The sequence below is a fragment of the Kitasatospora sp. NPDC002543 genome (genome assembly GCF_053594915.1).
Genome location: NZ_JBSFWR010000035.1, coordinates 1 through 55,579 on the forward strand (window position 1 = coordinate 1; position 55,579 = coordinate 55,579).

At 73.7% G+C, this 55,579-nt stretch carries 56 protein-coding genes; 16 read left to right on the forward strand and 40 right to left on the reverse strand.

Annotated features, from left to right (window positions below):
* On the forward strand, positions 1–307 hold a 307-nt coding region (locus tag ACWD4P_RS16930; protein WP_449780110.1), incomplete at its 5' end, for a hypothetical protein.
* 138 nt (positions 308–445) lie between these two features.
* On the opposite strand, the gene tyrS is transcribed toward ACWD4P_RS16930, so the two are convergent.
* Positions 446–1,714, reverse strand: a complete 1,269-nt coding sequence (tyrS, locus tag ACWD4P_RS16935) for a tyrosine--tRNA ligase (RefSeq protein ID WP_359821121.1) — start codon at positions 1,712–1,714, stop codon at positions 446–448.
* Between the two features lie 293 nt (positions 1,715–2,007).
* Here tyrS and ACWD4P_RS16940 point away from each other — a divergent pair, with 293 nt between their 5' ends.
* Positions 2,008–2,538, forward strand: a complete 531-nt coding sequence (locus tag ACWD4P_RS16940) for an HNH endonuclease (protein ID WP_449780111.1) — start codon at positions 2,008–2,010, stop codon at positions 2,536–2,538.
* Positions 2,539–2,642: 104 nt separating this feature from the next.
* Here ACWD4P_RS16940 and ACWD4P_RS16945 read toward each other — a convergent pair whose 3' ends face one another.
* The 7 genes from ACWD4P_RS16945 to ACWD4P_RS16975 form a co-directional block, all read right to left on the reverse strand.
* Positions 2,643–4,688: an outer membrane protein assembly factor BamB family protein gene (locus ACWD4P_RS16945; protein ID WP_449780112.1), complete on the reverse strand. Its 2,046-nt coding sequence runs from the start codon at positions 4,686–4,688 to the stop codon at positions 2,643–2,645.
* A gap of 129 nt (positions 4,689–4,817) precedes the next feature.
* A complete protein-coding gene (locus ACWD4P_RS16950) occupies positions 4,818–5,123 on the reverse strand; it encodes a 4a-hydroxytetrahydrobiopterin dehydratase (RefSeq protein WP_449780113.1) in 306 nt (101 codons plus the stop codon).
* A gap of 91 nt (positions 5,124–5,214) precedes the next feature.
* Entirely contained in the window at positions 5,215–5,394 is a 180-nt protein-coding gene (locus tag ACWD4P_RS16955) for a DUF1272 domain-containing protein (RefSeq protein ID WP_359821065.1), read from the reverse strand.
* A 63-nt stretch (positions 5,395–5,457) separates the two neighbouring features.
* Positions 5,458–6,216 carry a sulfite exporter TauE/SafE family protein gene (locus ACWD4P_RS16960; protein WP_359821067.1) on the reverse strand — a complete coding sequence of 253 codons (759 nt, stop codon included), beginning with the start codon at positions 6,214–6,216 and terminating at the stop codon, positions 5,458–5,460.
* Between the two features lie 206 nt (positions 6,217–6,422).
* Positions 6,423–7,472: an SPFH domain-containing protein gene (locus ACWD4P_RS16965; RefSeq protein WP_359821069.1), complete on the reverse strand. Its 1,050-nt coding sequence runs from the start codon at positions 7,470–7,472 to the stop codon at positions 6,423–6,425.
* Positions 7,473–7,482: 10 nt separating this feature from the next.
* Entirely contained in the window at positions 7,483–7,905 is a 423-nt protein-coding gene (locus ACWD4P_RS16970; RefSeq protein WP_359821071.1) for an NfeD family protein, read from the reverse strand.
* Between the two features lie 151 nt (positions 7,906–8,056).
* A complete protein-coding gene (locus ACWD4P_RS16975; RefSeq protein ID WP_049652103.1) occupies positions 8,057–8,848 on the reverse strand; it encodes an ABC transporter ATP-binding protein in 792 nt (263 codons plus the stop codon).
* 152 nt (positions 8,849–9,000) lie between these two features.
* Between ACWD4P_RS16975 and ACWD4P_RS16980 the strand changes: the two genes are divergently transcribed.
* Positions 9,001–9,804 (forward strand): hypothetical protein, encoded by an 804-nt coding sequence (locus ACWD4P_RS16980; RefSeq protein ID WP_449780114.1) that lies wholly within the window; start codon positions 9,001–9,003, stop codon positions 9,802–9,804.
* A gap of 33 nt (positions 9,805–9,837) precedes the next feature.
* Here ACWD4P_RS16980 and ACWD4P_RS16985 read toward each other — a convergent pair whose 3' ends face one another.
* The 3 genes from ACWD4P_RS16985 to ACWD4P_RS16995 all read right to left on the reverse strand — a co-directional run bounded on the left by ACWD4P_RS16985 (position 9,838) and on the right by ACWD4P_RS16995 (position 14,440).
* On the reverse strand, positions 9,838–10,494 hold the full coding sequence (locus tag ACWD4P_RS16985; RefSeq protein WP_359821076.1) for a response regulator transcription factor: 657 nt from the start codon (positions 10,492–10,494) through the stop codon (positions 9,838–9,840).
* Positions 10,487–11,584: a GAF domain-containing sensor histidine kinase gene (locus ACWD4P_RS16990; protein ID WP_359821124.1), complete on the reverse strand. Its 1,098-nt coding sequence runs from the start codon at positions 11,582–11,584 to the stop codon at positions 10,487–10,489. Before ACWD4P_RS16990 ends, ACWD4P_RS16985 begins: the two co-directional genes overlap by 8 nt.
* Positions 11,585–11,839: 255 nt before the next feature.
* A complete protein-coding gene (locus tag ACWD4P_RS16995; protein ID WP_359821078.1) occupies positions 11,840–14,440 on the reverse strand; it encodes an FHA domain-containing protein in 2,601 nt (866 codons plus the stop codon).
* 222 nt (positions 14,441–14,662) lie between these two features.
* On the opposite strand from ACWD4P_RS16995, the gene serB reads away from it, so the two are divergent.
* Entirely contained in the window at positions 14,663–15,919 is a 1,257-nt protein-coding gene (serB, locus tag ACWD4P_RS17000; protein WP_359821081.1) for a phosphoserine phosphatase SerB, read from the forward strand.
* Between the two features lie 134 nt (positions 15,920–16,053).
* On the opposite strand, the gene ACWD4P_RS17005 is transcribed toward serB, so the two are convergent.
* From ACWD4P_RS17005 to ACWD4P_RS17015, 3 genes are all read right to left on the reverse strand, one after another.
* The gene (locus ACWD4P_RS17005) at positions 16,054–16,581 is read right to left on the reverse strand and encodes a SixA phosphatase family protein (RefSeq protein ID WP_449780115.1); all 528 of its coding nucleotides are present in this window, start codon (positions 16,579–16,581) and stop codon (positions 16,054–16,056) included.
* A 111-nt stretch (positions 16,582–16,692) separates the two neighbouring features.
* Positions 16,693–16,815, reverse strand: coding sequence for an SGM_5486 family transporter-associated protein (locus ACWD4P_RS17010; RefSeq protein WP_359821086.1), 123 nt, complete (start codon positions 16,813–16,815; stop codon positions 16,693–16,695).
* A 105-nt stretch (positions 16,816–16,920) separates the two neighbouring features.
* Entirely contained in the window at positions 16,921–18,210 is a 1,290-nt protein-coding gene (locus ACWD4P_RS17015; protein ID WP_359821088.1) for a CynX/NimT family MFS transporter, read from the reverse strand.
* A 136-nt stretch (positions 18,211–18,346) separates the two neighbouring features.
* Between ACWD4P_RS17015 and ACWD4P_RS17020 the strand changes: the two genes are divergently transcribed.
* On the forward strand, positions 18,347–19,021 hold the full coding sequence (locus ACWD4P_RS17020; RefSeq protein ID WP_359821090.1) for a FadR/GntR family transcriptional regulator: 675 nt from the start codon (positions 18,347–18,349) through the stop codon (positions 19,019–19,021).
* 82 nt (positions 19,022–19,103) lie between these two features.
* On the opposite strand, the gene fabI is transcribed toward ACWD4P_RS17020, so the two are convergent.
* Positions 19,104–19,871 (reverse strand): enoyl-ACP reductase FabI, encoded by a 768-nt coding sequence (fabI, locus tag ACWD4P_RS17025; RefSeq protein ID WP_359821092.1) that lies wholly within the window; start codon positions 19,869–19,871, stop codon positions 19,104–19,106.
* Positions 19,872–19,873: 2 nt separating this feature from the next.
* Positions 19,874–20,593, reverse strand: coding sequence for a 3-oxoacyl-[acyl-carrier-protein] reductase (gene fabG, locus ACWD4P_RS17030; RefSeq protein WP_449780116.1), 720 nt, complete (start codon positions 20,591–20,593; stop codon positions 19,874–19,876).
* A gap of 312 nt (positions 20,594–20,905) precedes the next feature.
* Here fabG and ACWD4P_RS17035 point away from each other — a divergent pair, with 312 nt between their 5' ends.
* The 6 genes from ACWD4P_RS17035 (at position 20,906) to ACWD4P_RS17060 (ending at position 26,988) form a co-directional block, all read left to right on the forward strand.
* Complete coding sequence (locus ACWD4P_RS17035; protein WP_449780117.1) at positions 20,906–22,051, forward strand: MBL fold metallo-hydrolase; 1,146 nt, start codon at positions 20,906–20,908, stop codon at positions 22,049–22,051.
* A 181-nt stretch (positions 22,052–22,232) separates the two neighbouring features.
* Complete coding sequence (locus tag ACWD4P_RS17040; protein WP_449780142.1) at positions 22,233–23,786, forward strand: TldD/PmbA family protein; 1,554 nt, start codon at positions 22,233–22,235, stop codon at positions 23,784–23,786.
* The gene (locus tag ACWD4P_RS17045) at positions 23,786–25,264 is read left to right on the forward strand and encodes a metallopeptidase TldD-related protein (protein WP_359821098.1); all 1,479 of its coding nucleotides are present in this window, start codon (positions 23,786–23,788) and stop codon (positions 25,262–25,264) included. Before ACWD4P_RS17040 ends, ACWD4P_RS17045 begins: the two co-directional genes overlap by 1 nt.
* 31 nt (positions 25,265–25,295) lie before the next feature.
* On the forward strand, positions 25,296–25,844 hold the full coding sequence (locus tag ACWD4P_RS17050) for an RNA 2'-phosphotransferase (RefSeq protein WP_449780143.1): 549 nt from the start codon (positions 25,296–25,298) through the stop codon (positions 25,842–25,844).
* Between the two features lie 223 nt (positions 25,845–26,067).
* Positions 26,068–26,460 (forward strand): DUF3099 domain-containing protein, encoded by a 393-nt coding sequence (locus tag ACWD4P_RS17055; RefSeq protein WP_449780118.1) that lies wholly within the window; start codon positions 26,068–26,070, stop codon positions 26,458–26,460.
* A 267-nt stretch (positions 26,461–26,727) separates the two neighbouring features.
* Positions 26,728–26,988 (forward strand): hypothetical protein, encoded by a 261-nt coding sequence (locus ACWD4P_RS17060; protein ID WP_449780119.1) that lies wholly within the window; start codon positions 26,728–26,730, stop codon positions 26,986–26,988.
* Here the strand turns inward: ACWD4P_RS17060 and moaA are convergent.
* From moaA to ACWD4P_RS17080, 4 genes are all read right to left on the reverse strand, one after another.
* Entirely contained in the window at positions 26,985–27,974 is a 990-nt protein-coding gene (moaA, locus tag ACWD4P_RS17065; protein ID WP_359821106.1) for a GTP 3',8-cyclase MoaA, read from the reverse strand. The two genes, ACWD4P_RS17060 and moaA, sit on opposite strands and share 4 nt — an antisense overlap.
* A gap of 76 nt (positions 27,975–28,050) precedes the next feature.
* Positions 28,051–29,658: a solute symporter family protein gene (locus tag ACWD4P_RS17070; RefSeq protein WP_449780120.1), complete on the reverse strand. Its 1,608-nt coding sequence runs from the start codon at positions 29,656–29,658 to the stop codon at positions 28,051–28,053.
* Positions 29,655–30,011: a DUF485 domain-containing protein gene (locus ACWD4P_RS17075; protein ID WP_449780121.1), complete on the reverse strand. Its 357-nt coding sequence runs from the start codon at positions 30,009–30,011 to the stop codon at positions 29,655–29,657. The genes ACWD4P_RS17070 and ACWD4P_RS17075 overlap by 4 nt, the downstream gene beginning before the upstream one ends.
* Positions 30,012–30,290: 279 nt before the next feature.
* Positions 30,291–31,334, reverse strand: coding sequence for a zinc-dependent alcohol dehydrogenase family protein (locus tag ACWD4P_RS17080; protein WP_359821112.1), 1,044 nt, complete (start codon positions 31,332–31,334; stop codon positions 30,291–30,293).
* Between the two features lie 125 nt (positions 31,335–31,459).
* Between ACWD4P_RS17080 and ACWD4P_RS17085 the strand changes: the two genes are divergently transcribed.
* Positions 31,460–32,455, forward strand: coding sequence for a DEDDh family exonuclease (locus ACWD4P_RS17085; RefSeq protein WP_359821115.1), 996 nt, complete (start codon positions 31,460–31,462; stop codon positions 32,453–32,455).
* 31 nt (positions 32,456–32,486) lie between these two features.
* The gene (locus ACWD4P_RS17090; protein ID WP_449780122.1) at positions 32,487–33,284 is read left to right on the forward strand and encodes an SURF1 family cytochrome oxidase biogenesis protein; all 798 of its coding nucleotides are present in this window, start codon (positions 32,487–32,489) and stop codon (positions 33,282–33,284) included.
* Here the strand turns inward: ACWD4P_RS17090 and trxA are convergent.
* Together trxA and ACWD4P_RS17100 are read right to left on the reverse strand one after the other, a co-directional pair.
* Complete coding sequence (trxA, locus tag ACWD4P_RS17095) at positions 33,281–33,613, reverse strand: thioredoxin (protein WP_449780123.1); 333 nt, start codon at positions 33,611–33,613, stop codon at positions 33,281–33,283. The genes ACWD4P_RS17090 and trxA overlap by 4 nt on opposite strands.
* 3 nt (positions 33,614–33,616) lie before the next feature.
* A complete protein-coding gene (locus ACWD4P_RS17100) occupies positions 33,617–34,024 on the reverse strand; it encodes a MerR family transcriptional regulator (RefSeq protein ID WP_449780124.1) in 408 nt (135 codons plus the stop codon).
* Positions 34,025–34,133: 109 nt separating this feature from the next.
* Here ACWD4P_RS17100 and ACWD4P_RS17105 point away from each other — a divergent pair, with 109 nt between their 5' ends.
* Positions 34,134–34,895: an SDR family oxidoreductase gene (locus ACWD4P_RS17105; protein ID WP_359829398.1), complete on the forward strand. Its 762-nt coding sequence runs from the start codon at positions 34,134–34,136 to the stop codon at positions 34,893–34,895.
* A 4-nt stretch (positions 34,896–34,899) separates the two neighbouring features.
* Here the strand turns inward: ACWD4P_RS17105 and ACWD4P_RS17110 are convergent, their stop codons facing one another.
* The 9 genes from ACWD4P_RS17110 to ACWD4P_RS17150 all read right to left on the reverse strand — a co-directional run bounded on the left by ACWD4P_RS17110 (position 34,900) and on the right by ACWD4P_RS17150 (position 41,944).
* A complete protein-coding gene (locus ACWD4P_RS17110; protein WP_449780125.1) occupies positions 34,900–35,541 on the reverse strand; it encodes an alkaline shock response membrane anchor protein AmaP in 642 nt (213 codons plus the stop codon).
* A complete protein-coding gene (locus tag ACWD4P_RS17115) occupies positions 35,538–36,167 on the reverse strand; it encodes a DUF6286 domain-containing protein (RefSeq protein WP_449780126.1) in 630 nt (209 codons plus the stop codon). Before ACWD4P_RS17115 ends, ACWD4P_RS17110 begins: the two co-directional genes overlap by 4 nt.
* The gene (locus tag ACWD4P_RS17120; RefSeq protein WP_359829401.1) at positions 36,164–36,499 is read right to left on the reverse strand and encodes a hypothetical protein; all 336 of its coding nucleotides are present in this window, start codon (positions 36,497–36,499) and stop codon (positions 36,164–36,166) included. Before ACWD4P_RS17120 ends, ACWD4P_RS17115 begins: the two co-directional genes overlap by 4 nt.
* On the reverse strand, positions 36,499–36,690 hold the full coding sequence (locus ACWD4P_RS17125) for a hypothetical protein (protein WP_189916289.1): 192 nt from the start codon (positions 36,688–36,690) through the stop codon (positions 36,499–36,501). Before ACWD4P_RS17125 ends, ACWD4P_RS17120 begins: the two co-directional genes overlap by 1 nt.
* A 57-nt stretch (positions 36,691–36,747) precedes the next feature.
* Entirely contained in the window at positions 36,748–37,236 is a 489-nt protein-coding gene (locus ACWD4P_RS17130) for an Asp23/Gls24 family envelope stress response protein (RefSeq protein WP_359829406.1), read from the reverse strand.
* 195 nt (positions 37,237–37,431) lie between these two features.
* Entirely contained in the window at positions 37,432–38,238 is an 807-nt protein-coding gene (locus ACWD4P_RS17135; RefSeq protein ID WP_359829402.1) for an enoyl-CoA hydratase/isomerase family protein, read from the reverse strand.
* A gap of 282 nt (positions 38,239–38,520) precedes the next feature.
* Entirely contained in the window at positions 38,521–38,754 is a 234-nt protein-coding gene (locus ACWD4P_RS17140; protein WP_049658450.1) for a helix-turn-helix domain-containing protein, read from the reverse strand.
* A 327-nt stretch (positions 38,755–39,081) separates the two neighbouring features.
* On the reverse strand, positions 39,082–40,680 hold the full coding sequence (gene abc-f, locus ACWD4P_RS17145) for a ribosomal protection-like ABC-F family protein (protein ID WP_359829403.1): 1,599 nt from the start codon (positions 40,678–40,680) through the stop codon (positions 39,082–39,084).
* A 241-nt stretch (positions 40,681–40,921) separates the two neighbouring features.
* Complete coding sequence (locus ACWD4P_RS17150) at positions 40,922–41,944, reverse strand: PQQ-binding-like beta-propeller repeat protein (RefSeq protein WP_359829404.1); 1,023 nt, start codon at positions 41,942–41,944, stop codon at positions 40,922–40,924.
* Between the two features lie 371 nt (positions 41,945–42,315).
* On the opposite strand from ACWD4P_RS17150, the gene ACWD4P_RS17155 reads away from it, so the two are divergent.
* Positions 42,316–43,575 (forward strand): glycoside hydrolase family 26 protein, encoded by a 1,260-nt coding sequence (locus tag ACWD4P_RS17155; RefSeq protein ID WP_449780127.1) that lies wholly within the window; start codon positions 42,316–42,318, stop codon positions 43,573–43,575.
* A gap of 4 nt (positions 43,576–43,579) precedes the next feature.
* Here the strand turns inward: ACWD4P_RS17155 and ACWD4P_RS17160 are convergent, their stop codons facing one another.
* The 9 genes from ACWD4P_RS17160 to ACWD4P_RS17200 all read right to left on the reverse strand — a co-directional run bounded on the left by ACWD4P_RS17160 (position 43,580) and on the right by ACWD4P_RS17200 (position 54,583).
* Positions 43,580–44,740: a GNAT family N-acetyltransferase gene (locus ACWD4P_RS17160; protein WP_449780128.1), complete on the reverse strand. Its 1,161-nt coding sequence runs from the start codon at positions 44,738–44,740 to the stop codon at positions 43,580–43,582.
* Positions 44,737–45,741 (reverse strand): Wzz/FepE/Etk N-terminal domain-containing protein, encoded by a 1,005-nt coding sequence (locus ACWD4P_RS17165; RefSeq protein ID WP_449780129.1) that lies wholly within the window; start codon positions 45,739–45,741, stop codon positions 44,737–44,739. The genes ACWD4P_RS17160 and ACWD4P_RS17165 overlap by 4 nt, the downstream gene beginning before the upstream one ends.
* A gap of 49 nt (positions 45,742–45,790) precedes the next feature.
* Positions 45,791–46,906, reverse strand: a complete 1,116-nt coding sequence (locus tag ACWD4P_RS17170) for a glycosyltransferase (RefSeq protein ID WP_449780130.1) — start codon at positions 46,904–46,906, stop codon at positions 45,791–45,793.
* Positions 46,903–47,739 carry a polysaccharide deacetylase family protein gene (locus tag ACWD4P_RS17175; RefSeq protein ID WP_449780131.1) on the reverse strand — a complete coding sequence of 279 codons (837 nt, stop codon included), beginning with the start codon at positions 47,737–47,739 and terminating at the stop codon, positions 46,903–46,905. Before ACWD4P_RS17175 ends, ACWD4P_RS17170 begins: the two co-directional genes overlap by 4 nt.
* Positions 47,729–49,474: a lipid II flippase MurJ gene (locus ACWD4P_RS17180; RefSeq protein ID WP_449780132.1), complete on the reverse strand. Its 1,746-nt coding sequence runs from the start codon at positions 49,472–49,474 to the stop codon at positions 47,729–47,731. The genes ACWD4P_RS17175 and ACWD4P_RS17180 overlap by 11 nt, the downstream gene beginning before the upstream one ends.
* Positions 49,471–50,817 carry an O-antigen ligase family protein gene (locus tag ACWD4P_RS17185; protein WP_449780133.1) on the reverse strand — a complete coding sequence of 449 codons (1,347 nt, stop codon included), beginning with the start codon at positions 50,815–50,817 and terminating at the stop codon, positions 49,471–49,473. The genes ACWD4P_RS17180 and ACWD4P_RS17185 overlap by 4 nt, the downstream gene beginning before the upstream one ends.
* Before the next feature lie 6 nt (positions 50,818–50,823).
* On the reverse strand, positions 50,824–52,347 hold the full coding sequence (locus tag ACWD4P_RS17190) for a sugar transferase (protein ID WP_449780134.1): 1,524 nt from the start codon (positions 52,345–52,347) through the stop codon (positions 50,824–50,826).
* 396 nt (positions 52,348–52,743) lie between these two features.
* Positions 52,744–53,898 carry a glycosyltransferase gene (locus ACWD4P_RS17195; RefSeq protein ID WP_449780135.1) on the reverse strand — a complete coding sequence of 385 codons (1,155 nt, stop codon included), beginning with the start codon at positions 53,896–53,898 and terminating at the stop codon, positions 52,744–52,746.
* Positions 53,899–54,142: 244 nt separating this feature from the next.
* Positions 54,143–54,583, reverse strand: a complete 441-nt coding sequence (locus tag ACWD4P_RS17200) for an SRPBCC family protein (protein WP_449780136.1) — start codon at positions 54,581–54,583, stop codon at positions 54,143–54,145.
* 91 nt (positions 54,584–54,674) lie between these two features.
* Here ACWD4P_RS17200 and ACWD4P_RS17205 point away from each other — a divergent pair, with 91 nt between their 5' ends.
* Positions 54,675–55,574: a HipA family kinase gene (locus tag ACWD4P_RS17205; RefSeq protein ID WP_359825471.1), complete on the forward strand. Its 900-nt coding sequence runs from the start codon at positions 54,675–54,677 to the stop codon at positions 55,572–55,574.
* The last annotated feature ends 5 nt before the right edge of the window (positions 55,575–55,579 follow it).

Here is a 55,579-nt window from a genome sequence, read left to right on the forward strand (position 1 = left end):
GTCAACATATCTGGCGTTGACTTTTGGCACGCTGTTGAGTTCTCAAGGAACGGACGCTTCCTTCGGACCGCCTTCCAGCGGACCCTCCGGGCTTCGTTCTTTCGTGTTTCCAGCTTATCAGATGTTTTCCGCTCCGTTTTCCGGAGTTTCATTCATCCGATTTCCCGAACTGGCCGGGTCCGCTTTTCGCGACGTCCACCACATTAGCGCATTCCGAGTGTCACTCGAAATTCACACTCACCCGGTCGACGGAAACGCCGATGAACCCATTTTCATGGGGATCATGAGTGAGAGTGGGTCTTGCTGAGTGGGGTGGCCGCTCCAGCGACTCGTTCAACACTAGGCCACCTGGAGGACATCGTCAAACACCGAGGGCCGGATCTGTCCAGATCCGGCCCTCGGTGCTCAAAGCCGCAGCTCAGAGCGTGTGTGTTTCAGCCGGCCCTCAGCCGGCGGCGACCAGCTCCGCCGCGGCCAGGTTCCGCTTGCCGCGCCGCAGCACGAGCCAGCGGCCGTGCAGCAGGTCGGCCTCGGCCGGCACCGCTTCCTCATCCGTCACCTTGACGTTGTTGAGGTAGGCACCACCCTCCTTGATCGTCCGGCGGGCGGCCGAACGGCTCGGCGACAGCCCGACGGCGACCAGCAGGTCGACCACCGTCTGGAGTTCGGTCACCTCGGCCTTCGGGACCTCGGCCAGGGCGGCGGCCAGGGTCGGGGCCTCCAGGTCGGCGAGGTCGCCCTGACCGAAGAGCGCCTTGGACGCGGCGACCGCGCGCTCGTACTGCTCCGCGCCGTGCACCAGCGTGGTGAGCTCCTCGGCGAGGGCGCGCTGGGCGAGGCGGGCCGCGGGGCGCTCGGTGGTCTCGCGCTCCAGCTCCTCGATCTCCTCCTTCGAGCGGAAGCTGAAGATCCGCAGGAAGTTGGGGACGTCCCGGTCGTCCGCGTTCAGCCAGAACTGGTAGAAGGCGTACGGCGTGGTCAGCTCGGGGTCGAGCCAGACCGTGCCGGACTCCGTCTTGCCGAACTTGGTGCCGTCGGCCTTGACGATCAGCGGCGTGGCCAGCGCGTGGACGGACTTGCCCTCGGCCTTGCGGATCAGGTCCGCGCCGGCGGTCAGGTTGCCCCACTGGTCGCTGCCACCGGTCTGCAGGGCGCAGCCGTAGCGGCGGTTCAGCTCCAGGTAGTCCATGCCCTGGAGGATCTGGTAGCTGAACTCGGTGTAGCTGATGCCCGCGTCGGAGTTCAGCCGTCGGGCGACGGCCTCCTTGGCGATCATGTTGTTGACCCGGAAGTACTTGCCCACATCGCGCAGCAGGCTGATCGCCGACATTCCGGACGTCCAGTCCAGGTTGTTGACCATGCGCGCCGCGTACGGGCCCTCGAAGTCAAGGAAGCGCGAGATCTGGCCGCGCAGGCGCTCGACCCAGCCGGCCACCGTCTCGGGGTCGTTGAGCACGCGCTCGGCGGTGGGCTTCGGGTCCCCGATCAGGCCGGTGGCGCCGCCGACCAGGCCGAGCGGGAGGTTCCCCGCCTGCTGGATGCGACGCATGGTGAGGATCTGCACCAGGTTGCCGAGGTGCAGGCTCGGCGCGGTCGGGTCGAAGCCGCAATAGAACGTGACCGGGCCGTCCGCGAACGCCTTGCGCAGTGCGTCCTCGTCAGTGGACAGGGCGATCAGCCCACGCCACCGCAGCTCGTCGACGATGTCCGTCACGGTCACGCTTCTCCTTCGATCAGGCGTCCGCCCAGTGCCGGCCCGGTTCGATCGGGCCCCGGGTCGGTACGACTCCAGCCTGATAGAGCCTACGCGGTTCCGGCCAGCGAGTTTTCCCCGAGGCACCCGACCGGACCGGACGACGTGCTGCTCCGGGCCCCTCCCCGATACCGGAAATTCCGTTGTTCGACGGCTATGGGCCCATTCAGAGTGGTTCCACCGCCGTGCGGCGGCAGTGACGTGTGTGGAGACGGTCGTGCCGCCGTGGCACGCCCGTGGAAAGGGTGTGCCGAGTGCGCAACACGCTGGTTCTGAACGCGAGCTACGAGCCCCTGACGACGGTGTCGCTCCAGCGCGCCGTCGTCCTGGTGCTCCAGGACAAGGCGGTGGTGGAGCAGGCGCATCCGCTGCGCTCGATCCGGGGAACGGGTGTGACCGTCCCGGTGCCACGGGTGATCAGACTGCAACGGTTCGTACGGGTGCCGTTCCGACAACAGGCACCGTGGTCGAGGCGGGGTGTCCTGGCCCGGGACCAGCACCTGTGCGCGTACTGCGACCGGCGGGCCACCACCGTGGACCACCTCCAACCCAGGTCGCGCGGTGGTGCCGACAGCTGGATGAACACCGTCGCGGCCTGCGCGGAGGACAACCAGCGCAAGGCCGACCGCACGCCGGAGCAGGCCGGGATGAAGCTGCTGCGCCGCCCGTTCGTACCGACTCCGCAGGCCAGTCTGATGCTGGCGCTCGGACTGCGCGGCTCGGAGGTCCGGGACCTCGCCGACTGGCTGCCGGCCATACCGGGCCGGCCGGTCTCGGCGGCGTGAACCGGCCCCGTTGACGAGTGGGGCGGGCGGAACGAACCGGACGAGCGCGGCACACGGGGCGAGCGGGGTGCACCGGACGAGCGGGGAGAACCGGGCGAGAGGCCTCAGTCCTTCGCCTGGTACCCCGCCGCCGTGCCGTAGTTCGTCGAATGCTCGGGCACCACGACCACCTGTCCGCCGCCGATCAGCACCCGTCCGGAGATCAGCAGCGAGCCGGTGCCGGCCGGGAAGTTGCCCCCGGTCGCCTCCCGGCCGCCGGCCAGCGGGAACCGGCTGAGGCGGGCGGGCTGGTCGCGGCGCTCGTCGGCGGCGAGCACCAGCGAGCCGCCGTCGATGCCGACCGCCCGGACGGCGCCCTTGGCGGTGGTCGGCGTCTTCCAGCGCTGCTTGCCGGTGTCCAGGTCGTAGCCGACCGCGGCCACCGACCCGCCGCCGTTCGGCGGGTCCACGGTGGTGACCATGGTGCGGCCCTCGAAGTACACGCCGGGAGTGGCCGAAAACGTACCGTGGGCGACGTCCAGTCGGCCGCCGTCGACGGCCACCGGGATCTCGGCGGCCGGGTCGCCGCCCGTACCCCAGGCGAACACCCGGTCGTCCTCCGGCTTCGCGCCGGTGGTGAGGACCACGGACGGCTCGGCCGACAGCACGGTCACCGTCTTCGGCTGGTTGTTCAGGCCCCGCCACCAGCCGACCTTGCCGTCCGCGACGTTCAGCGCGACGGCCTGGTCGGCGGGGGTCGAATCGGCACAGGAGGAGGCGACGAACACGGTCTTGCCGCCGACGCCCCCGGACAGGGTGCAGAACTTGCCCTGCCCGGTGTACTGCCAGATGTCCTTCCCGTCGGCCGACTCCCACGCCAGCACCCGGTCGTCGCCGACGGCGACCACCTTGTCCTCGGTGACGCCGACCCTCGCCGAGTAGGCGCCCTTGGTGTCCGAGAGCGTCTTCGTCCAGGCGGTCCTGCCGGTCTTGGTGTCCACGGCGGCCACCAGCGTGCAGGGGCTCTTCGGATCCGCCTGCGGACGGAACAGCGCCGCGCCCAGGCCCGCCTGGTTCACCCCGGAGGACAGTCCGCACGGGACGGCCCCGGCGGCCGGCGGCTCCACCGACCAGGCCTGCTTGCCGCCCGCCCGGTCGTACGCGTGCACCCCGGAGCCGTCGGCCCGGACCACCGCGTCGGCCAGCAGCCAGCTGCCGATCAGCGTGTCGTCCCCCGCGGAAACACCGGACCCGCCGGACGCGCCGGGCGCGGCTGACGCGCCGGACCCGCCGGCCACGGTGGGCTGCGCGGCCCAGGCCCGGGTGTGCGCCACCGCGAAGCCCGGCTCGCCGCCGCTGCTCGCCGCCGCACTGCCGCCGCCCTCGGCCCCGACCATCAGGCCGGCCGCCACCAGCACTCCCAGCGCGGCCACCCCGGCCCCGGTCCGCACCAACAGGGCCTTGCGGCTGGGCACGTGCTCGCCAGTCAGCACCGCGTCGGCGGCCTTCCGGGCCTTGGCGGAGAGCGAGGCGCCGGAACCGCCGGCGGCGCCGGCACCTCGACGGGCGGCCGCCCTCGACGTCCCGGCGGGTTCGGGCCGCGGCCCGGGGGTCTGCGCCGCGGCGGGCTCCACGGGCTTCTCGGAGACGGGCTCGGGCGCCGACTCCGCCGCCTCGACGTGCACGTAGCCGTCCGCCGAGTACTCCGCGCCCGCCGGGACGTACAGCGTCTCCTCGACGGCCTGCTGGGGGGCGGTGTACGGCGCGTAGGGCTGGTACGGCTGCTGCTGGTACTGCTCCTGGCCGCCGTACCCGTCCTGGACGTAGCCGCCCTCGACGTACCCGGTCCGGCCGGAGCCGCTCCGGTCGTAGCCGGACTGGTCGTAACCGGCCTGTTCGTAGCCGGACCGGTCGTAGCCGCCCTCGTGGTACCCGCCCCGGTCGTAGCCGGTGTGGCCCTGGACGCCGTGGGCGCCCTGGCCGAACTGCGCCTGCGGCTGCTGCCCGTACTCGGCCGGGCCGTAGCCCGCCTGCGGGTGCTGCTCCGGCTGCTGCCACTGCGACGGCTGCGGCTCGGCGTACCCACCGTACGCGCCGTTCTGCCAGTCCGAGTGGCCCTGGGGCGGCCACGGCTGCTGGGAGTGGGCGTCTCCGAAGGGCTCCTGCGCCATCCGTTCCGTCCCTCCCGAGCCCTGCCTGCCCGCCTGCCTGCCGATGCGGCAGTCAGCATCTCACGCCCGCCCGCGGGCACGGCCCGGGCCCTCACTCGAACGGCGTCAGGCCTCCACGCCCGTACGGCGTCAGGCCTCCGACGCGGCCCGCAGGGCGTCGTCGATCCGGGCGGCGAGGGTGAAGTCCAGTGCGGTGAGGCCGCCGGCGCTGTGGGTGGACAGGACGAAGCGCAGCGTGCGCCAGCGGATGTCGATGTCGGGGTGGTGGTCGAGCGCCTCGGCCTGCTCGGCGACGGCGACGACCACCCGGATCGCCGCCGGGAAGTCCGGGGCGTCGGCGGTGCGGGTGATGCTGTCGCCCTCCCGCGTCCACCGGGGCAGCACCGCCAGGGCCGCCGTGATCTCGTCCTCGTTCAGCCGTGCCCTGCTGCTCATCGGCGCGCTCCTGGTGGATCGTCGGTCCGGGGTGCCCGGGGATTCCGGGTGCCCCTGGGTTCCGGCCCCCGGGAGGTCCGGGGTGCCGTCGTCAGGCGGCCTTCCGGCGCGGACGGGCCAGCAGCTCGCCGCCGCAGTTGGGGCAGGTGGCGGCCATGGCCTCGGTGCAGTCCGGGCAGAAGGTGCACTCGAAGGAACATATCGAGGCGTGGGCGTCCGCGGTCAGCGACACCGCGCAGCGCTCGCAGCTCTCGCGCATCTCCAGGGCCATGGCGTACTCCTCCGTTCTGTCCATGATCTGACGTTCGCTCGGCTCGGCTCGGCTCAGCTCAGCTCAGCTCAGCAACAGTTTGGCGACGGCCACCAGGCCGACCACCACGATGACGCCCCGCAGCACGACCGGGGACAGCCGACGGCCCACCTTCGCGCCGAGCAGCCCGCCGACCAGCGAACCCGCCGCGACCAGGCCCGCGGCGGTCCAGTTCACCGTCGAGGTGAAGAGGAAGAAGAGCGCGGCGACCCCGTTGACGATCAGCGCGAGGGCGTTCTTCACCGCGTTGATCCGCTGGAGGTCCTCCTGGAGGAGCATGCCCATCAGCGCCATCAGCAGCACGCCCTGCGCGGCGCCGAAGTAGCCGCCGTAGATGCCGGTCAGGAACACCCCGACCAGCAGCACCGGGCTGCCGTCCGGATCCCCGCCGGGGCGGCGGCGGGCGGCGACGGCCCTGGCCACCCGGGGCTGGACCACCACCAGGACGAGCGCGAGCAGGATCAGCACCGGGACGATCGCGTCGAAGGCCGCGCTCGGCAGCTTGATCAGCAGCAGCGCGCCGACCAGCCCGCCGAGCAGCGAGGCGGTGCCCAGGCGCAGCACCCGCCGGCCCTGGTCGGCCAGTTCGCGGCGGTACCCGATCACACCGCTGAGCGAGCCGGGCACCAGGCCGAAGGAGTTGGAGACGTTGGCGGTGATCGGCGGGAGGCCGACGGCGAGCAGGACCGGGAAGGTGATCAGGGTGCCCGAACCGACGATCACGTTGATCATCCCGGCGCCGATGCCGGCCACCAGGACGGCGATCGACTCCCAGAGCGTCATGGGCCACCTCTCCTCTCGGTCCTGTCGAGGGGATCATGCCGGACGGTCCGTCGGGCCGACCAGACCCGCCCACGATTCGGGATGTACGACACAGTGAGGCACCTCACGGAGGCGCCCGCCGCGCGGGCGGGCCGGAAGCCCCGCGCACAGGCCGAGGGCCCGCCACCTCTCGGCGGCGGGCCCTCGGCGAGGCGCGGTTCGACCGGTCACTCCGTGTCGATCTTCGGGTACTCCCGGGCCGGGTCCACCCGGGGGCGGGCGGCGCCCTTCTCGGTGTCCACCGGCCGCGGCCCGGAGGCCGGGTCCAGCGGCACCTGGGTGGCCGCCGGGGCGGCCTGGGGGATGCTGGGCGCCGCGACGGCGCCGCCGTTCACCCCGCCGTTGCCGGTCAGACCGGTGAAGGCACCGCCGAGGCCCTTGAGCGCGTCGCCGACCTCGCTGGGGATGATCCAGAGCTTGTTGGAGTCGCCCTTCGCCAGCTCGGGCAGGGTCTGGAGGTACTGGTAGGCGAGCAGCTTCTGGTCGGCGTCGCCGTCGTGGATGGCCTCGAAGACCGTACGGATCGCGGCCGCCTCACCGTCCGCGCGCAGGACCGCGGCCTGCGCCTCACCCTCGGCCTTGAGCACCTCGGCCTGCTTCTCACCCTCGGCCTTGAGGATCTGGGCCTGGCGCTGCCCCTCGGCGGTGAGGATCGCGGCGCGCTTGTCGCGGTCGGCGCGCATCTGCTTCTCCATCGAGTCCTGGATGGAGGTCGGCGGCTCGATCGCCTTCAGCTCGACGCGGTTGACCCGGATGCCCCACTTGCCGGTGGCCTCGTCCAGGACGCCGCGCAGGCCGGCGTTGATGACCTCGCGGGAGGTCAGGGTGGATTCCAGGTCCATCGAGCCGATGATGTTGCGCAGCGTGGTGACGGTCAGCTGCTCGATCGCCTGGATGTAGCTGGCGACCTCGTACGTCGCGGCCCGGGGGTCGGTCACCTGGTAGTAGATGACGGTGTCGATGTTGACCACCAGGTTGTCCTGGGTGATCACCGGCTGGGGCGGGAACGGCACGACCTGCTCGCGCAGGTCGATCCGGTTGCGGACGCGGTCGATGAACGGGACGACGATGTTCAGTCCCGCGTTGAGCGTCCGGGTGTAGCGGCCGAAGCGCTCCACGATCGCGGCGCTGGCCTGCGGGATGACCTGGATCGTCTTGATCAGCGCGATGAAGGCCACCACGACCAGGACGACCAAAACGATAAGGACGGGTTCCACGGACTCTCCCCTAGATGACCAGGGCGGTCGCGCCCTGGATTTCGACGACGTCGACCTGCTGTCCCGGCTGGTAGACCTGGTCCGGGTGGAGCGCGCGGGCCGACCAGATCTCGCCGTTCAGCTTGATCCGCCCGCCCTCCCCGTCGACGGTTTCCGCGACGACCGCGGTGGCGCCCTGGAGCGCCTCGATGCCCATCTTGATCTGCGGGCCGCTCCGGAGCTGGCGGTAGGCGATCGGACGGACGAAGACCACCAGGGCTACCGAGACGACGACGAAGGTCACGGTCTCCAGGACCACGCCACCGCCGAGCGCGGCCACGACGGTGGCGGCCAGCGCCCCCACGGCGAACATGGCGAACTCCGGCATCGCGGTGACCACCAGCGGTATGCCGAGCCCTGCGGCGGCCAGGAGCCACCAGATCCAGTTGTCCACACGTCCATCCTAGGGAGCCGAGGCCTTCGAAGCGGACAGTTCCCGCAGGTGGAGGGGCGGAAACCGGTCGCGCGTGCGACCGGTCTCCGACGGCCTTCCGGATGAACGGACGAACGGGTGGACCGGGCGGTCCGGGGAGTGTCCCCGGGCCTCAGCCCAGCGGCAGGCCCTGGGCCGACCAGCGGTCCCCGTGCCGCTCCAGGGTGAGCGGCAGGCCGAAGCACTTGGAGAGGTTGCGGGCGGTCAGCTCGGTGTCGATCGGCCCGGCGGTGAGCACCTTGCCCTGCCGGATCATCAGCACGTGGGTGAAGCCCGGGGCGATCTCCTCGACGTGGTGGGTGACCATCGCCATCGCCGGGGCGAACTCGTCCTGGGCGAGCGCGCCGAGCCGGCGGACCAGGTCCTCGCGGCCGCCGAGGTCCAGTCCGGCGGCGGGCTCGTCGAGCAGCAGCAGCTCGGGGTCGGTCATCAGGGCGCGGGCGATCAGGGTGCGCTTGCGCTCGCCCTCGGAGAGGGTGCCGAACTTGCGGTCGGTGAGGTTGGCCATGCCGAGGCGGTCGAGCAGGGCGAGGGCGCGGGACTCGTCCGACTGCTCGTAGGTCTCCTGCCAGGTGACCGTCATGCCGTAGGCGGCCGTGAGCACCGTCTGGAGCACGGTCTGCTCGGCCGGCAGCTTGTCGAACATGGCGGCGCCGGCCAGGCCGATCCGGGAGCGCAGCTCGAAGACGTCGATCTCGCCGAGCTTCTCGCCCAGCACCGTGACCTTGCCCGAGGTCGGGAACAGGTACGAGGAGGCGATCTGCAACAGCGTGGTCTTGCCGGCGCCGTTGGGGCCCAGGATGACCCAGCGCTCGCCCTCGGAGATGGACCACGAGACCTGGTCGACCAGCGCGCGCCCCTCCCGGACCACGGATACGTCAACCAGCTCCAGCACGTCGCTCATGCCTATGCCTTCCCCAAAAACAAGATTCTCGGCCGTCGGTGCGGGCGGCGGCGAGCCTACTCCGGCAGCCGGTGGGCACGGGGTGGGTGCGCCGCACACGCATGGGCAAACCTACGCCACGCGGATGACCGCCGATTCCGTAGGCTGGCCGGATGCTCGCGACTCCTGCCGACAATCCGTACGAAGAGCCCCGTTCGGGGCGGCTCACCGCGTGGGGCAACGCCCTGCTGGCGGGCCTGGTGCCGCCGGACGACGCCGCCGAGGCCGTCCTGGGTGCGGACGAGACCCACCGGGTGACCGGGCTGCCCGGCGACGGGCCCGACGAGCGGCACGGGCTCACCTGGGCACTGGGGCGGCTGCGGGTGCTCGGGGTGAAGGGCCTGCGGCTCGCGCTGCCCTCGGCCGGGCATCCGCTCGGACTGACCGGCCCGAAGGACTTCAACGAGCGGGCCATGGGTGCGGGCGAGGCCGTCCTGGCGGTGGGCGCACCGCTCGGGCTGGTGCCGGAGGTGGAGGTGTTCGGCCCGGCCGGGGACCGCTCGGCCACCGTGCTGTGGCACTGTTCCGAGGTCAACGACACACCTCCGGCGGACGTGCCCTCGCTGCACGAGGCCGAGCGCGAGCTGGCGGACGGGCTGCGGGAGGCGACCGTCCTGCTCGCCCGCCTGGACGTGGCCGGTGCCGGGCCCGAGGCCCTGCGCGCCCTCGACGCCTACCGCCGGCGCGGACACAGCGAGCTGCTCGCCCCCGGCTACCCGCCCCGGGCCGTCCGCGTGCTGGAGTCCGCCCGCCAGGTGTCCGCCCTGCTCGCCATCGCCTCCGGCGGGCACGGCGCCGCCGTCAGCGCCTCCGAGATGGCGGCCCGTCAGTCCGTCCTGGCCCCGCTGCGGCGAACCGCCCGGCGCGCCCAGGTGGCCGCCTACAACGCCCTCGTCGACGAGCGGGACGCCCGCTGAGCCGACGCCCGCTGAGCCGGCGCCGGCCGGCGGCTACGCCTCGCGGGCCTCGCCGTGGCGGACGGCCCAGAGTGCCGCCTGGGTGCGGTCGGCCAGGTCCAGCTTCATGAGGATGTTGGAGACGTGGGTCTTCACCGTCTTCTCCGACAGGTGCAGGCTGCGGGCGATCTCCCGGTTGGAGCGGCCGTCGGCGATGTGGCCGAGGACCTCGCGCTCGCGCTCCGTGAGGGTGCCGCCGCGGCCCTGCGGGGCGCGCGGGCCCTCGTCGGAGAGCAGGGCCTCGGCCAGCTCGGGCTGGAGCAGGACGTGGCCGGCGTGCACCGACCGGATCGCCCCGGCCAGCGCCTCCGGGTCGACGTCCTTGTAGACGTACCCGGCCGCGCCGGCCCGCAGCGCGGGAACCATGGTGCGGTGCTCGGTGAAGCTGGTGACGATCAGGATCCGGGCCCGGCTGCCCTCCCCCTTGAGCGTGCGCAGCGCCTCGATGCCGTCGACGCCGGGCATCTTGAGGTCCATCAGGACGACGTCGGGGTCGAGGTCGCGGGCCCGTTCGACGCCCTCCGCGCCGTCGGCGGCCTCCCCGACCACCTCGATGTCGTCCTGGACCTCCAGGAAGGTGCGCAGCCCGCGTCGAACCACCTGGTGGTCGTCGACCAGCAGGACACGGATCGACGGTGTGCTCTCAGGCACCGGGGACCTCCATCTCGACGAGCGTCCCCCGACCGGGGGCCGACTCCAGGGTGAGCGTGCCGCCGACGGCGGCCGCGCGGTCGCGCATCGAGGCCAGGCCGAGGTGGCGGCCGGCCCGGCGGACGGACTCCGGGTCGAAGCCGCGTCCGTCGTCGTGGACGCGCAGCACGGCGCCGCGCGTGGTCGTCCCGGCCAGGGTGACGCTGACCCGGCGGGCACCGGAGTGCCGCAGGGCGTTGTGCAGCGCCTCCTGGGCGACTCTCAGCAGCGCGGCCTCCTGGGCGGGCGGCAGCGCCCGGACGCCGTCGGCCGCGAAGGCGACGTCGGCGGTGTGCGCCCGGTCGAGGACCTGCACCTGCGAGGCGAGGGTGGCGCTGAGCCCGTCCTCCTCCAGGGCGGCGGGGCGCAGTTCGACGACGACGGCGCGCAGTTCGTCGGCGGCCTCGGCGGCCAGTCTGGCGACCTCGGCGAGTTCGGCGCGGGCCCGGGCCGGGTCGCGGTCGACGAGCTTGGCGGCCGCCTTGGCGGTGAGCCGCAGCGAGAAGAGCTTCTGCGAGACGGCGTCGTGCAGGTCGTGGGCGATCCGGGCCCGTTCGCCGGCCAGGGTGAGTTCGCGGCTGCGCTCGTAGAGCCGGGCGTTGGACAGGGCGAGGGCGGCGTGTGCGGCGAGGATCCGCAGGAGTTCCTCGTCGTGGTCGGTGAAGAGGCCGCCGCCGCGCTTGTTGGCGAGGAAGATGACGCCCATCACCCGCGGTTCGTCCTCGGCCGCGTCGGTGTCCAGGATCGGCATGCCCAGGAAGGCGTCCATGTCGGGGTGGGCCGACGGCCACCCTTCGAAGGCGGGTGCCTTGCGGACGTCGGCGAGCCGGGTGGGGCCGGTCTCGTGGAGCATCGCGGCGAGCACCCCGTGCTGCCGGGGCAGCGGGCCGATCGCCCGCCACTGCTCGTCGGTGACGCCGTCGACGACGAACTGGGCGAATCCCCCGTGGTCGTCGGGCACGCCCAGGGCCGCGTACTCGGCGCCGAGCAGGCCGCGGGCGGAGGCGGTGATGCGGCGCAGCACCTCGCGGACCTCCAGGTGCCGGCTCATGGCGAGCAGTGCCTGGCTGACGGCCTCGATCCCGGACAGGCAGGGTTCGCAGGCGGGCAGCGGGCCGAGGTGGGCCCGGTGGTCTCCGGTGGTGCTGGGCATACCGCCAAACTACCGCCGCCGTGACGGGCGCCGCGTCCGCCTGCGGGCGCTCCGGGCCCGGGTCCGGGGACCTAGGACCCGGGCCCTCCCGGTACGCCGAGGGGCGGCCCTCCCGGTGGGAGGACCGCCCCTCGGCGTGGTGTCGGAGCGGGGTCAGCCCTTCTGCATGACCTCGGGCTCGTGCCGGCGCTGGAGCCGGGTCACGATGACGCCGATGACGATCGAGATGGCGACCAGCACGCCCGCGTCGATCGCCCACTGGGCGACGGTGTGCTCCCAGAGCGGGTCGTAGTCGGGGTTCTGGAAGTCCTTGTTCCAGGGGCCCATGAGCTTGGACAGGTCCAGCGTGGTGGAGACGATGCCGGTGCCCCAGCGGGCCGGCATCAGCCAGGCGACCTGTTCCAGGCCGGGCTTGCCGAAGATCTGGAAGAGGCAGCCGGTGAAGACGACCTGGACGATGGCGAACATGACCAGCAGCGGCATGGTCTTCTCCGCGGTCTTCACCAGCGCGGAGATCATCAGGCCGAACATCATCGCGGCGAAGCTGAGCAGGATCATGCCGACGGTCATCTCGACGATCGGCAGGTTCTTGACGAGCAGGCCGTGCTCGGGGAGCTTGCGCGGCAGGAAGCCGACGGCGGAGATGATCGCGCCCTGGATCACGCTGAAGAGGCCCAGCACGATGATCTTGGACATCATGTACGCCGAGCGGGAGAGCCCGGTGGCCCGTTCCCGTTCGTAGATCGCCCGTTCCTTGATCAGCTCACGGACCGAGTTGGCCGCGCCGGAGAAGCAGGCGCCGATCGCCAGGATCAGCAGGATCGTCGCGGCCCCGTTGTTGAGGTGGAGCTGGGTGTTCGGGTTGGGTGCGAGCCCCGGTGCGTTGGGGATCAGCACGCTGACCGCGCCGATGACCGCGGGCAGCAGCACCGACAGCGCCAGGAAGCCGCGGTCCGAGGCGAGCACGGACATGTAGCGCCGCATCAGCGTCCACAGCTGTGAGCCCCAGCTCTGCGGCTTCGGCGGCTTGACGGCCTCCTGGGCGACCTGGGCGTGCTGCACCTCGCCCGACTCCGCGGTGGGCGCGGAGTACTGCTGGTAGTGCACCGAGCCGCGGTAGCGGCCGGCCCAGTCGTGGTCCGGGTAGTTCTCAAAGGCCTGGAAGACGTCCGCCCAGGTCTCGTACCCGAAGAAGTGCAGCGCCTCGTCCGGCGGGCCGAAGTAGGCCACCGCGCCGCCCGGCGCCATCACCAGCAGCCTGTCGCAGAGCGCGAGTTCGGCCACCGAGTGGGTGACGACCAGGATGGTGCGGCCGTCGTCGGCGAGGCCGCGCAGCATCTGCATGACCTCGCGGTCCATGCCCGGGTCGAGGCCCGAGGTGGGCTCGTCCAGGAAGATCAGCGAGGGCTTGGTGAGCAGCTCCAGGGCGACCGAGACGCGCTTCTGCTGGCCGCCGGAGAGCGCGGTGATCTTGTTGTCGGCGCGCTTGTCGAGGCGCAGCTCGTACAGCACCTCGTCGATCCGGGCCTCGCGCTCGCGGGCCTCGGTGTCGCCGGGGAAGCGCAGCCGGGCCGCGTACTTGAGGCCCTTGCGGACGGTGAGCTCGCGGTGCAGGATCTCGGACTGCGGCACCAGGCCGATGCGCGAGCGGAGCTCGGCGAACTGCTTGTACAGGTTGCGCCCGTCGTACAGCACCTCGCCGCGGTCGGCGGGGCGGTAGCCGGTGAGGGCGCGCAGCAGGGTGGACTTGCCGGAGCCGGACGGGCCGATGACCGCGACCAGCGACTTCTCCGGGACGCCGAAGCTGACGTCGTCGAGCAGGATCTTCTTGGCGCCCTTGTGCTCGACCTCGACGGTCAGGTGGCGGGCGGAGAAGGAGACCGCGCCGGTGTCGACGAACTCCTGCAGCTGGTCGCCGACCAGGACGAAGCCGGAGTGGCCGACGGTCAGCCGGTCCTGCGGGCCCATCAGCTGACGCTGCACCCGCTGGCCGTTGAGGTAGATGCCGTTGTGGCTGCCGAGGTCGACGATCTCGTAGCGGCCGTCCGGGAGCTGGCGCAGCTCGGCGTGGTGGCGGGAGACCTGGAGGTCGGACACCACGATGTCGTTGTCGAGCGCACGGCCGATCCGGACGGTGCGCATCGCCGACGTCAGGTTGCGGATGATGGTCGGCTGCGGCCCGCCGTCCTGCGGCGGCGCCGGGAAGCCCTGCTGCTGCGGGAAGCCGCCGTGCTGGGGCTGCTGCTGCGGGGCCGGCCGGTCCTGCGGCGGCGCGTACTGCTGCTGCGGAAGGGGCTGCCGGTCCTGCGGCTGCCCCTGCCAGGCCTGCTGCTGCGGCGGCTGCTGGTAGGGGTCGTGCTGCGGCCAGCCCTGCTGCGGGGCGGGCTGCTGGGGCGTGGGCACGGGGCCGCGGCTGGTGGCGGCCTCGTGCATCGGGGTGGCCTGCGGGGCAGCGGCGTGGGCGGGCGCGGAGAAGCCGAGCCGGGGCCCGTTCTCCGGGTTGCCCAGGTTGACCACGGCGCCCGGGAACAGCTGGGCCTGCAGGGTGCGGGCCCCGGCCACGTACGTTCCGTTGGTGCTGCCGTGGTCGTCCAGCTGCCAACCGCTGCCGTTGAAGCTCATGGTCCCGTGCTGCCAGGAGACCCTGGCGTCGTCGAACGTGAAGTCCGACTGCGGGTTGCGCCCGATGGTGTAGGACCGCCCGGGCTCCAGAGTCCGCTGCTGTCCGTTGATCTCGATGACGAGTTGCGGCACTGCTCGCCTGCCCCGCTCTCTCGGTTCCCCCGAATTGTCGCCCCCGCCGGGGCTGCGATGTTCCTGCGACTGACGGGGGGAATCATTCCAGCCCGCCGACCGCCGGTGAAAGTCAGCCCTGGTGACTGTGACCAGGCTGCTACCGAGCCCGGACCAGCGGCGTCCCGCGAGGTGGGACGGGTGCTCCCGGGCCCCCGGACGCCCGGTAGCGTGGGAGGCACCATGAACGCATCGCCCCTGGCCGCTGAGCCCCTCCCCGCCGCCCAGCACCGGACCGCGGACGAGCGCACCCTGCTCGTCAAGGTGTTCGGCAAGGACCGTCCCGGCATCACCGCCGGCCTCTTCGCGACGCTGGCCGGCTTCGGCGTCGACGTGATCGACATCGAGCAGGTCGTCACCCGTGGGCGCATCACGCTGTGCGCCCTGGTCACCCCGCCCCCCGCGCCCGGCGACGAGGGCGGGCTGCGGGCCACCGTCCACCGCTGGGCCGACGAGCAGAAGCTCCAGGCCGAGATCCTCTCCGGCATCGGCGACAACCGGCCGCGCCGCGAGGGCCGTTCGCACGTCACGGTGCTCGGCAACCCGCTGACCGCCGCCGCCGTCTCCGCGCTCACCTCCCGGATCACCGCCTCGGGCGGCAACATCGACCGTGTCTTCCGGCTCGCGAAGTACCCGGTGACGGCGGTCGAGCTGGCCGTCTCCGGTGTGGCCACCGACGAGCTGCGGGCCGCGCTGGCCCAGGAGGCGGCCACCCAGCGGGTGGACGTCGCGGTGGTCGCCGCCGGGCTGGAGCGCCGGGCCAAGCGCCTGGTGGTCATGGACGTCGACTCCACGCTCATCCAGGACGAGGTGATCGAGCTGTTCGCCGCCCACGCGGGCTGCGAGGAGGAGGTCGCCGCGGTGACGGCGGCGGCGATGCGCGGCGAGCTGGACTTCGCCGAGTCGCTGCGGGCCCGGGTGGCGCTGCTGGCCGGGCTGGACGCCTCGGTGACGGAGAAGGTCCGCGCCGAGGTCCGCTTCACGCCGGGCGCGCGCACCCTGATCCGTACGCTCCAGCGCCTGGGCTACCAGGTCGCGGTGGTGTCCGGCGGCTTCACCCAGGTCACCGACCACCTGGTGGAGCAGCTGGGGCTGGACTTCGCGGCCGCGAACACCCTGGAGGTGGTGGACGGCAGGTTCACCGGCCGGGTGGTCGGCGAGATCGTGGACCGGGCGGGCAAGGCCCGCTGGCTGGCCCGCTTCGCCGAGCGGGCGAAGGTGCCGCTGGAGCAGACGGTGGCGATCGGCGACGGCGCCAACGACCTGGACATGCTGAACGCGGCCGGCCTCGGGGTGGCGTTCAACGCCAAGCCGGTGGTGCGGGAGGCCGCCGACACCGCGGTGAACGTGCCGTTCCTGGACACCGTGCTGTACCTGCTGGGCATCACCCGCGAGGAGGTCGAGGCGGCCGACGCGCTGCACGGCACCCCGACCGAGTAGGCACACCCCGACCGGGTGGGCACGTCCGCCCGGGTGGGCACGTCCGCCCGGCCGGGAGCACCCCGACCGGGCGGGAGACGCACCAGAGGGGCGCGCGGATCCAATCCGCGCGCCCCTCATGTACGTTCCGGAGGTCAGTCCTGCGGTGTGTGGTACGAGACCAGCTCGGCCACGCCCGGCTCGACGCCCTTCCAGGAGCCGCTGAAGCTGAGCACCGCGATCGCCGCCGTCGGGAAGCCCCCGAGCCGCAGCCGCTCCAGCGCGTCCCGGTCCCCCGCGTCCCCGGCCAGCACCTGGGTCAGGCCCAGCACACCCGGGTTGTGGCCGACCAGCACCACGTCCGAGTACTCCTCCGGGGTCTCCTGGAGGACGGCGATGATCTCTCCGGGGCTGGCCTCGTAGACCCGCTCCTCGTACACCGTCCGGTGCGGCCGCTGCGGGAGCTCGTGCACCGCCAGCTTCCAGGTCTCGCGGGTGCGCAGCGCGGTGGAGCAGACCACGTAGTCGGGGCTGATGCCGGAGTCCACCAGCCAGCGGCCGGCGTCCGGGGCCTGGTGACGGCCCCGGTCGGCCAGCGGCCGGTCGTGGTCGTCCACGCCGTTCGGCCAGTCGGCCTTGGCATGGCGGAGAACGATGATCCTGCGGGGCGTGTCGGCGCTCATACCCAGCAAGCTTGGCAGAAAAGCGGCCCGGCGGCGCGACACCCCCGGGTGCCGCCGCTCCCGGTGGCACGGCGTCCCCGCGCCGGGCGTCGCCCGGCGCGGGGACGCCGGTCAGCCGAGGTTGGCGGCGACGGTGGCGATGATCGACACCAGCACCGCGATGGCGGCGAAGGCGAGGGCGATGCGGCCGAGCTGCTTGCGGCCGTCGGTGGGGTTGGGATCGAGAACGGGCATGTCCGGGATTCTCCCACCCCGAACACGCCCGCCGTCGGCTGACCCCGCCCCCTTGGCCCGGCCTTGACCTTCCCGGCCGGGCGCGGACCTCGGCCCGCGGCCGGGTCAGGCCCCGGCCGGCACCGCCGGGTGCGTCGCCTCGTCCTCGATGTACCGGGCCCGCGCCGCGCGCAGGCCGAACAGCATCTGCGGCACCAGCAGCAGCGCCAGGAAGCCCAGCGGCCAGTACCACTCGCCGGTGACGTCGTAGATCCGGCCGATCAGGATCGGGCCGGGGACGGCGATCAGGTAGCCGACGCCCTGGGCGAAGACGGACAGCTGGGCCACCCCGCCGGCCGTCCGGGCGCGCAGCCCGATCATGGTCAGCACCAGCGGGAAGGCGCAGTTGGACAGGCCCACCAGGATCGCCCAGACCCACGGCGCCCCGGCGGGGGCGAACGCCAGGCCGGCGTACCCGGCGATGCCGCAGGCGGCCAGCACGACCACGTACAGCCGCTGGTCGCCGCGGCGGGCGGCCAGGTTGGGCAGCACGAAGGAGACCGGCACGCCGATCACCATGGTGACGGCGAGCAGCACCCCGGAGGTGCCCTTGTCGATGCCCGAGTCCTGGAAGATCTTCGGCAGCCAGCCCATCACCACGTACGCGCCGGTGGCCTGGAGGCCGAAGAACCCGGCCATCGCCCAGGCGGTGCGGCTGCGGGTGATCGGCAGTTTGGCGGGGGCGGCGGCGCCGCCGGCCCGCTCGCCGCGCTCGCGCTTGGCGATCAGCAGCGGCAGCCAGAGCACCAGGGCGATCGCGCCCAGGGCGGCCCAGCTGCCCAGGCCGTGGCGCCAGTTGCCGCCGAGCGAGCTGGTCAGCGGCACGCTGACGAGGGCGGCCAGCGCGGTGCCGGCCGACAGCGCCATGGAGTACAGGCCGATCATCGGACCGACCTTCTCCGGGAAGTACCGCTTGATCACCACCGGCAGCAGCACGTTGGAGACCGCCACGCCGGCCAGGGCGAGCGCGGTGAACAGCAGGAACACCACCGTGCCGCCGGCGAAGGAGCGGGCCAGCACGCCGGCCGTGATCGCGCCCATCCCCGCCGTGATCACCGCGATCGGGCCGATCCGGCGGGCCGCGGCCGGTGCGGCGAAGCCGAACAGCGCGAAGCACAGGGTCGGGACGGCGGTGAGCAGCCCGGCGAGCGTCGGGTTCATCCCGAGGCCCTCGCGGACCTGGTCGAGCAGCGGTCCGAGGCTGGTGACCACGGGGCGCAGGTTGAGGGCGGCGGCGGCGATCGCGATGGCGAACAGCCAGCCCAGGTACGTGGCCGGGCCGGCGGCGGCGGGCCGCTCGGCGGTCGGCGTCCGGCTCTCGGTCCGGTCGGAAGTGGTGGTGTCTGCTGCGGGCATGTGGAGCATCATAGAATGATGGGATGAATTGATGCACCTCGGAATTGGCATGATGTGCCGACCCGTGCCGACCGTTCATCCACCGGCCACCTCCCACCCAGGCCCCACCCGAGCCGTAGCCGTCAAGGAGTCCCCCGTGGCGCTGACCTCCCCGAGGCGCACCCCGCTGTCCGACCAGGTGATCGCACAGCTGCGCGCCCAGATCACCTCCGGGGAGTGGCCGGTCGGCTCGCGCATCCCGACCGAGGCCGCCCTGGTCGAGCAGCTCGGCGTCGCCCGCAACACCGTCCGCGAGGCCGTCCGCGCCCTCGCCCACAACGGACTGCTCGACATCAGACAGGGCTCCGGCACCTACGTCCTGGCCACCAGCGAGCTGGCCGGGGTGATGCACCGCCGCTTCGCCGACGCCGACCAGGGACAGGTCGCCGAGCTGCGGGCGGCCCTGGAGACCTCCGCGGCGGCCCTCGCCGCCCGCCGCCGCACCCCGCGCGACCTGGAGCTGCTGGACGGCGCCCTGGCCCGGCGCGAGGCCGCCTGGCACTCCGGCGGCGCCGAGGACTTCGTCCAGGCCGACGCCGCGTTCCACCAGGCCGTCGTGGCCGCCGCCCACAACGACGTCCTGCTCGCCGTCTACGCCGACCTCGGCGAGGCCACCCGGGAGCTCCTGCGGCACGACGTCGGCCCCGAGCTGGTCGCCGAACGCTACATCGGCCACCACGCCATCCTGGAGGCGATCCGGGCCGGCGAGCCCGAGCTCGCCGCCCTGGAGGCCGGCCGGGTGAACGTCTCCTGCGCCACCGCCGAGGCCTGAGCGGCCCCGCCGCCGGACGACGGAACGCCGCTGCCCGGCACCCCCTCGGGAGGGTGCCGGGCAGCGGCGTACGGGCGGAGCGTCAGGCGCCGATGGCGTGCAGGCCGCCGTCCACGTGGATGATCTCGCCGGTGGTCTTCGGGAACCAGTCCGACAGCAGCGCGACGATGCCGCGCCCGGCCGGCTCCGGGTCGCTCAGGTCCCACTTCAGCGGGGAGCGGTGGTTCCAGGTGTCGGCCAGGTCGCCGAAGCCCGGGATGGACTTGGCGGCCATCGAGCCGATCGGACCGGCCGAGATCAGGTTGCAGCGGATGTCGCGGTCGCCCAGGTAGCGCGCCAGGTAGCGGTTGGTCGACTCCAGGGCGGCCTTGGCCGGGCCCATCCAGTCGTACTGCGGCCAGGCGAACTGCGCGTCGAAGGTCAGGCCGACCACCGAGCCGCCGTCCTGCATCAGCGGCAGCAGCGCCGTGGTCAGCGACTTCAGCGAGTACGCCGAGACGTGCATCGCGGTGGCCACGGACTCCCACGGGGTGTCCAGGAAGCTGCCGCCCAGCGCGTCCTGAGGGGCGAAGCCGATCGAGTGGACGATGCCGTCCAGGGTCGGCAGGTGCTCGCGGACCTGGTCGGCGATGCCGGCCAGCTGCTCCGGGTTGGAGACGTCCAGCTCCAGCACCTTGACCGGGTGCGGCAGCTTCTTGGCGATCCGCTCGGTCAGGCTGGGGCGCGGGAAGGCGGTGAGGATGATCTCCGCGCCCTGCTCCTGCGCCAGCCTGGCGGTGTGGAAGGCGATGGAGGACTCCATCAGCACACCGGTGATCAGGATCCGCTTGCCTTCGAGGATTCCGCTCATGATCAGTGACCCATGCCCAATCCGCCGTCGACGGGAATGACGGCTCCAGTGATGTACGCGGCCTCGTCCGACCCGAGGAACCGCACGGTGGCCGCGACCTCGGCGGGCGCCGCGTAGCGGCCCAGCGGCACGCCCGAGACGATCTCCGCGCGGCGCTCGTCACTGAGCACGGCGGTCATGTCGGTGTCGACGAAGCCGGGGGCGACCACGTTGACGGTGATGTTGCGCGGGCCGAGCTCGCGCGCCAGCGACCGGGCGAAGCCGACCAGGCCGGCCTTGGAGGCGGCGTAGTTGGCCTGGCCCGGGGAGCCGGCCAGGCCCACCACGGACGAGATCAGCACGACGCGGCCCTTGCGGGCGCGCATCATCAGCTTGGACGCGCGCTTGACCACCCGGAAGGCGCCGGTCAGGTTGGTGTCCAGGACGGAGGTGAAGTCCTCCTCCGACATGCGCAGCAGCAGGGTGTCGTTGGTGATGCCCGCGTTGGCGACCAGCACCTCGACCGCGCCGTGCTTCTGCTCGATCTCGGTGAAGGCGGCGTCGACCTGCCCGGCGTCCGTGATGTCGCAGCGGACCGCGAGGACGTCGTACTTGGCCAGCGCCTCGGGCACCTCGCCCGAGCGGCTGGTGATGGCCACCTTGTCGCCCGCTTCGGCGAAGGCCTGGGCGATCGCGAGGCCGATGCCCCGGTTTCCTCCGGTGACGAGAACCGAGCGGCTCAACGATCCACCTCTCTCCGTGTGTGAGCACGTACGTCGGAATGCGTACGCAGTGTGACGCTATCGGGCGGTCGGCGGCGGCGGCGCATCGGGCTCCCACAGCGCCTCCCCGGCGGATCTGTCGCAATCCGACAATCCGTACCCGTCCCGGCCGCGGCGGCGGCGGACATCTCCCAGGCCCGGGCGCCGCCCGGATCGGGGCGACTGTACGGGAACAACACGGGCGGGCGCACCCGTTGCCCCCGTGGTGCGGGCCGGCCCGGGACCGGCCGTACCGATCCCCGACGATCCCGGCGAGCGACGAAGGCAGAGCGGATGACCAAGGCACGGCCCGGGAGCACCCACCGACGCGGACGACTGCTGGCCCTCACCGCCCTGGCGGCCGGCCTGGGCGCGGCCGCGTGGTCGCTGCGCGACCTGCCGGCGGCGTTCGGGCGGCGGCCGGACGGCGAGCGCGAGGAGCGGGTGCGCAACTCCCCGCAGTACCGCGACGGCGTCTTCCACAACGCGCCCTCCTCGCTCGCCCGCGCCACCGACGCCCCCGGCTTCGACGGCGCCACCGCCCGCCGGATGCTGTTCGAGCGGGCCGGCCGCGTCCCCGCCCATCCGGTGCCGACCGTCCGTCCCGCGGCCCCGCCCGGGCCGGCCGCCGAGGGCGTGGAGGTCACCTGGTACGGGCACGCCTCCACGCTGGTGGAGCTCGAGGGCTTCCGGGTGCTGCTCGACCCGGTCTGGAGCGACCGCTGCTCCCCCGCCGCGCACATCGGCCCCAAGCGGCTGCACCCGGTGCCGGTCGGGCTGGAGGAACTGCCGCAGGTCGACGCGGTGCTGATCTCGCACGACCACTACGACCACCTCGACATGGCGACGGTCAAGCGCCTGGTGCGCAGCCAGTCCGCGCCCTTCGCGGTGCCGCTCGGCATCGGCGCCCACCTGCGCCGCTGGGGCGTCCCCGAGCACCGGATCATCGAGCTGGACTGGGACGAGACCTGCAACCTGGGCGACCTGGTGCTCACCCTGACCGCCGCGCACCACTTCTCCGGCCGCGGCCTGACCCGCAACACCACCCTCTGGGGCTCCTGGGTGGTCGCCGGCCCGAACCGCAAGGTCTTCTACACCGGCGACTCCGGCTACTTCGAGGGCTACGCCCGGATCGGCGCGCAGCACGGCCCGTTCGACGCCGCGCTGGTCCAGATCGGCGCCTACGACGCGGCCTGGGCGGACATCCACATGACCCCCGAGGACGCCGTCCTCGCCCACCGGGACCTGACCGCCGGTCTGCTGGTGCCCGTCCACTGGTGCACCTTCAACCTGGGCCTGCACCCGTGGGCCGAACCCGTCGAGCGACTGGTGAAGGCCGCCAAGGAGCAGGCCGTCCCGCTGGCCGTGCCGCGCCCCGGCGAGCGGGTCGACGTCGACAACCCGCCGGAGCTGGACGGCTGGTGGGAGGCCGTCGGCTGACGGCCGCCGCCGGACCACCGGGGCGCGGGCGCCGGCGGGCCGGACCGCACTGGCCGAAACCACGGCGCACCGGTCGAAATGCGCTGGCCGGAAACCCGGTGGACGGGAAATGATGCGGTGCGGGCGCCCCTGTTGGCCCCGCACCGCCACCCTCCGCGACCTGGGAGCCCGATTGCCCCCGATCCCTCCGGCCGATCGTTCCGGCGCGCCGCACGGACGCGCCGTCGACCCGCTGTTCCTCGCCCTGCCGCTGCGGCCCCTCGCCGACGCCGCCCTCGCCCGGGCCCGCGCGCTCGGCGCGAGCCACGCCGACTTCCGCCTGGAGCGGATCCGCAGCGCCTCCTGGCGGCTGCGCGACGCGCGTCCGGCCGGCACCTCCGACAGCGTGCAGCTCGGCTTCGCCGTCCGGGTGCTGCTGGACGGCGCCTGGGGCTTCGCAGCCGGTGTCGACCTCACCCCCGAAGCGGCGGCCGGGGTCGCCGAGCAGGCCGTGGCGGTGGCCCGGCTCTCCGCCGGGATCAGCCGGGCGGCCGGCTCCACCGCGAGGGTCGAGCTGGCCGACGAGCCGGTGTACCGGGACGTCACCTGGGTCTCCGCGTACGAGGTCAACCCCTTCGAGGTGCCGGACGCCGAGAAGACCGCGCTGCTCGCCGAGCGCAGCTCCCGGCTGCTGGCCGCCGACGGCGTCTCGCACGTCCGGGCGGCCCTGCGGACCGTCCAGGAGAACAAGTTCTACGCGGACACCGCCGGCACGGTGACGACCCAGCAGCGGATCCGGGTCTACTCCGACCTGGAGGCCACCTCGGTCGACGAGCGCACCGGCGCCTTCGACTCGATGATGACGCTGGCCCCGCCGGTCGGCCGCGGCTACGAGTACGTGACCGGCACCGGCTGGGACTGGGACGCCGAACTCGCCGAACTGCCCGCCCTGCTGGCCGAGAAGATGCGGGCCCCGAGCGTCGAGGCGGGCCGCTACGACCTGGTCGTCGACCCGACCAACCTCTGGCTGACCATCCACGAGTCGATCGGCCACGCCACCGAGCTGGACCGCGCGCTCGGCTACGAGGCGGCCTACGCCGGCACCTCCTTCGCCACCTTCGACCGGCTCGGCTCCCTGAAGTACGGCTCCGAGCTGATGCACGTCACCGGTGACCGCACCGCCGAGCACGGCCTGTCCACCATCGGCTACGACGACGAGGGGGTGGCCACCCAGTCCTGGGACCTGATCCGGGACGGCGTCCTGGTCGGCTACCAACTCGACCGGGGCATCGCCGGGTTGACGGGTTTCGAGCGCTCCAACGGCTGCGCCTTCGCGGACTCCCCCGCGCACGTCCCGGTGCAGCGGATGGCCAACGTCTCGCTCCAGCCGGCCGCCGGCGGCCCGGACACCGAGGGCCTGTTCGCCCAGGTCGAGAACGGCCTCTACATCGTGGGCGACCGTTCGTGGTCCATCGATCAGCAGAGGTACAACTTCCAGTTCACCGGGCAGCGCGCCTACGCCATCAAGGACGGCGAACTCGCGGGCCAGGTCAAGGACTTCGCCTACCAGGCCACCACCACCGACTTCTGGGGCTCGATGGCGGCGGTCGGCGGCCCGCAGACCTACGTCCTCGGCGGCGCCTTCAACTGCGGCAAGGCGCAGCCCGGGCAGACCGCGGCGGTCAGCCACGGCTGCCCCTCGGCGCTGTTCCGCGACGTCAACGTGCTCAACACCCAGCAGGAGGCGGGTCGCTGATGACCGCGAAGCACCCCCACGAACTCGTCGAGCTGGCGCTCGGCCTCTCCCGCGCCGACGGCTGCGTGGTGATCGCCGACGAGGAGTCCACCGCCAACCTGCGCTGGGCCGCCCCCGGGAACAAGCCGGGAGGCACGCTGACCACCAACGGCGTCACCCGCAGCCGCCGCCTCACCGTGATCGCCACCGTGGCCGGCGCCGAGGGCACCGCCTCCGGCGTGGTCTCCCGCGAGGCCGTCACCGCCGAGGAGGTGGAGGGCCTCGTCCGGGCCGCCGAGGAGGCCGCCCGCGCCGCCGGACCGGCCGAGGACGCCCAGCCGCTGGTCGCCGGCCGGCCCTCCTCCCCCGACTTCACCGAGCCACCCGCGCTGACCTCCATCGAGGTGTTCGACGCCTTCGGCCCGGCCCTCGGCGAGGCCTTCGCCCGCGCCGCCGCCCGGGGCGAGCTGCTGTACGGCTTCGCCCGGCACGAGATGACCTCCAGCTACCTGGGCAGCTCCACCGGCCTGCGGCTGCGCCACGACCAGCCCACCGGCATGGTCGAGATCAACGCCAAGACCGCCGACCTGTCGAGCTCGGCCTGGGTGGGCGCGTCCACCCGGGACTTCACCGACATCGACGTCACCGCCCTGCACACCGAGCTGACCAGGCGGCTCGGCTGGGGCGCCCGCAAGATCGAGCTGCCCGCCGGGCGGTACGAGACGCTGCTGCCGCCCTCGGCCGTCGCCGACCTGCTGACCGTCCTCAACTGGTCCTCCAACGGCCGGGACGCCCAGGAGGGCCGGACGGTCTTCTCCAAGCCTCCGCAGGCGGCGGCGCAGAGCGCCTCGGACGAGAACGAGGGCGAGCGCGGCGACGGGCCCCGGGCGGACGGCACCCGGCTCGGCGACAAGCTCAGCGGCCTGCCGCTGACGCTGCGCTCCGACCCGCGCGAGCCCGGCCTGGAGGCCGCACCGTTCGTGCTCGCCCACTCCAGCGGCGGGGACTACTCGGTCTTCGACAACGGCCAGCCGATCGCCGCCACCGAGTGGATCCGCGAGGGCGTGCTGAACGACCTGATCACCACCCGCCACGCGGCCGCCCTCACCGGTCTGCCGCTGCGCCCGGCGATCGACAACCTCGTCCTGGAGACGGCCGACCAGGAGTCGGCGCCGACCCTGGAGGAGATGATCGCCCGCACCGAGCGCGGCCTGCTGCTCACCTGCCTCTGGTACATCCGCGAGGTCGACCCGGCGACGCTGCTGCTCACCGGGCTCACCCGGGACGGCGTCTACCTGGTGGAGAACGGCGAGGTCGTCGGCGAGGTCAACAACTTCCGGTTCAACGAGTCCCCGGTGGACATGCTGAACAGGATCACCGAGGTGGGCCGCACCGAACGCTGCCTGCCCCGCGAGTGGAGCGACAACGTCACCCGCACCGCGATGCCACCCGTGCGTGTCACGGACTTCAACATGAGTTCGGTCAGCCAGGCCTCTTAGCCGCTGACCAACGGGGGATACGAGAGACATGATGGACGAGAAGCGCCTGGTCAGGTCGAGCAAGATGCTGTCACGCATCCTTCGGCACGAGCCCGGGCTGGTGGGGGTCACGCTGGACGGGGCCGGCTGGGTCCGGGTGGACGAGCTGCTGTCGGCGCTCGCCGCCCGGGGCCGGCCGCTCACCCGGGCCGAGCTGGACCACGTCGTGGCGACGAACAACAAGCGCCGCTTCGGCTACTCGGCGGACGGCCTCTCGATCCGCGCCAACCAGGGCCACACGGTGGCGGTCGACCTCGGCCTGGCCTCCGCCACGCCGCCGCCCGTGCTGTACCACGGCACCGCCGACCGGCACCTGGCGGCGATCTTCCGCGAGGGCCTGCGCCCGATGGCCCGCCAGGACGTCCACCTCTCGGCGGACACCGAGACGGCGACCGGGGTCGGCGCCCGGCACGGCCGGCCGGTGGTGCTGACCGTGCACGCGGCGGCGATGACGGCGGCCGGCCACGAGTTCCGGCTCAGCGAGAACGGCGTCTGGCTCACCGCCGCCGTGCCCCCGCAGTACCTCTCCCGGCGTTCGTAGCGCCCCCGGCGGCACCGCACCGGCAACCGCCCCGGTGCCGCCACGTAGCACCCTCCGCAGTACCGGGACCACCGAAGGGCCTGTCCGCTCCGCCGGACAGGCCCTTCGCACACCCGGTCGGGTGGGTCCGCCGCACCCGGTCTCGTCGCCGCCCGCGCCCGGGCGTACCGTGAGGAGGCCGCGCGGCCAGGCGCGCGGGTGCGCGACGAGGGCGGTAGGACACATGGGCAAGAGCGCCGACGGCGGGCACGTCTTCCGGATCACGGGGGCGCGCAGCAGTCTCACCGAGGACGTCCGGGGGCGTCAGCGCCGCTACGTCGTCTCGATGCTGGTCCGGACGGCCTGCGTGCTGCTCGCCGTGGTGCTGTGGGACGTCCAGCGGGTGCTGGCGTTCGTCGCGCTGGCGGGCGCCGTCCTGCTGCCGTACTTCGCGGTGCTGATCGCCAACGCGGGACGGGAGCGGGCGCCCGGGCTGCCGAGCACCTTCGACATCCCGCTCGACACCCCGCTGATGCTCGGCCCCGGTGGGATGGGCGGGAGGGGTGGGGCGGATGCGAAGGCCGGTACAGGAGAGGCAAAGGCCGTTCCCACCGATCCTTCACAGGACGTGAACTGACCATCCGTTTCATGCCACTTCGGCCCGGTCCGGCTCAGCGAAAGCTCAAAAGAAGCTCAGATTAATCATGCAAGACCTCCCCAACCGAGGGTCTTGGCGTGACATACTGCGTACGCGCTCCGCATCCCCCGTCGGAGCGACGGACCGACGCCGGGCGGCTCCCCCCGTGGCTGCCCGGCGTCGCCATGTCCGGATCCGGCCGGGCCGCGCGGGCGTGACAGACTGGCGGTGCAGACGTCACCCGCCACATCGTTGAGGACGGCCCCGATGGACACCCCGCAGACCCCGATCTGCTCCGCCAAGGGCTGCCGGACGGACGCCGGCTGGGTACTGGTGTGGAACAACCCCAAGCTGCACACCCCGGACCGCCGCAAGACCTGGGTCGCCTGCGACGAGCACCGCGAGCACCTGTCCCAGTTCCTCGGGGTGCGCGGCTTCCTCAAGGAGGTCGTCGCCTTCGCCGACTGGACCCCCGAGGACTCCGAAGGCTCCGAGGCCTCCGGCAGGCCCGCCCAGGGCGCGTCCTAACCGCCGATCGCGGACATCGGCCGGTCGGGCTGGAGGAACTCCGGGTCGTCGATCCCGGCGCCCGCCTTCTTGCCCCACATCGCCGCCCGCCACAGCGCGGCCAGTTCGGCGTCGTCCGCGCCCGAGCGCAGCGCGGTGCGCAGGTCGGTCTCCCCGGTCGCGAACAGGCAGTTGCGCACCTGGCCGTCGGCGGTCAGCCGGGTGCGGTCGCAGGCCCGGCAGAACGGCCGGGTGACGGAGGCGATCACGCCCACCCGGCCCGGGCCGCCGTCCACCAGCCAGCGCTCGGCGGGTGCCGCGCCCCGGCGCCCGGACGGCTCCGGGGTGAGCGTGAAGCGGGCCCGCAGCAGTTCCAGGATCTCCGTCGCGGTGACCATCGACGCGCGGTCCCAGCCGTGCTGGGCGTCCAGCGGCATCTGCTCGATGAAGCGCAGCTCGTAGCCCCGCTCCAGGCACCAGGCCAGCAGGTCGGCCGCCTCGTGCTCGTTGACCCCGCGCATCAGCACCGCGTTCAGCTTCACCGGCGCCAGTCCGGCGGCCTCGGCGGCGGCCAGCCCGTCCAGGACGTCCTGGTGGCGGTGGCGGCGGGTGAGGGTGTGGAACACCTCGGGGTCGAGGGTGTCCAGCGAGACGTTGACCCGGTCCAGACCGGCCTCGCGCAGCGCCGTCGCGGTGCGGGCCAGGCCGATGCCGTTGGTGGTCAGCGAGAGCTCCGGGCGCGGTTCCAGTTCCGAGCAGGCGGCGACGACGGCGACCAGCCCGGGGCGCAGCAGCGGTTCACCGCCGGTGAAGCGCACCTCGCGCACGCCCAGGTCGCGCACGGCCACGGTGACCAGCCGGACGATCTCCTCGTCGGTCAGCAGGTCCGGCTTGGCCAGCCACTGCAGGCCCTCTTCCGGCATGCAGTAGGTGCAGCGCAGGTTGCAGCGGTCCGTGAGGGAGACCCGCAGGTCGACGGCCTGGCGTCCGAAGGTGTCGAGCAGCACGTGCGTCCTTCCCCGAGATGCGGCCGGCCCGGCCACCGTCACGGCGGGCCGGGCCAGCATAGTCATCGCGGGACGATCAATGGGCGCCCAGCCCGGTCAACGAGCGGACCTCGAGTTCAGCGTACTTCGCCGGGTCGGGCCGTTCCGTGGACAGCAGCGTGCCGAGCCAGCCGGCCAGGAAGCCGACCGGGATGGAGACCAGGCCGGGGTTCTCCAGCGGGAACCAGTGGAAGTCGGAGTGCGGGAAGAGCGAGGTCTTCGCGCCCGAGACCACCGGGGAGAAGACCACCAGTGTCACCGAGGAGATCAGTCCGGCGTAGACCGAGCTGACCGCGCCGACGGTGGTGAAGCGCTTCCAGAACAGCGAGTAGAGCAGGGTGGGCAGGTTCGCCGAGGCGGCGACGGCGAAGGCCAGGGCGACCAGCGCCGCGGTGTTGAGCTTGTCCGCGAAGAGGCTGAGCACGATCGCCACCGCCCCGATCGCGACCGCGGCCCACTTCGCCGACAGCACCTCCTCCTTCTCGCTCGCCTTGCCCCGCCGGATCACGTTGGCGTAGAGGTCGTGGGCGAAGGAGGCCGAGGAGGCCAGCGTGAGCCCGGCGACCACGGCCAGGATGGTGGCGAAGGCGACCGCCGAGATCACCGCGAGCAGGATCGCCCCGCCCGTGCTCCCGGCGCCCCCGCCGAGCGCCTCGGCCAGCTGCGGGGCCGCGGTGTTGCCCGCCGCGTTCGCCCCCTTGATCGCCTTGGAGCCGACCAGCGCGGCCGCGCCGAAGCCGAGCGCCAGGGTCATCAGGTAGAAGACGCCGATGATGCCGATCGCCCAGAGCACCGACTTCCGGGCCGCCTTGGCGGTGGGCACGGTGTAGAAGCGGACCAGGATGTGCGGCAGGCCGGCGGTGCCGAGCACCAGCGCGATGCCGAGGCTGATGAAGTCGAGCTTGGCGGTGCCGCTGCCGTACTTCTGCCCGGGTTGGAGGAAGGCCTCGCCCTTGCCGCTGGCGCTCGCCGCCGCGCCGAGCAGCTCGGAGGGGTTGAAGTGGTACTTGGCCAGCACCAGGACGGTCATCAGCGCGGCGCCGGCGATCAGCAGCACCGCCTTGACGATCTGCACCCAGGTGGTGCCCTTCATCCCTCCTATCACCACGTAGACGATCATCAGCGCGCCGACCCCGACGATGGTCCAGCGCTTGGCGGCGTTCCCCTCGGCCCCGAGCAGCAGGGCCACCAGGGTGCCGGCCCCGACCATCTGGGCGAGCAGGTAGAAGATCGACACCACGATGGTGGAGACGCCCGCCGCGGTGCGCACCGGGCGCTGGCGCATCCGGAACGCGAGCACGTCCGCCATCGTGAACCGGCCGGAGTTGCGCAGCGGTTCGGCGATCAGCAGCAGCGCGACCAGCCAGGCGACCAGGAAGCCGATCGAGTAGAGGAAGCCGTCGTAGCCGGCCAGCGCGATGGTTCCGGCGATGCCGAGGAAGGAGGCGGCGGACATGTAGTCCCCGGAGATGGCCAGGCCGTTCTGGAAGCCGGTGAAGCCGCGGCCGCCCGCGTAGAAGTCGGAGGCGCTGCGGGTCTGCCGGCCGGCCCAGACGGTGATGGCGAGGGTGGCCAGGACGAAGACGCCGAACAGGGTCATGGTCAGGCCGCGGTGCTCGGTGGCGGAGCTGGCGAGCAGGCTCATTCGGCGGACTCCCGGGGGGCGTGGACGACGGCGCCGTGCGCCTCGCGGATCGCCGCGGCGGCCGGGTCGATCCGCCGGTCCGCGTAGCGGGCGTACCAGGCGGCGATGGCGAAGGTGGTCGCGAACTGCAGCAGCCCGAGCACCAGGGCCACGTTGACGTGCCCGAAGACCTTGGTGCGCATCAGCCCCGGGGCGTAGCAGGAGAGCAGGACGTACAGCAGGTACCAGAGTACGAAGCCGATGGTGACCGGGAAGGCGAAGCTCCGGAACGAGCGCCGCAGGGTACGGAACTCCTCGCTGTCGTCGATGAGTTGGGCTTCCGTGGCGGCGGTGGTGAGCGGCGGCGAATCCACGCTGTCTCCTCACTCCTTCGGCGTATTTGTCACACGGGGGGAACGATCGAACGTGAGGGGCGTCACAGGTCTGGCGCCGCGCAATGCTAGGAGCGTCCTGCCCGCCCCGGAAGGGGTTGACCGCGATCAGTCGAGCGTTCACCCCCTCGCACCATCCGATTGGCCGAAAAGCAGCCCATCCCAGTGACGCCACGTCCCTCCAGCCCCTCCCGGAACACGGCACCGGCCCGTGCCGCACCCCTGGGGGGGCGACACGGGCCGGCGCCGGGAACCGGTGACTCAGAACGCGATGCGCACCTTCAGCGCCGAACGGTCGTCCATCGCGCGGTAGCCGTCGGGCACCCCGTCCAGGTCGACGGTCCGGTCGAAGACCAGGCCCGGCTCGATGGCGCCCGAGAGCACGTCCGGCAGCAGCTCCGGGATGTACGCGCGGGCCGGGGCGACACCGCCGTTCAGCGAAACGTTCCGGCCGAACATCTGGCCGATGTCGACGCCCGCACTGCCGCCGTGCGGCACCCCGACGTAGCCCACCGCGCCACCGTCCCGGGCGATCGAGAGGGCCGTCCGCATCGACTCCTCGGTGCCGACCGCCTCCAGCACCGCGTGCGCGCCCTGGCCGCCGGTCAGCTCCTTCACGGCCTCGACCGCGGCCTCGCCGCGCTCCGCCACCACGTCCGTCGCGCCGAAGCGGCGGGCCAGCTCCGTCCGGGCCGTGTGCCGGCCCAGCGCGATGATCCGGCCCGCGCCCAGGCGGTGCGCGGCCAGGACGCCGCACAGGCCCACCGCGCCGTCGCCGACCACGGCGACCGTCGCCCCGGGCCGCACCCGCGCCGAGACCGCCGCGTGGTGCCCGGTCGACATCACGTCGGACAGCGCCAGCAGCCCGGGCAGCAGCTTCTCGTCGCCCGCCGCCTCCTTCGGCAGCTTCACCAGCGTCCCGTCCGCGAACGGCACCCGCACCGCCTCGCCCTGGCCGCCGTCCGAACCGACCTGCCCCCAGAACCCGCCGTGCGGGCAGGAGGTCTGGAGGCCTTCGAGACAGAAGTCACACGACCCGTCCGACCAGACGAACGGCGCCACCACCAGATCGCCCTTGGCGAAGCCGCGCACCTCGGCACCGACCTCCTCGACCACGCCGAGGAACTCGTGCCCGATCCGCTGGCCGGCCACCCGCTGCGCCACCCCGCGGTAGGCCCACAGGTCGCTGCCGCAGATACAGGCGTTCACCACCCGGAGCACCACGTCCGTCGGATGCTGGATGACCGGGTCCGGGACTTCCTCGATCCGGATGTCGTTGGGGCCGTGGATCACGGTGGCACGCATGCGCTTTTCCTTAGCTGAAACGATCTCGACCAGGTGTACGACGCCCCCACCGGCCACTCTATTCCGGCCGCCGGTCGCCACATTCCGGCCGGAGCCCCCCGCCGGGCCCCTTATCCTGTTGGACCATGCAACCGATCCAGCCCGAGACCCACGGAGTGCCGCGGACCGCCCCGGTCCCCGCGCAGCGCTCCGCCGTGCCCGGAGGGGGCTTCGCCGTCGTCGACGTCGAGACCACCGGTCTCGGCCGCTCGGACCGCGTCATCTCGGCGGGCGTCTACCAGCTGGACGCCGACGGCGACGTCGTCGACCACTGGTACACCCTGGTCAACCCCGAACGGGACCCGGGCCCGGTCTGGATCCACGGCCTCACCGCCGAACTGCTCGCCACCGCCCCGACGTTCCCGCAGATCGCCGACGAGTTCGCCGCGCGCCTGCGGGACCGCGTGCTGGTCGCGCACAACGCGCTCTTCGACTGGAACATGATCTCCCGCGAGTTCTCCCGGGCCGGCCTGCGGGCCCCGGTCGAGCAGCGGCTGTGCACCATGGTCCTCTCCCGCGACCTGCGCCTGCCGCTGCCCAACGGCAAGCTGTCCTCGCTCGCCGCCCACTTCGGCGTCCGGCAGCGCCACGCCCACAACGCCCTGGACGACGCCCGGGTGCTCGCCGAGGCCTTCCGCCCCAGCCTGCACCTCGCCCGCGACGGCGGCGTGCCGCTGCCGCTGCAGAACTGCGTCGCGGTCACCGACCTCGGCGAGGAGGAGCCCGCCTCCCCCGGCCGCAGCACCTGGACCGGCTCCACCTACCGCCAGGCCAAGAAGCGCCCGCCCTGCCCGTACCCCAACCCGGGGCGCTGGGAGGACGGCAAGCCGCTCGTCCAGGGCATGCGGGTGGCCATCACCGGCGACACCGCCACCGACCGCGAGGTCCTGGAGGACCGCGCGGTCGAGGCCGGACTGCACATCGCCACCTCGGTGAGCCGCCTCACCAGCCTGCTGGTCACCAACGAACCGGACAGCTGGAGCGGCAAGGCCCGCAAGGCCCGCGACGTCGGCACGCCCGTCGTCGGCGAGGACGCCTTCCTCCAACTGCTGCGCGAGGTCGCCCCGCACCCCGGTGCGTGAGCCGGTTGTGAGGTCGGCGTACCGTTCCCATGTGTACCGTTTTCTGCTGACCCGACAGTGGCTGATCACCATGCTGGTCGCGCTGCTGCTGATCCCCGCGACGATCAAGCTGGGCTTCTGGCAGCTGCACCGCCACGAGGCCCGGGTGGCCCGGAACGAGCTGATCGGCCAGGCCCTCACGGCCGCGCCGGTCCCCTTCGACACCCTGTCGCCGACCCCCGGCTTCGCGGTCCCCAAGGACCTCACCTGGCGCGCGGCGACCGCCACCGGACAGTACGACCCGGCACACGAGTTCGTGGTCCGCAAGCGGACCGACTCCAGCGGAACCATCGGCTACTTCGTCGTGACCCCGTTCCGGCTCGCCGACGGCAAGGGCACCGTCCTGGTCAACCGCGGCTGGGTCGCCTCCGGCACCGGGGCCACCGAGTACCCGCCCGTCCCGGCCGCCCCCGACGGCGAGGTCTCCCTCACCGGCCGCCTGCGCGCCGAGGAGACGTACGGCGCCAGCGGCATCAAGGACCGCGCCGGCCTGCCGGACCGCCAGTTCAACCTGATCAACACCGACGAGCAGGCCCAGCGGACCGGCGCCCCCCTCCTCGGCGGCTACCTCGAACTCACCGGCACCACCCCGGCCCCGGCCGACCAGCCCCAGCTGATCCCCGAGCCCAACCACTCCGACATCGGCCCGCACATGGCCTACGCCATCCAGTGGTGGCTGTTCACCGCGATGATCCCGGTCGGCGTCTGGGTCCTCGCCCGCCGCGAGGCCAAGGACCGCGCCAAGCAGGCCGCCGAGGCCGAGGTCCCCCTCGACGCCGTCCCCGCCTAGAGCACGTCCTCCAGCTCCCGCAGCAGCCGCGCCTTCGCCCGCGCCCCCACCACCGACCGCACCGGCTGCCCGCCCCGGAACACCACCAGCGTCGGCATCGACAGCACCCCGTACGCCGCCTGCGTCCGCGGATTGCGGTCCACGTCCACGCTCACCACCCGCAGCCGGTGCGCCTCCTCCCGCGCGATGTCCGCCAGCACCGGCGCCATCATCCGGCACGGCGGGCACCAGTCCGCCGTGAAATCCACCAGCACCGGCCCGTCGACCGCCAGCACCTCCGCGGCGAACGTGTCGTCCGTCACCGCCGGCACACCCGTGATCTCCACCACCGTCTACTCCTTCACCAGTTCGCACAGGGGCGGGTCCAGTGCGACGGCCAACTCGTCCCGCGCCCGCACGGCCCGGTCGAACTGCCCCGCCACACTCGCCCGCACTTCCTGGAGCCGGGCGATGCACTCGTCCAGCTCCCCCAACTTCCGCCGGTACACCTCCAGGGAGGCCGGGCACGAGTCCCCCTCCGGGTGCCCCGCCCGCAGACACTCCACGAACGGCCTGGTCTCCTCCAGCCCGAACCCGAAGTCCTGCAGCATCCGGATCTCCCGCAGCAACCGCAGATCCCCCTCGTCGTACGCCCGGTACCCGTTGCCCGCCCGCCGGGCCGGCAACAAACCCAACTGCTCGTAGTACCGCAACGCCCGCGTGGTCGTCCCCGCCCGCTCCGCCAGCTCCCCGATCCGCATGCCGCCCCACTCCTCCCGCACTTCCGGCCACGACCGTAAACCTTCCCCCCGACGTCAACGCCAGCCCCCGCCCCGCACGGCCCCCCGCGGGGCGAGGCACTATGTCCCCATGGATCTCGGACTGAAAGACAAGGCCTACATCGTCACCGGCGCCACCCGGGGCCTCGGCCTCGCCACCGCCCGCGAACTCGTCGCCGACGGCGCCCGCGTCCTCGTCAGCGGCCGCACCCCGCAGGCCGTCGACGCCGCCGTCGCAGAGCTCGCAACCCTCGGCACCGCCCGCGGCCTGGTCGCCGACAACGCCGCCCCCGACACGGCCGAGCGCCTCGTCGCCGAGGCCCGCCACCACTTCGGCCGTCTGGACGGCATCCTGATCAGCGTCGGCGGCCCCCAGGCCGGTCCGGTCGCGACCACCCCGGAGGAGGCCTGGCGGGACGCCTTCGAGTCCGTCTTCCTCGGCGCCCTGCGGCTCGCCCGCGCCACCGCCGCCGCGCTTCCCGACGGCGGCGCGATCGCCTTCGTGCTCTCCAGCTCCGTCCGCCAGCCGATCCCCGGCCTGGGCATCTCCAACGGTCTGCGTCCGGGCCTCGCCATGGCCGCCAAGTCCCTCGCGGACGAGCTGGGTCCCCGCGGCATCCGTGTGCTCGGCCTGCTCCCGGGCCGGATCGACACCGACCGGGTCCGCGAGCTCGACGCCCTCGCCCCGGACCCCGACGCGGCCCGGGCCCAGGCCGGCGCCGCCATCCCGCTGCGCCGTTACGGCACTCCCGAGGAGTTCGGCAAGGTCGCCGCCTTCCTGCTCTCCCCCGCCGCCTCCTACCTGACCGGTGTCATGGTCCCCGTCGACGGCGGCGCCCTCCGCCCCCTCTGAGCCGCTACTCCACCCTCGGCTGCCGCCGCCCCCGCCGCCCGCGCCGCGCCTCGGCGGGGGCCGCCTGCAGGACCCGGATCCGCAGGTCGGCCGGCAGGTCAGCCAGCCGCAGGCTCCCGCGGGCATCGGCCCGGGGCCCGTCCTCGAAGTGCTCCACCAGCGCGGCCGGGTCGCCGCCCGGCCGCAACCGCACGGCCCCGCGCAGCCGCGGGTGCCGCGGCGCCCGCACCAGCCGCACCCCGGCCCGTTCGACCTCCGGCAGCACCGCCGTCCCGTTCTCCAGCGCCTCCTCCAGGGCCCGCGCGCCGACCCGCAGCCGGAGCCCGCTCACTCCCGGCGTCGGCACCTCGATGCTCGACAGCCCGGTGCGCCGCAGCTGCGCCACCAGCCACCACGCCATCCCCGCCACCAGGACGGCCAGCCCGCCGATCACCGTGGGCCACCACCACGCCGACCCCACCCACCGGCCGCGCGAGCGCGCGCTCACCACCGGCTGGTCCGGCGAGGTCAGCGGCCACCACTGCGGCGGGTGCACGCCCAGTCGGCGGTACAGGTCGAGCCCGCCCGCCAGCACCAGCGCCCCGGCTCCCGCGAGCACCACCCCGACCGCCGCCAGCATCACCCGGTTGACGACCGTCCTCCTCACCGCGCCACTCCCTCACCGCCGTCCGCGCCGCCCCCGCCCGGGTGCTCCTCCACCACGCCCGCGGCTCCCCGTGCCGTCCGCACGTCCAGTCGCAGCGGCCGCCCCAGCCCCACCCGGTCCAGTTCGTCCCGCAGCTGCCGCTGCACCAGGGCCGGTGGCGCGACGCCCGTCAGCGAGACCCGGACCCGCCGCCGCCCGACCCTGATCCGCAGGTGGTCGATCCCGTCCAGGCCGGCCGCCCGGTCCGCCAGCAGGTGTCCGATCCCGGCCCGGTCGATGGCCGCGCTCGTCCCCCCGTACGGCCGCAGGGCGAGCCACCGCCGCAGCCCGGGTGCGACGGCGAGCCAGAGCAGCCACCCGCCGAGCACGGTGGCCGTGCCGGCTCCCACCAGCACCGCCAGGTCGTCGAGGTGGCGGGTCGCCAGCTCGTCCGCGATCTGTGCCCGCCACCGCCGTGCCGGCTGCCCCACCCGGACGGCGACCACGTCGTACAGCAGGGCTCCCGCGATCACCAGCACCCCCGTCGCCACCAGCGCCGCCGCGGCCGTCCGGGGTGCGCGCAGCCGTCTCGCCCGCCCCGGACCGGCGCCCCGCGCGTCCTGGGCCGCGGGTTCCTCCCCGGTCACGAGGTGCCTCCCGTCACCAGCTTCTCGACCACGACGACCACGTCCGACACCCTCGTCCCGGTCAGTCCCGCCACCCGCTCCGCGATCCGCTGCCGCACCGCTCCGGCCAGCGCCGCGACGTCCGAGGGGAACGGCAGTTCCAGGGCCACCCGGACGGTCACCGTGCTCCCCGGTACGGTCACCGAGACGTGCGGCGGCGCTCCTTTCGCCCGTCCGGCGGGCCAGGCTCCGGCCAGCACCTCCCGGGCGGCCCTGGCCGCGATCCGGGCGTACACCCGGTCGCCGACCCGGAGCCGGCCCCGGCGCCCCGGCGCGGTGCCCGGCCCCGCCATCAACGGCGCCGGTCGCGGCCGCGGAGCAGGTCTCCGAGCTCGCCCAACTCGATGTCGCCCTCCAGCAGGCGTCCGACCACGAAGCCGACCAGCCCCAGCGCGGCCACCAGCAGGAAGGCCGCGAACCCGCCGAAGTACCCGGCGAAGCCGAGGGCCATGCCCACCACCAGGCCGACGATGGCCAGGTTCATCGCTACTCCCTCGTCTCCCGCCGTCCCGCCGGGCCCTCTGTCGTGCCGCCGGACGCGCTACTTGAGCTTCGGCCGCTGCCCGGACACCGCCACCGGTTCCTCTTCCTCCTCGAACTCCGGTTCGTCCGGGAGGTGGACGTCATTGACCGCGATGTTGACCTCGACGACTTCGAGGCCGGTCATCCGCTCGACCGCGCCGATGATGTTCTCCCGTACCTGGCGGGCGAGTTCGGGAATGACCACGCCGTACTCGACCACCAGGGCGATGTCGATCGCGGTCTGCTTCTCGCCGACCTCGGCCTTGATGCCCCGCCCGACGCTGGGCTTGCCTCCGGGCACCCGGTCCCGCATCGCGCCGAAGGTGCGGGCGAGTCCGGAGCCGAGCGCGTGGATCCCGGTCACCTCGCGGGCCGCCATTCCGGCGATCTTCTCCACCACGCCGACGGCCAGCGCGGTGCGGCCGCGTTCCTCCGCCGGCCTGGCACCGCCGCCGGACCCCTGCGGGCCGGGGTTCGGGGTGCTGCTGCCGCCGGTGTGCTTGTGCATGGTCGCGGGCGTCGGAGTGTCAGGCATGGGTGCTTCTCCCGTCGTACGGCTCCAGCTATATCGCAAACCTCACCAACTCTGGCATTTCGCCACGATCCCCGCCCGCCGAGCACCGGCGGGCGGCGCCCGGGCAAGCGAAAGGGCCCGGCCCCGGGGAGATCCCCCCGGGGCCGGGCCCGCGTCGCCGCCGTGCGGTCAGTCGCCGATCCCGGCGAGCTCCCGCAGCCGGCGGGCCTGCGCCGCCCGTTCGGCCGAACGCTGCTCGTCGAAGGAGCGCCCGGCGGCCCCCTGCAACAGGGCCTTGGTCTCGATCACCGCGCCGCGGGGGGCGGCCAGCAGGGCGGCCGCGAGGTCGCGGGCGGCGCCGTCCAGTTCCTCGCCCGGCACCGCCAGGTTGGCCAGCCCGATCGCGGCGGCCTCCTCGGCCCCCACCCAGCGGCCGGTCGCGCAGATCTCCAGCGCCCGCGCGTAGCCGACGAGTTCGGTGAGCGGCTTGGTGCCGGCCAGGTCCGGGACGAGGCCCAGCGAGGTCTCCTTCATCGCGAACCGGACGTCCTCGGCGACGACCCGCAGGTCGCAGCCGAGGGCCAGCTGGAAGCCCGCGCCGACGGCGTGGCCCTGGACCACCGCGATGGAGATCAGGTCCGGGCGGCGCCACCAGGTGAAGGCCTCCTGGTACGAGGCGATGGCCTCGTCCAGCTCCTGGTCGGTGGCGGCGGCGAGCTGGAGGAAGGTGGGCTCGCCGGGGATGCCCTCGGGGGTGAACATGGCCCGGTCGAGCCCGGCGGAGAAGGAGAGCCCCTCGGCGCGCAGCAGCACCACCCGGACGCTGCCGGGCAGCTCGCGCCCGGCGGCGGCGAGCGCGCGCCAGAGCGCGGGCGACTGGGCGTTGCGCCGCTTGGGCTCGCACAGGGTGACGACGGCGAGTTCGCCGTCGATCTCCAGTCGGACGCCGTCCCGCTCCCAGCTCGGGGCCTGCGGGTCGGTGGCGGGAGCGGTCATGGAGGACCTCCGGTGGCGAGGGACTTGGCTACCGGAGAGTAACAAAACTCGACGCACGAGGGCAGGGGCCTGGCGGGAAAGATCGGCGGACCCCCAGGCGCCCGCCGGAATCGACACGGAGAGCGGAAGGAACGGAGGACGGGGGACGGAGGACACCCCGGACATGACGATCGGCGGCCGGTCCGCTCGACCCGAGGGCGGACGCCCAGTCGGTTGTGCCGACTGCCGTCTCCTCGGTCGGCGCCCTGCCGCCGCGCCATCCGGCCATTGGCCGACGAACCGTCAGGAACTGGCCCCGGCAGTCGCCTTGTTCTTGCCCCGCGTGGCACCGCCGCGGCCCCGGAGGATCACTCCGGACTCGCTCAGCATCCGGTGCACGAAGCCGTACGAACGACCGGTCTCCTCCGCGAGAGCGCGAATGCTCGCCCCGGAGTCGTACTTCTTCTTGAGATCGGCCGCGAGCTTCTCACGCGCGGCACCGGTCACCCGGCTGCCCTTTTTCAGAGTCTCGGCCACCCGTGCCTCCTCGTAGCGTTGCTCGGTCAGATTCCCATGATCACCCATCCACCGCTTCCTGGCCACCCATTCGACAAGGTCGATGTCGGAAATGCGTGGTCCGCCGGTGGTGATCCGAGCGCAGCAGGGCGCTCACGTAGAGTGCACGCCCCCGGGCGGATACCGCCGAATGCCAGGAAATAGCTGATCAGCAGCGTCGGCCCGACCACGATCACGTGGCGGGCCGACGGAAAGTCCTTAAACGGAATCCAGGTCTACTTCATTCCCTGACACGCCGAAAGGACTAGATATTCTCATCCGAAAAGCGGATCTTGCGTCTACTTCCGGTCAGGCCAGAGAGACCAGATCGGCGTAGGACGGGTTCCAGAGGTCCTCCACGCCGTCCGGCAGCAGGATGATCCGCTCCGGGTCGAGCGCCTCGACCGCGCCCTCGTCGTGGGTGACCAGCACGACCGCCCCGGAGAACTCGCGCAGCGCGCCCAGGATCTCCTCGCGGCTGGCCGGGTCGAGGTTGTTGGTGGGCTCGTCGAGCAGCAGCACGTTGGCGGAGGAGACCACCAGGGTGGCCAGCGCCAGACGGGTCTTCTCACCACCGGAGAGCACCCCGGCCGGCTTGTCGACGTCGTCGCCGGAGAACAGGAAGGAGCCGAGGATCTTGCGGATCTGCACCAGGTCGGTGTCCGGGGCGGCCGAGCGCATGTTCTCCAGCACGCTGCGGTCCGGGTCCAGCGTCTCGTGCTCCTGGGCGTAGTAGCCGATCTTCAGGCCGTGGCCCGGGATCACCTCGCCGGTGTCCGGCTGCTCCACCCCGGCCAGCATCCGCAGCAGGGTGGTCTTGCCGGCGCCGTTGAAGCCCAGCACGACGACCCGGGAACCGCGGTCGATCGCCAGGTCGACGTCGGTGAAGATCTCCAGCGAGCCGTAGGACTTGGACAGGCCGCTGGCGGTCAGCGGGGTCTTGCCGCAGGGGGCCGGCTCCGGGAAGCGCAGCTTGGCGACCTTGTCGCTCTGGCGCACCTGCTCCAGGCCGGACAGCAGCTTGTCGGCGCGGCGGGCCATGTTCTGCGCGGCCACCGTCTTGGTCGCCTTGGCGCGCATCTTGTCGGCCTGGGCGTTGAGGGTCGCGGCCTTCTTCTCGGCGTTGGCCCGCTCGCGCTTGCGGCGCTTCTCGTCGTCCTCGCGCTGCTGCTGGTACTGCTTCCAGCCCATGTTGTAGACGTCGATGCAGGAGCGGTTGGCGTCCAGGTAGAAGACCTTGTTGACGACCGTCTCGACCAGGTCGACGTCGTGCGAGATGACGATGAAGCCGCCCTTGTAGGTCTTCAGGAAGTCCCGCAGCCAGACGATGGAGTCCGCGTCCAGGTGGTTGGTGGGCTCGTCGAGCAGCAGGACGTCGGAGTCCGAGAAGAGGATCCGGGCCAGCTCGACGCGGCGGCGCTGACCACCGGAGAGGGTGTGCAGCGGCTGGTTGAGGATGCGGTCCGGCAGGCCCAGCGCGGCGGCGATGGTGGCGGCCTCGGCCTCGGCGGCGTACCCGCCCTTGGTGAGGAACTCGGTCTCCAGCCGGGCGTATTTCTTCATCGCGTTGTCCCGGGTGGCGCCCTTGCCGTTGGCCATCCGTTCCTCGTTCTCGCGCATCTTCTTCAGCACGGTGTCGAGGCCGCGGGCGGACAGGATGCGGTCCTTGGCGAGGACGTCCAGGTCGCCGGTGCGCGGGTCCTGCGGGAGGTAGCCGACCTCTCCCGAACGGGTGACGGTACCGGCGGCGGGCAGGCCCTCACCGGCGAGCACCTTGGTGAGGGTGGTCTTGCCGGCGCCGTTGCGGCCGACCAGGCCGATCCGGTCGCCGGCGGCGACCTTGAAGCTCGCGGACTCGATCAGGATCCGGGCACCGGCGCGCAGTTCGAGGGCGTTGGCGGAAATCATGGCTGGGGACTACTCCTGGGGCGTGGGCGGGCGGCCGGGTACGTCGCATCCGGGGCCGGGGTGGCGTGAGGGGGGCTTCATCGGCGGTCGGCGCGGCCCTCGTCGCGCCGCCACCCGCTATTGCCCGGAGAAAATAGCCATGGCGGCAAGTCTACCGGGCCCCGCACCACCCCCGGGGAAGTACCGTCCCGGGGTATCCGGCAGCCCCCGGCCCACACCGCCGAGCCGCGGATCGTCCCGGCTACCGCGGCCGCGCGGCCGGCTGGTCCGCCGCGGGGGCGTCGGTGGCGGACGGGGCGGCCGGAACCACCGGATCGACCGGATCGACCGGGGCCACCGGGTCCATCGGCGCGTCCGCCGCGCATCCGCCCAGCGGCCGGACCGCCGCGAACGGCGCGTCGGCGCTGCCGCAGGGCGTCTCGGGGGCGGCCGCCCTGGTGTCGAACACCTTGGGCGGGACGATCGGACCGTCGGTGATCTCCACCCGGCTGCGGTCCAGCACCTTGACCGTGGCGGTCGGGCCGGCGCTCGTCGCCCAGCCGTTGCTGTCCAGCCGGTAGCCGGTGATGCCGCCGGAGACGGCCTGCCCGCCGCTGTTGGCGCAGGTGCGCGGGATGAGCACCGCGTAGTCGGTGTGGACGGCGCGCAGCGGGTCGTAGACGCAGCCGCCGGCGGGCTTGTCGTTGTAGCGCAGGTCGCCGTCGGCGTCGCGCAGGCCCATGGTCAGGTTCGGGGTGACCAGGGCCAGCCAGGGCGAGCCGTCCCGCTGGACGGTGTGCAGCGCGGCCGCGGCCCGCTGCTTGGCGAGCGCCTTGCGCTGGGCGTCGGTCCGCTGGGCGGCGCCCGGCTCGCCGTCGCCGCGCAGCCAGTCGGCCAGGCCGGGCACCGCACGGTGCCAGCGCACCTCGTGGTCGCCCGGGCGCACCGAGGTGACCAGGCCGTCGTCCCAGACCACGATCGCGTTGTCGCCGGCCATCGCGAGGTAGAGCGCCTCGGCGCCCTCCCGACGGTAGGACCAGGCCTGCTCGCCGGTCTGCTTGTGGAAGGCCTCCAGGCCCGGCCCCACCCGCAGGTCGAGATCGGCCGAACCGAGCGTCTCGGAGTTCACCGGCGCCGCCTCCGCGTCCCCGGGCCCCGCGACCCGGTCGCCGAACGGCACCGGCTTGTTCGCGTGCGCCGCCGCCCCCGCCGCAAGGACCAGCATCACCGCCGAGGCAGGCAGGATCGAGCGGGGGGTCAGTACACGCAGCGGCTTCCAGGACACGGCCGGAGCGTACCTGTCACCGGGCGCGCGAGTCAGCCCGGTTCCGGCGCCGCTCCGGCCCGCCGGGCGTCCGCCCGGCCCCGCGCGCCCTCCCCGCACGACCACCCGCCCACCTGCGCCGTCGGGGCTCCGGCCGCTCCGCCGGTCGCGCCGGAGCGGGCCGGAGGAGCCCGGCGGGACCGTTACAGATCTGATACACACGACCGCCGGTCTCCGGCCGCTGCGACAGACGGCGTTCGATCGGCGCCCACTTTAGGGTGACATTCGGCTTTTTCGTCCCCCTTCGGGCCTACTGTCTGCGAGCGGGGCGCCACGGTCCGTCCACGCCGAGACCGGGCGCCCCTCCCACGCGACGTCCCGAGGAGAGCACCATGCGAATCGGCCGCCTGACGCTGGCCGCCGCCACCCTGCTGCTGATGGCCACGGCCAGCGTCCCGGCCGGGACGCCGTTCAGCCAGACCGAACGGCGCACCCTCTCCTCGGACGCCGTCGAACCACGCGGCGCGGCCCCCCGTCCGCCGGTCCAGCGGCCGAGCCACGAGCCGCCGTTCGGCGCCTTCGTCGGCTCCTGGGACAAGTACATCCCGCAGATCGGCCAGTACGCCCAGTGGCTGGGCGACGCGAACATGCAGGTCGGCCACACCTACCTGGCGGGCAACGGCTGGAGCGACATCGAGGGCGAGCCGCTGGTGCTCGGCCTGTGGTCGCAGTGGCGGCAGGCCGACCCGTCCCGGCTGCTGGTGCTCGGCGTGCCGATGCTGGTGCCCAGCGAGTCGAACGTCCCGGACGACGAGGTCGCCGAGCTGCTCGCCCAGGGGGCGCGCGGGGACTTCGACGGGCACTTCGTCAAGCTCGCGCGCCGACTGGTCGCGCTGGGCGGCGCGGACACCGTGCTCACCCTCGGCTGGGAGATGAACGGCACCACCTACACCCACCGCTGCAAGCCCGACCCCTCCGCGTGGAAGACGTACTGGCGGCGGATCGTCGGGGTGATGCGCTCGGTGCCCGGGCAGCGCTTCCGCTTCGACTTCGCCCCCAGCCGGGGCCTGGACGCCGTCCCCTGGACCAAGTGCTACCCCGGCGACGACGTGGTCGACATCATCGGCATGGACAGCTACGACCAGCCCGCCGGCGGCACCTTCGACGACTACGTGCGCGAGCCGTACGGCCTCCAGGACCAGGTGGAGTTCGCCGCCAAGCGCGGCAAGCCGGTCTCCTACCCCGAGTGGGGGCTGTACCGCAACGGCGACAACCCCGAGTACGTGAAGCGGATGGTCGAATGGATCCGCACCCACGACACCGCCTACCAGACCGTCACCGACTACTGTCCGCACGGCTTCTTCCAGTGCGACCGCAATCCGCGCTCGGCGGAGGCGTTCAAGCGGCTGATGTCCGGCTCGAAGGGCGCCCCGGCTCCGGCGGAGGCGCCCACCGCGCCCGCCGCCCCGCCGGCGTCGGAGGCGCCCGCGGCGCCGGGGCCGTCCGGCCCGCCGGACTCCCCCGCCGTACCGGCCGCCCCCGCCGTACCCGGGGGCGGCACCGCACCGAGCAGGGCGGCGGCCCCGTCGGTCCGCCCGACGACCGCCAAACCGACCGCCAAACCGACGGGCGCCCGGCACGCCAAGCACTAAGGGGTCAGCTGCGGCGGCGGGCCAGCAGCGCCTCCTTGAGCCGGGGGAAGCGGGTGCTCAGCTGGTGCACCGCCGCCTGCCGGGCGCGCACCATCACGGCCCGGACGGCGGCCGCCGGTGCCGCCCCCGCCGGGCCGAGCAGCAGCCGCTGGTTGGCGAGCTGGTCCGGCCGCCAGCGCTGCTTGTACGGCTCCTGGCCGCGCAGCAGGCCGAGCACCGGGACACCGGCGCCGACCGTCTCGTCCAGCGCCGCGCCGAACAGCAGTCCGGCGATGTCCAGTCGCTCGCGCAGCACCGGGTGGGCGCCGTACATGTACAGCCCGCCGAAGGAGGGGCAGAGCAGCAGCAGGTTCACCGCGACCAGCTGGCCGTCCAGGTGGAACTGGTGGACGGCGGCCCTGCCGGTGGCGACCAGCCCGGTGGTGGACTCGGTCAGGTGCCGGGCGAACCGCTCGGTGCGGTGCTCGGGCGTGACGCCGCGCGCCTGCCACTGCAGCTGGTGCAGCCGCAGCAGCCCGTCCAGCGCCTGCGGCACCTCGGCCACCGGGGTCGTGCGGACCTTCACCCCGGCCTCGGCGATCTTGCGGAGCTTCACCCGGCTGCGCTGGGCGGTCTTGCCGGGCACCCGTTTGAGCAGCCGGTCCATCGGGACGGCCGGCAGGTACTGGCAGAGCGAGTCCCGGTAGCGGCGGCGGCTGCCGCGCCAGTGCCCGTACACCCGGTGCACCGCCGCCTCCGGGTGGACCTCGCGCAGCTCCAGCCAGTGCCAGGGGCGGGTGAGCGGGAGCGCGGCGGCGAACTCGGCGGCGGACCGGTCGGCGAACTCGTCGTCGAGCAGGACGTCGGTGTAGTCGACCAGGCCGCCGCCGAGGCCGGTCAGGCCGCCGAGCGGTCCGCCGCGGCGTACGAAGGCGCCCGCGCCGACCAGCCGGCCGTCCCGGCGGACCAGGAGCACGACCAGGCTGCCCGGGCGGCCGTAGTGACGCCACCAGGAGCGCTGCCAGTCGGCGGCCTGGAAGAAGGTCGCGGTCCGGCAGCGGGCGGCCAGGTCGTCCCACTCCTCGGCGAGGACGTCCAGGGCGTCGTCCTCGCGGCGCAGCTCGGTGGTCCAGACCGGGGCCTTCGCCTGGGCGGGCAGGCCGCTTCTGCGGGTCTCGGTGCTCATCGGCCGCTCCCGGCCGGGGCCTTCCGCTGGGCGGGGGCCTGCGCGTCGGCCGGGGGCTGCTCCGCCGCCGGCGGCGCGGCGGCGGCGCCGCTCTGCTCGTCCGCCTTCGCGGCGGCCTTCACGGTGGTCTTCTTCGCGGTCCGCCCGGCGGCCTTGGTGCTCCCGGCCCTCCCGCCCTCGGCCTTCGCCGCTTCGGGCTCGGACTCGGACTCGGGTTCGGGCTTGGGCTTGGGCTTGGGCTGCGCGGAGGCCGTGACCGTGGCCCCGGCCGCGGCCGGCTCCTCGCGGCGCGGGCGCGGGGCGGCCGGGACCGCCGCCGGCGCGGAGGCGGCGGGCGCCTCGGGCTGCGCGGCGGGCGCGGCCGGCGCGGTCCGAGAGGCCCGCGCGGCCCGCAGGATCCGCGGCATCTCGGGGCTCCCGGCGGCCTCCGGCGTCCCCGCGCCGCCCCGGCGACGGGTCATCATCGCCAGCGCGCCCAGCAGCAGCCCGGCCGCGCCGCCGACCGCGACGTCCAGCTTCCCGGAGGGCGTGGTCGGCCTGTCCGGCGCGGCGGCCGGGGACAGCGTCACCAGCCGGACGTTGGTGTCCTTGCTGCTGGTGTTGGCGAACGCGACCAGCGAGCGGGCCACCGCGTCGGCGGTCAGGGCGGCCTCCTGGGGGTGCGGCCCGGTGCCGGTGATCTCGATCATCGGGGCGTCCGGGGAGGTCGTCCCGTGCACCAGGGACTCCAGTTCGGCGCGGGTGTGGCCGGTCTCGGCGGCCGCCTCCCCGAGCACCTGCGGCTGGCCGGCCAGCCGTCCGTACGCCTGGGCGAAGTTCGTCGCGATCGCGGCCTCCCCGGGGTTCTGCGCGACCACGAGGACGTAGGCGTTGGCGGCGTACGACGGGTCCGCGACGAGGGCGTACCCGGCGCCGGCCGCGGCGCCCAGCGGAACCGCGAGCACCACCGGCCACCAGCGGCGGACCAGGCGGCGGCGGGCGCTTCGGCGCGGTGTGGTCATGGGTGTTGCTCCTTGGGTCTGGTACGGCGGTTCCGGCGGTGGCGGGCGGTCAGCCGCGGGCCAGCCGGTCGTAGAGGGCGCCCAGGTCGCGGGCGACCCGGGCGATGTCGTAGTGGCCGACGGCCGGGGGGTGCGGCAGCGGGCCGGCGATGTGCCCGCTGAGCGGCCGCAGGTCGCGCAGCGCGGCGGCGTAGGCGGCGGCCTCGGAGGGCACGCGGCGGGCCTGGGGGGCGGCGCCGGGCGGCAGTTCGTCGAGCGCCGGGCAGGCGCTGTACCGCACCGGCAGCCCGGCCGCGAGGCCCTCCAGCACGCCCAGGCCGAAGGTCTCCGCGGTGGAGGGGGCGGCCAGCACGTCCAGGGCGGCCAGCAGCCGGGGCACGTCGTCGCGCTCCCCGGCGAGCACCAGGCGGCCCCGCACGCCGAGTTCCTCGGCCCGGCGCTCCAGCGCGGCGCGCTCCGGGCCGGCTCCGACGAGCACCAGCCAGGTGGCCGGGTCGAGCTCGGCGAGCGCCTCGACCAGGACCTCGAAGCGTTTGCCGGGCACCAGCCGGCCCACCCCGCCGATCACCCAGCTCCCGTGCGGCAGGCCCAGCTCGGCCCGCAGCCGGCGGCGGGTGGCGGTCCGTTCGGCGGGCGCGAGGCGGTACCGGGAGGACTCGATGCCGTTCGGGATCAGCTCGATCCGGGCCGCCGGGACGCCCCAGGAGCGCAGCGTCTGGGCGACCTGGCGGGAGACCGCGACGGTGGTGCTGCCGAGCCGTTCGGCCGCCAGGTAGAGGCCCTTGACCCCCCGGGTGACCGGGCGGCCCTCGATCACCCCGGCGTGCAGCGAGTGCTCGGTGGAGACCACCGCGCGCACCCCGGCCAGCCGGGCGGCGGTCCGGCCGTACAGCTGCGCCCGGTAGAGGTGGGTGTGCACCAGGTCGTAGCGGCCGGCCCGGACCAACCGGACCAGTCGGGGCAGCGCGCCGAGGTCCCGGTTGCCGCGCATGCCGAGGTGGTGGACGGTGACGCCGTCGGCGCGCAGCGCGGCGGCGACCGTGCCGGGGTTGGTCAGGGCGAGCACCTCGCACTGCTGGTGTGCCGGCAAGTGCCGCAGCAGCAGGTGGAGTTGGCGCTCGGCGCCGCCGGCGGCCAGACCGGTGACGATGTGCAGCACCCTCATGGCCGGTGCTCCCGACGGGTGTGGCGCAGCTCGGTGATGGTGTCGCGCAGCCGGTGCCGGCCCCGCTTGGCGCGCAGCCGCCAGGCGCCGTCGCGGTCGCCGACGTAGCAGCGGGGCAGGGCGAAGCGGCCGGTGAGCGGGGAGTGCGCGATGGCGCAGGCGTGGTCGTACCCGGCGTCGCGCACGGCCAGGGCGGCGGCGAGGTCGACGGCGCCGTACGGGTAGCAGAAGCCGGTGACCCGGCCGCCGACGGCCTCCTCCAGCAGCCGCCGGCTCTCCCGGGCCTGGACGGCGAGGGCCTCGGGCGGCAGGCCGGGCAGCGCCCGGTGGCCGAGGCCGTGCGAGCCGATCTCCCAGCCGGCGGCGGCGAGTTCGGTGACCTCCTGGACGGTGAGCAGCTGCTTGCGCGGGCCTTCGGTGTCCCAGTCGTTGTCCCGGCCGAGCAGGTCGGCGACCACGTACGCGGTGGCGGTGAAGCCGTACGCCTGGAGGATCGGCACCGCGTACCGGGCGAAGTCGGCGTAGCCGTCGTCGAAGGTCAGGCCGACCAGTCCGGCGTCCCGGCCGAGGGCGCGGGCCCGCATCAGCTCGCGGACGGAGACGCCGCGCCGGCCGCTCCGGTGCAGCCAGGCGATCTGTTCGGCGAACCGATCGGGGCTGACGGTGAGCCGGTAGGGGTCCTCCTTCTCGACCGCCACCGAGTGGTACATCAGGATCCACGGCGAGGCGGCGCCGGGGAGCGGCGGTTCGTCGAGCGGGTGGGGGCTCCTGGGCGGTCGCGCCCGGTCCGGCGGCGCGTCGGCCGAACGGACGGTTCCCCGTTCATTGTCCATGGGGACGCTTCCCTTCTTCGGCGGCGGTTGGCGGGTTCCGCCCGGGCCCCAGGGCCCGGGCGGCGGCGAGGACCGGGCCGCGCACCTCGCGGGCACCGAGCCCGGTGCCGAGGGCGGCGAAGGCCAGCACCACGACGAGGCCCCCGAGGAGGGTCGCGAGCAGGGGGTCGGCGGCCAGTCCGGCGCCGGCGGCGCCGAGCACGGCGGCCCCGGCGGCGGCGGCCACCAGTCGGCCGTGGCCGCCGAGGACCCGGTTCAGACGCAGCGGGATGCCGCGCAGCACCAGTCCGCGCAGCAGCAGCGCGGCGGCGGCGGTGATGCCGGCCGCGTTGCCGGCCGCCAGCCCGAGGGCGCCGAACCGGGGCGTGGCGAGCAGGCCGGTGGTGACGGTGACGCCGAGGCCGAGCACCATCGCGGCGGCCGGGTACCAGTCCAGCAGCGGGCGGCGGCCCTCCTCGGGGCCCGGGTCGTCGGCCCGGCGGACCACCGGGCACAGCGAGAAGTACGGGCGGATCATCACACCGATCAGCGCCTGGGCAGGCAGGCCGAAGCTGTACACCCGGATGACGGCGGCGGTGGCGGCGGTGTCGTGCGGGCCGAAGGCGCCGCGCTCGAACAGCAGCGACACCACCGAGGGGGCGCAGGCCATCAGGAAGGCGGTGCCGAGCAGGACGACCGCCGCCGCCTGGCCGAGGTCCTTCTCCACCCGGTCGCGGGCGGCGGTGAGGTCCCCGGCCGCCAGCGCCCGGGCGACCAGCGGGAAGGTGACGGTGCAGATCAGGATGCCCGCCGTCATGGCGAGTTGGGAGACCTTGGCGGCGTAGTTGAGGTGCGAGATGGTACCGGGCGGCAGGGCCGAGCCGAGGTAGCGCTCGACGAAGACCTGGGACTGGCGGGTGAGCGTGAAGGCGGCCACCGGCAGCAGGGCGAGCGGCATCAGCACCAGGGCCCGGCGCGAGCGGCGGCCGCGGCCGGCGCCGGGCGGGCCCTGGCCCAGCCGGCGCAGGAAGGGGCCGACCAGCAGGCCGGCCATCAGCAGGCTGCCGGCCGCGACGCCGAGGGCGGCGGAGCGCACGCCGAGGTGGGAGTGGAGGCAGAGCAGGACGGTGAGGATGCCCAGGTTGTAGGCGACGTAGATGCCGGCCGGGGCGGTGAAGCGGTGGTGGGCGCGCAGTGCGGCGGCCAGGTAGCCGGCCACCCCGAAGGGCAGCACGGTGACCGCGGTGATCCGGGTGCAGGTGACGGCGAGCGCGGGGTCGGGGAGGCCGGGGGCGAGCAGTCCGACCAGGTGCGGGGCGCCCAGGGCGACGGCCAGGGCGAGGCCGCTGAGCGCCAGCAGCAGCCAGGGCAGGGTGGCGCGGACCAGCTGGCGGACCGGGTCCGGGGCGTCCGGGTCCTCCTCGCGCAGCACCAGGGCGAGGGCGAAGGCGGGCACCATGAGGAACGACATGGCGTCCTCGATCAGCAGCGGCGCCGCGGTCTCGGGGACGGTCCAGGCGACCAGGAAGGCGTCGGTGCCCTGGTTGGCGCCGAAGTAGCGGGCCAGCAGGAGGTCGCGCAGCAGGCCGAGGCCGGAGCCGGCGGCGCTGAGCACGGCGGTGATGCCGAAGGCCTTCGCCAGGAAGCCGCGCCGCGGGGCCGGGTGGGGTTCGGCGGGAGGCTCCTCGGCGGGGACGGCGCCGCGTGGGGCCGGGAGGGCGGAGGGGGCGACGGCGGCCGGCCGTTCGGTGGTCACCGGGCCGCCCCGGTGACCACCGGCCCGGCGGCGGGGTGCGCGGGGCGGTGCGCGGCCGCGCGGGCGGCGAGGCCGAGGACGACGGAGGTCAGCACGGTGGTGGTGCCGCCGATGTCGGCGTACAGGAAGTCGGACAGCACCCAGGTGAGCAGGGCGAGTGCGGCGAGCCCCGGGCCGTGCCGGTGGCGCAGGCAGCCGAGCAGCAGGGCGAGGAAGAGCGCGGCGTAGGCCGTGATGCCGATCAGGCCCTGCTCGCTGAGCACCAGGAAGTACATGTTGTGCGGGGAGAGCAGCGGTTCGCGCTGGAAGCCGATGGTGGCGTCGGCGGCGTCGCTGCCGGAGGACAGCCGCAGCGGGGCGTGGCTGTCGCGCAGTTGCTGGAAGGCCTTGGGTCCGGCGCCGAGCACGGGGTGGTCCTGCCAGATCCGTCCGGCGGTGGACCACAGGTCGTACCGGTCGGAGACGGACTGGTCGGGGGCGGCGGAGACGGAGCCGATGGAGCCGAGCCGCTTGGTGACGCCGGAGCCGCCGAGGCCGAGGCCGCCGACCAGGACGACCACGGCGGCCAGGCCGAGGACGGCGCCGCGCACCAGCAGCCGGGCGTCGGCGCGCAGCAGCAGCACGGTGGCGGCGAGGCCGGTGGCGATCCAGCTGCCCCGGCTGAACGAGACGGCCAGTGGGAAGGCGAGGAAGGCGGCGGAGGCGAACATCGCGCGGCGCAGGCGGGCGTTGCCCTCGGCTCCCCGCTCGGCGAGGCCCAGGGCGAGGGCGGCGAGCAGCCCGTAGCTGACCACGCTGGACATCGCCATGATGTCCAGCGCGCCGAAGGTGCCGACGGCCCGGATCGGCTGGCCGGTGTAGGAGGCGCCGGTGTGGGTGAGGTACTGCTTCGCGCCGACCACGCCCTGGATCAGCGCGGCGAGCACGAAGGAGCCGAGGACCAGGCGCTGGTCGGTGCGGTCACGCAGGGAGCAGAGGACGGCGGCGGGGACCAGGACGAACACCTGGGTGAGCCGGACGAACCCGGTGACACTGGCCGCAGGGTCGATCGAGCCCACGGTGGCGACGGCGGCGGCGACCACGATCCCGCCGAACAGGACGCAGGTGGTGCGGTCGATCGCGGGCAGGCGTCCGCGCAGCAGGTTGAGCCCGGTGAGGGCGACCAGCGCCAGCGAGGCGAGGTCGGCGGCGGTGACGTGGACGGCCGCGGCGACGTCCTTCTCCCCGGTGGGCACGCAGACCAGCAGGACGGTGGCCGCGGCCAGCGGGCTGGTGCGCTCCGCGAGCGCGGGCAGGGCCCGGCGTAACGCCGGGCGGGGGAAGGCGGGCAGGGTCAGGGCCACGCGCGGTCAGCTCCCGTCCGGGTGGAGCATGATGACCGCGGTGCGGCACAGGATCTTGACGTCCTGCCAGAGGCTCCAGCTCTCGATGTAGCGGTTGTCGAAGCGGGCCCGGTCCTCGATGGAGGTGTCCCCGCGCAGGCCGTTGACCTGGGCCAGCCCGGTGAGGCCGACCGGGACCCGGTGGCGGTCCGCGTACTCGGGGTAGGCCTGGCCGAACCGCATGACGAAGTAGGGCCGTTCGGGGCGCGGCCCGACCAGGCTCATGTCGCCGCGCAGGACGTTCCACAGCTGGGGCAGCTCGTCCAGCGAGCTCCTGCGCAGCAGCCGGCCGACGACGCCCATCCGGTGGTCCTGGGCGATGTTCCAGCGGGTGGCGGACTCGTGCTCGTTGCTCGGACGCAGGGTGCGGAACTTGAGGACGGTGAAGACCCGGCCGTCCAGGCCGGTGCGCTGCTGACGGAAGAGCACCCCGGGGCCCGTGTCGAAGCGGACGGCGAGGGCGCAGAGCGCCAGGACGGGGGCGAGCAGCAGCAGGCCCACGGAGGCGACGGTGATGTCCAGGGCGCGCTTGACGGCCCAGCCGGGGCGGCGCATCGCGGGGCGGCCGACCCGTAGACAGGGGAAGCCCCACAGGTGGTCGGCGTCGGCGGTCGGGGCGGCGGGCAGCGAGCCGTACTCGCGCAGGGCGGGCACCAGCCAGACCTGGCAGCCGAGCCGGGCGGCCTCGCGCAGGGTGGCGGCGGTCTCGGCCTCGTCGGCGGCACCGGCGGTGGCGATCACGTGCTGGACGCCGTGCCGGCGCACCTCGCGCTCCAGCGCCTCGCGGCCGCCGAGCACCGGCGGGTCGGCGTCGCCGGGCAGCAGCGGCGGGTCGGCGTCGAGGAAGCCGACCGGGCGCATCCCGTACTCGCCGTGCTCGCGCAGGGCGGTGGCGATCCGGCGGCCGAGCCGGCCGGCGCCGAGGACCAGGACGGGGCTGGGGCGGCTGCGGCGGATCCGCCGGACCAGGTGGTAGAGGACGCCGCGGCCGACGGCCGCGATCAGCAGCTGGGTGCCGAGCAGGACGGTGAGCCGGGCCGGACCGGCCGGACCGCAGTCGGGCCAGTGGCCGCCGAGGCAGCCGGACAGGGTGACGGCGAAGGCGGTGGCGACGACGGCCCGGGCGGCCAGCGCGGGCAGTTCGTCCAGGACGGACAGGGTGAGCCGGGAGCGGTAGAGGCCGCCGGCCAGGTTGAGCAGGAGCAGCAGGGGCAGGACGGCGGGGACGCCGAGCAGCGGGTCGAGCGGGGCGGCCGGGTCGAAGGCGCGGTTGGCGATGCCGCCGGCGGTGCACAGCGCGATGACGTCGGCCTGGACCAGGGCGAGCGACAGGGCCAGCCGGGAGCGGACCGGCCCTCGCGAGCGGCGCGGCGGGGGAACCGCCCGGGGGGTCGCCGCTCCGGCCGGCCGGTCGAGCAGGCCGGTGCCGGGCCGGCGGGGGCCGGACAGGGCTCCACCCGATCGCGGCACACTGTCGTGGTCAATGGTCATCAGCGCACGATCTCCCCTGCTGTGTGCCCGGGGTGGCGGTGCCCCGGCACCGGCTGGCGCGGGGCGGCCGTCCCGGCCCGGTGGGCGCGGTCCTGACATCGCCTGCTGCCGCTCAGGGCATTCGGATGTCCGGCGGCGGGGCCGATCGCTGGGGGACCGGTCAGGAAGAAATCGGTCATGCGAAGCTCAGCCGTGAATTTCCGGCGTGAAATCTGAACGAAGCAGGCAAAATCCGACAATACCGAACCGGGCCGTACAGGACGGAAGTTGACTTGCCGTTTCATTCCAGCCGCCCATTAATAGTTATTTCGGATTTGACGCCTCGCTTCCGTATCCGGTCGAGGACGCGAATACGACAACGCCGGAAACGGCGGGCATTCACGGCATGTGAAACGATCAGATCCGCTCCGGGACACGGGCCCGGCGGCGCCCCGACGCCGGTCCGGCGCCCAGCAGATGGCGATAGAGGACGTCCACCTGTTCGACCACGGTGCGCACGTCGTGCCGGCCGACCACGTGGTCGCGCAACCCGGCACCGCGCCGCTCGCATTCGATCGGATCCGACAGCGCGTCCCCCATTCGGGTGGCGAGGGCCCGCGCGTCCTCGGGCGGGACGATCGCGTGCGCGAGCTCGGCCGGCGGCAGGCACTCCCGGGCACCGGGCACGTCCGTCAGCAGCACCGGCCGGGCCGCCGCCATCGCCTCCAGCGGGGCCAGCGCCATCCCCTCCCAGCGCGAGGGCAGCACCACCAGGTCGGCCGCCGCCAGCCACGGGCGCGGATCCGGCACGTCCCCGACCAGCCGGATCCGGGCGGGCTCGGCGGTCCGCCGGACCAGCTCGGCCACCCGCTGCTCCTCCGGCCCGCCGCCGACCAGCGCCAGCCGGGCCCGCGGCGCCCGGCGCAGCACCTCCGGCCAGGCGGCCAGCAGCACGTCCTGGCCCTTCTGCCGGCACAGCCGCCCGACGCACACCGCGAGCGGGGCGTCCAGGTCCAGGCCGAGCGCGATCCGGGCGGCCCGGCGGTCGGCGGGCGCGTAGTGGCGCACGTCCACGCCGTTGGGCACCACCGCCCAGTCGGCGTGCACCCCGGCCGCCACGCCGTCGGCCCGCTCCTGGACGCTGACGCACAGCAGCCGGTGCGACCAGCGGGCGGCGAAGCGCTCCCAGCGCAGGGTGGCGGCGGCCAGCGCGCCGTCGACGGCGGCGAAGGACCAGGCGTGCGGCTGGAAGACCGTCGGCACCGTGCCGCGCACCGCGAGCCGCCCGGCCAACCCGGCCTTGGCGCTGTGCAGGTGGACCACGTCGGGCGCGGCCGCGCGGACGATCCGGCGCAGCCTCCAGGCCTCGGCGGGGAGGCCCGGGCCGGGCGGGCGCCGGGCGGGCCAGTCCTGGACCAGCGCGCCCACCGCGGCGGCCTCCTCGGCCAGCCGTCCGCCGCGCGGGCAGGCGACCAGCACCCGGTGCCCGGCCTCCCGCTGACCCCGGACCAGATCGGCGACGACGCGGGCGACCCCGCCGTCCACCGGCTGTGAAATGTGAAGGATCGTCATATGCACGGCGGCGAGCCTAGGGTGGCTCACCGGCGCCGGACGGCCCCCGTCACCCGCAGGTGGCGGTTCGGCCACCCGTACGGCTTTCGGCTCGTACGGGAGACCGAGCCGCTCGAATTCCCGGGCGATTCGACCGCTTCGATGGATCTACGCGCGCGAATCGCGCGGTTGGCGATTCCGGCGCCCGGGAGGTCCCGGCGGACCGGGACGGGCCTCGGTGAGGCTCAGCGGACCCCGATGAGGCTCAGCGGACCTCGGCGGCGAGGTTGGCCAGCACCTGGTCGTGGATCCGGTTCAGGCCCTTCGGGGCGAAGGTACGCTCGAAGAAGCCCCCGATGCCGGTGGCGCCCTGCCAGGTCGTGTTCACGGTGACCTTGGAGCGCCCCTCGCCGGCGGCCGCGACGGTCCAGGTGATCACCATGCTGGAGTTGGCGTCCTTCTCCACCAGCTGGTCCGGCTGGGGCGCGGACACGGTGAACAGGCAGTCGCGCACCCGCTTCTCGGTGGCCTGGAGCTTCCAGTGCACCTGGGTGCCGGCACCGGTGCCGCCGACCCGCACCTCGTACTCGCTGTACTGCGCGGGCAGCAGCTTCGGGCGGGTCACCTGGTAGTCGGCCAGCGCCTCGTACACCCGCTCGGGGGCGGCGTCGTAGACCCGCTCGGTGGTGGCCTGCACCTGTCCCATGACCTTGCTCTCCTCATGTGGTGGGAACCGCTCTGTCCGGCTAGCCAATCACAGGCTCACGCCCGCGACGCGGCGGGATAGGGTGGCCGGTGTGCTCGATCTGGTGACTGCAGTGCGCTACGTCGACCCGCTGCGGGCCGGCGGTTCCGTCCCCGGTGTGGTGGAGACCGACGACCTGGGAACGTACGTGGTCAAGTTCACCGGGGCCGCGCAGGGCCGCAAGGCGCTGATCGCCGAGGTGATCGTCGGCGAGCTGGCCCGGCGGCTGGGCCTGCGGGTGCCGGAGCTGCGGCTGGTGGACTTCGACCCGGCCGTCGCCGCGGACGAGCCGGACGCCGAGATCCAGGACATGCTCAAGGCCAGCGCCGGCCTCAACCTCGGGATGGACCTGCTGCCCGGCGCACGGGACTTCCGGCCGGGAATGATCGCGGTGGACTCGGCCGAGGCGGGCCGGGTGGTCTGGCTGGACGCGCTGACCGGCAACGTCGACCGCACCGTGCACAACCCCAACCTGGTGGTCTGGCACGGCCGGCTCTGGCTGATCGACAACGGCGCCGCGCTGATCTTCCACCACCGCTGGGCGGGCGCCGGGTCGGCGGTCGGCAAGCGGTACGACCTCAGCGCGCACGCGCTCGGCGGCTCGGCCCCGGACGTCCGGCTGGCCGACGAGGAGCTCGGACCGCTGGTCACCGTGCCGCTGCTGGAGGAGGTGGTGGCGCTGGTCCCGGACGAGTGGCTGGCCGACGAGCCCGGCTTCGACTCGGTGGACGCCGTCCGGCACGCCTATGTCACCCACCTGGCCGCCCGGGTGGTGCTCTCGGAGGAGTGGCTGCCGGAGGGCTTCGCCACCCCCGACCAACTGCGCGAGGCGGAGCGGCGGCAGGCGGCCCGGACCAGGGCCGGGCGGCCCGCCTGGCTTCGGGAGGTGCCGGACCTGCACGGCAAGCCGTCGGTGGAGACGGTCTGGGAGCACCACTTCGACGAGGGCTGACCGGG

Coding starts and splice junctions, on each gene's coding strand:
- ACWD4P_RS16945 (WP_449780112.1), bottom strand. CDS start 4,688: ATGGCGCAGGAGCCCTTCGGAGACGCCCACTCCCAGCAGCCGTGGCCG.
- ACWD4P_RS16950 (WP_449780113.1), bottom strand. CDS start 5,123: ATGAGCAGCAGGGCACGGCTGAACGAGGACGAGATCACGGCGGCCCTG.
- ACWD4P_RS16955 (WP_359821065.1), bottom strand. CDS start 5,394: ATGGCCCTGGAGATGCGCGAGAGCTGCGAGCGCTGCGCGGTGTCGCTG.
- ACWD4P_RS16960 (WP_359821067.1), bottom strand. CDS start 6,216: ATGACGCTCTGGGAGTCGATCGCCGTCCTGGTGGCCGGCATCGGCGCC.
- ACWD4P_RS16975 (WP_049652103.1), bottom strand. CDS start 8,848: ATGAGCGACGTGCTGGAGCTGGTTGACGTATCCGTGGTCCGGGAGGGG.
- ACWD4P_RS16980 (WP_449780114.1), top strand. CDS start 9,001: ATGCTCGCGACTCCTGCCGACAATCCGTACGAAGAGCCCCGTTCGGGG.
- ACWD4P_RS16990 (WP_359821124.1), bottom strand. CDS start 11,584: ATGAGCCGGCACCTGGAGGTCCGCGAGGTGCTGCGCCGCATCACCGCC.
- serB (WP_359821081.1), top strand. CDS start 14,663: ATGAACGCATCGCCCCTGGCCGCTGAGCCCCTCCCCGCCGCCCAGCAC.
- ACWD4P_RS17005 (WP_449780115.1), bottom strand. CDS start 16,581: ATGAGCGCCGACACGCCCCGCAGGATCATCGTTCTCCGCCATGCCAAG.
- ACWD4P_RS17010 (WP_359821086.1), bottom strand. CDS start 16,815: ATGCCCGTTCTCGATCCCAACCCCACCGACGGCCGCAAGCAGCTCGGC.
- ACWD4P_RS17015 (WP_359821088.1), bottom strand. CDS start 18,210: ATGCCCGCAGCAGACACCACCACTTCCGACCGGACCGAGAGCCGGACG.
- fabI (WP_359821092.1), bottom strand. CDS start 19,871: ATGAGCGGAATCCTCGAAGGCAAGCGGATCCTGATCACCGGTGTGCTG.
- ACWD4P_RS17035 (WP_449780117.1), top strand. CDS start 20,906: ATGACCAAGGCACGGCCCGGGAGCACCCACCGACGCGGACGACTGCTG.
- ACWD4P_RS17045 (WP_359821098.1), top strand. CDS start 23,786: ATGACCGCGAAGCACCCCCACGAACTCGTCGAGCTGGCGCTCGGCCTC.
- ACWD4P_RS17050 (WP_449780143.1), top strand. CDS start 25,296: ATGGACGAGAAGCGCCTGGTCAGGTCGAGCAAGATGCTGTCACGCATC.
- ACWD4P_RS17055 (WP_449780118.1), top strand. CDS start 26,068: ATGGGCAAGAGCGCCGACGGCGGGCACGTCTTCCGGATCACGGGGGCG.
- ACWD4P_RS17060 (WP_449780119.1), top strand. CDS start 26,728: ATGGACACCCCGCAGACCCCGATCTGCTCCGCCAAGGGCTGCCGGACG.
- ACWD4P_RS17070 (WP_449780120.1), bottom strand. CDS start 29,658: ATGAGCCTGCTCGCCAGCTCCGCCACCGAGCACCGCGGCCTGACCATG.
- ACWD4P_RS17080 (WP_359821112.1), bottom strand. CDS start 31,334: ATGCGTGCCACCGTGATCCACGGCCCCAACGACATCCGGATCGAGGAA.
- ACWD4P_RS17085 (WP_359821115.1), top strand. CDS start 31,460: ATGCAACCGATCCAGCCCGAGACCCACGGAGTGCCGCGGACCGCCCCG.
- ACWD4P_RS17100 (WP_449780124.1), bottom strand. CDS start 34,024: ATGCGGATCGGGGAGCTGGCGGAGCGGGCGGGGACGACCACGCGGGCG.
- ACWD4P_RS17105 (WP_359829398.1), top strand. CDS start 34,134: ATGGATCTCGGACTGAAAGACAAGGCCTACATCGTCACCGGCGCCACC.
- ACWD4P_RS17120 (WP_359829401.1), bottom strand. CDS start 36,499: ATGGCGGGGCCGGGCACCGCGCCGGGGCGCCGGGGCCGGCTCCGGGTC.
- ACWD4P_RS17125 (WP_189916289.1), bottom strand. CDS start 36,690: ATGAACCTGGCCATCGTCGGCCTGGTGGTGGGCATGGCCCTCGGCTTC.
- ACWD4P_RS17130 (WP_359829406.1), bottom strand. CDS start 37,236: ATGCACAAGCACACCGGCGGCAGCAGCACCCCGAACCCCGGCCCGCAG.
- ACWD4P_RS17135 (WP_359829402.1), bottom strand. CDS start 38,238: ATGACCGCTCCCGCCACCGACCCGCAGGCCCCGAGCTGGGAGCGGGAC.
- abc-f (WP_359829403.1), bottom strand. CDS start 40,680: ATGATTTCCGCCAACGCCCTCGAACTGCGCGCCGGTGCCCGGATCCTG.
- ACWD4P_RS17155 (WP_449780127.1), top strand. CDS start 42,316: ATGCGAATCGGCCGCCTGACGCTGGCCGCCGCCACCCTGCTGCTGATG.
- ACWD4P_RS17160 (WP_449780128.1), bottom strand. CDS start 44,740: ATGAGCACCGAGACCCGCAGAAGCGGCCTGCCCGCCCAGGCGAAGGCC.
- ACWD4P_RS17165 (WP_449780129.1), bottom strand. CDS start 45,741: ATGACCACACCGCGCCGAAGCGCCCGCCGCCGCCTGGTCCGCCGCTGG.
- ACWD4P_RS17170 (WP_449780130.1), bottom strand. CDS start 46,906: ATGAGGGTGCTGCACATCGTCACCGGTCTGGCCGCCGGCGGCGCCGAG.
- ACWD4P_RS17175 (WP_449780131.1), bottom strand. CDS start 47,739: ATGGACAATGAACGGGGAACCGTCCGTTCGGCCGACGCGCCGCCGGAC.
- ACWD4P_RS17190 (WP_449780134.1), bottom strand. CDS start 52,347: ATGACCATTGACCACGACAGTGTGCCGCGATCGGGTGGAGCCCTGTCC.
- ACWD4P_RS17195 (WP_449780135.1), bottom strand. CDS start 53,898: ATGACGATCCTTCACATTTCACAGCCGGTGGACGGCGGGGTCGCCCGC.
- ACWD4P_RS17200 (WP_449780136.1), bottom strand. CDS start 54,583: ATGGGACAGGTGCAGGCCACCACCGAGCGGGTCTACGACGCCGCCCCC.